Raw genomic sequence first — 57,671 nt, forward strand, 5'->3', positions numbered from 1 at the left:
CATAAAGCGTTAACTGTTATATAGGGATTTATATGTTTTATCTTTTTCCATTCGGTGATGTTCCAAAAAGCGAGGGTGTTATAATCTACGGTGCTGGTGATATCGGTCAGTTATTCATACAGCAATTAGAAGTAACGAGGTTCTTTGGCACTATTTACGTTACGGACAAAAAAATAACGTCTGCAAAGCAAGAGGGAGCAATTAAATTTGTTCGAGAAGACGCATTGCTTCGGCTACCAGCGTACCCAATTATTGTAGCGTCTTTAAAATTTGCCGATGAGATAGAGCTTCACTTAAAAAAACTGGGCGTCAACGCAAACAGAGTTGTTAAACTTAATGCTAACCATGTAATGGAAGAGGGGCAATATGAGCCCCATACTTTCGATTGGAACGAGTATTATAAAGATGCAGAAGGGCATAATGAGGTGCAGTTTCAGACCTATCTTGAGCCCTTGATGCAAAAATATAATTTCAATTTATCCCAAGTAATGGATTTTGCTTGCGGTAAAGGCCGAATTGCTGACTTGTTAAGCGGTAACTGTGAGTCACTTATTTGTGTAGACACAAGTCAAGAAGCAATCAGCCATTGTGCCTCAAGGTTTGACGAGAAAGAAAATGTGGAATGCCGCGTAAGTAAGCCTGAAAAAATCCCGGCAGATAGTGGCAGCGTGAGTTTTATTTACAGCTGGGATGCGATGGTGCATTTCGATTACAAGAGCGTTGATTATATATTAAGTGAGTTTTCCCGCATCCTATCTATCGGTGGTTACGCTGTGCTACACCATTCAAACGCTAGAGAACACGAAGATTTCAAAGCAGACAAAAATTGGAGAAAAAATCCTCATTGTCGTAGCGAGTTCAACGCAGAAGACATGCGTCATATTTGTAGAAAAAGTGGCTTTATTGTTGAAGAGCAGCAGATTATGGATTGGGGGATAAAAGCGTTAGATTGTATTTCGGTAATAAGGAAATGCTAGTATGTTTGCTGCCATCAATACGGCCCACACAGTCTGACATGAAACAAGACTGAACACCGGATTTTAAATTAGCGCTTTATCTCTTCAGCAAGTATGTTCACAACAAATTCAACCTGTTCAAATGTTAACTCCGGAAAAAGCGGTAATGTCACCGCTTGCTGATAGTAAGTCTCCGCATTTGGAAAGTCGCCAAGTTTAAAGCCTAAGTTCTTGTAATAGGGCTGCATATGAATAGGAATATAATGCACGTGCGCAAAAATACCTTGTTCACGTAAATTCGTCACAAGGTCGGCATGCTGTTTATCAGTAAGCGAATCTATGCGAACCACATAAAGATGATAGCTGGAATAGCCATCAGCGTTTTGCTTCAACGGTGTTATGGTTTCACATCCGCTAAATAATCTATCGTAGTGTGCTGCTAGTGCGTTTCTTTTTTCCAGAAATACTTCAAGTTTATCCAGCTGGCTTAGTCCTAGCGCGGCCTCTACATCCGTCATACGATAATTAAAGCCTAACGAAATTTGTTGGTAGTACCAAGGTCCATGACTTTCTTCTGTCATCATTTCTGGATTGTTTGTTATGCCATGGCTGCGCAGCATGCGCATTTTCTCTGCCCATTCACTATTATTTGTGAGGGCCATACCGCCTTCCATAGTGGTAATTAACTTCACTGGGTGAAAGCTAAAAACGCAAATGTCAGCATACTGCCCGCTGCCTATGAACGCGCCTTTATATTTAGCACCAATGGCGTGTGATGCATCTTCGATAACATAAAAGCCAAACTGCTTTGCCAATACGTGGAGGCTCTCCATATCGCATGGCTGTCCAGCAAAGTGAACCGGAATAACCACCTTAGGCAGTGTATTGATGTTTTGGGCATGCTCAAGCTTCTGCTTTAACGCTTTCATACACATATTGCCTGTTTGCAGGTCAATATCTACAAAGTCAACCGAAGCACCGCAATACAATGCGCAATTAGAAGATGCTACGAATGAATTAGGTGACGTCCAAACAAGGTCATCCTCGCCAACACCTAACGCTAAACAGGCAATATGAAGTGCCGAAGTTGCGCTATTCACGGCAACGCCAAATTCGGCGCCACAGTAATCAGCAAGAGCTGCTTCAAATTTAGGAACTGCAGGGCCTTGTGTTAACCAGTTTGATGTTAAGGTTTCGACAACGGCTTTTACATCTTCTTCATCAAGATGCTGTCGCCCATAAGGAATCACTATTGTGCTTCCTCATTGAACTTCTGTATCTCCTCAATACTCAGGAAATGTTCGTTTGTGTCTGAAACGTACTCGAAACCCGACTCTACAAGCTTTCCCTGTTCGCTAAGTGCATTGCTAGTAAAATTGTTGCTTCGGTGGAAAAACTTGATAGCTGGGGCAATAACAAAGTGGTCATCGAACTCAAAAGTATGCAGCGACATGTCGCCAGGGCACATCATTTCATGAAGTTTTTCACCTGGACGAATGCCTACATATTTTATTGGAATATCCGGTGCCATTGCAGTCGCGAGGTCAGTAATTCGAATAGATGGGATTTTAGGTACGAAAATCTCGCCACCCAACATGCGCTCAAAGTTTTTAAGTACAAAGTCGACGCCCTGCTGAAGAGTAATCCAAAAACGGGTCATGTCTTTGTGCGTAACAGGAATATGATCGCTGTTTTCCGCTATCAACTTATTGAAAAAAGGCACCACAGAGCCACGAGAACCCACTACATTGCCGTAACGCACTACGGAAAATCGAGATGCACCGGCTCCCACAATATTATTGGCTGCAACGAACAATTTATCTGAAGCTAATTTAGTAGCACCGTATAAGTTAACCGGGTTGGCGGCTTTATCTGTAGACAACGCAATAACTTTTTCAACGTTATTATCAATGGCAGCGTTAATTACATTTTCGGCACCATCGATATTCGTACGAATACATTCGGTAGGGTTGTACTCAGCGGCAGGGACTTGTTTCATAGCTGCTGCATGTATAACAAAGTCAACACCTTGCATGGCGCGATTAAGACGTTCTCTGTCACGAACATCGCCAATAAAATATCGCATGCAAGGCGCGTGAAATTTTTGCTGCATTTCGAACTGTTTGAGTTCGTCGCGTGAGTAAATTATTAAGCGCTTTGGTTTGTATCTCGCTAACAGAGTCTCAGTGTACTTATGGCCAAATGAACCCGTTCCACCTGTTATGAGAATCGATTTTCCATCGAACATAGCTTGCCCGCTGTTTTTATGGTTATGAACACAATATATCATGTGTCGGCATTTTTGCCATAAAGCTTTAGAATCTATGCGCTTAGGTGAGGATTATTAGTCCTAAAGGTGTAGTTTTCTTAGTGTTTAGGTAGAACGTGTTGTTTATTGCAGGTAGATTAAGCACTGATTCTTTTTTACTAAATATGTTGAGATGCCGCCTAATACGGCTCAAAGCCCGAGGGCTGGAAGTTCATCTAGGTTTTGTATGGTGAACTGTGCATCGAATCCAGGTTTGGCAGGTGCCTTTTTGTGAACACCAGTTAGCACCCGAACAGTTGGCATTTCAAGTTTATTTAAATTAACGAAGTCTTTCGCTGGATTGTCACCAATGTAAACCATTTCGTGCCACTGACACTGTTCTGCTTGTTTGATTTTTTCAAAACAATAAGTAGAAGGTTTAGCATGTTTCACTCCAAAGCGGTGAGTGACAAATACGCGCTTAAAGTAGTGCGCTATGTTGAGTGCTTCCACTTTCTTACTTTGTACCACTTTATTTCCGTCGGTTACGAGGTAAAGTGGCTTGGGCAAACTTTCTAGCAACGTTATGTGATTGTCGGGCAAAGTCAAAGTGGGTTGGTGTAAGCGATATGCTGAAACACAGGCACGTACATTTCTCTTATTGACTGCTATACCATGGTTAGCTAGATAATCATTGAAAATTCGACCACGACCATTTCGATCAAGTAGAGTAACTAATTCTTGAAAGCCACGTCGCTTATCAACATTCCAGTTTTTTTCCACAAATGAGGCAACGGCTGCAAGACCAGACTCTACATATTGGCGCTCATCATAAAGGGTATCATCTAGGTCGAAGATATAAATCATAGGTAATAGTCGGTAGCAGCTCTGATCTGCGTAATTTTATGGGATGCGAGGTCCACGGGCAACGAATCGATATCTTCACCTATACTCTCGCACAAGCTCCAATAAAGACTATCAACACCTGCTTTGATACCTAAAGTTGAAGCGCCTCCAAATCGCGAATTACACTCAATGATGTGAAGCGCTCCATCAATTATGATGCCCTGTAATACAACGGGGCCAGAAAGTGCTAGTTTAGAAAGTGTTTGTGTCACCTGTGCTGTAAAAGGGCAATTCGGTAAAGTATAAGTAATTTGGGATTCACCGTTAACAACCAAGTCTCGCACACGGCACACGGCCGCTTTAACCAAATGATCCTTCGTTAGCCAAGCGTCTACGCTAATTTCTTGACCTGCTTTGTATAATTGAAAAATAGGGGAGGATAGACCTTTGGCGTGCTGCACTGCGTCGTTTTCGTTTAGATTAAGACCAACCGCTTTACTACCCGCACCAAAACGTTCTTTGACCACGTAACGCGATGGCTGTGTGTCCTGAATAACCGTTTTCACCTCTTCGATGCTTTCAAATGAAGGGATGATAAAAGGAATACCGCATTGGCCGAATCTTAATTTATCTAAACAAAGCTCAATTGCACTTTCATCAGAAATAAGCACTTGAATGTTAGCGCTTTTTAAGTTGTTTTTTCGCCTTGCCCAAAAAAGCAGTTCGCCGTCTCTACTTGGGAGAATATGAGTAATTCTTCGATGCTTGAGCTGGGCAATAATCTCATCTGCGTTTTCTTGTGTTGTGGGTGGCATTTGCCAAAATGCATCGCAAAAGTGTCGTGTGAGTACTTGGCTACTTAAATCTCCCGCCGTGACTATGCCTTTATTATCGATACGCTTAACTGCGCATTGAAGCGCTTTTAATAGTGGAACTTTATTGCTAGCGCTTGAAAGTAATACGTTCACGTTAATTTGACACCTTAGCTATCACGCTCATTCACAAAGCGTACGTTTTTGCACGCTTATACCTGTTCTAGGTGCTGACATCGATGCTCTTCTATTTTCGTATTCCGTAATTTGTGTCGTCTTTTTGGGCGTTTGCCAATGTCCATACATAAATGTGAGAAAGCCTTCTGCATCGAATGGGGCAAGAAAGGTTTCACCTAAAAACTCGATTGGCTCGTAGCTGTCGAAATGTGTAGCGGGGGCAAAAAACAGCCCGCCCGAGGACAAGAGTTCAGATAAACCATTTATCGAGTCTCTGCGCTGTATACTTATATCAAAAGGAACTAATTGGGTGTGTGATAAATTACTAAACTCTAGGTTGATGCAACAGTCTATGTTGTTGACCGTGATAATGACGATATTCCATTTTACGTCATAGTTTGTGTTTAATAATTTATAAAGCTCAGGTAGCGATGCCTGTAACCTTTCGTAATTGTCTTTATCTACAGCTAAATCTATATCGTCATCCCAAGGTATGAGCCCTTTATTTCTCACAGCACCTAATAAAGTTCCAGAATCTAGACACGCTGAAATGTTGTGGGAAACGAAGTATCGATTTAGCGTACGCATTACGGACTGGGCAAAGGCTAACGTTTCATTGTCTTCGAAAGGCAAGGCAGCTTTTACCGACTGCTTACTCGGTACAATGATATTCGACTCATTAATACCCATTTCTTCGGTAAGCTGGGAATAGATTTGATCAACCCACTGACTGGTGATAATTATGCTGTCGACATCGTGAGTATTGATATCTGCGGGTGCAATGATGGGATAACCCATAAAACGAGTTCCGTGTTTCGCACTATCGTTATCCGTGAATGCCACGACTTCTATATCTGGGTGATTAGAAACGTAGTTTTCTCCGGCCTTACTTGCACCGAACAGAATGGCTCTCATCTCACAGTAGCTCCCAACTCATAGGGGTACCTTTTGGTGCGTCGCACTTGATTTGCTTTCCAAGCAAAAGGGGAAGGTATTTGGGAGGCAGTCCAAGTCCTGGACGAACAGAGCGTAAATTCTCCGCATTTAATGTATCGCCGGCTCTCATATCTTCGGCAATGTATAAAGAGCGTCGGTGTACCAACGAGGCCTTTTCTCGCTCGGTGGCGCCATAACTCACCTTTCCAATTGCTACCGCTGCCCGCGCCGTTTCCTCAACAAGCAGCTTAATTTCATGGGGTTCAAGAGAAAATTCTGCGTCAACCTCTCCGCCGTTTCTGTCTAAAACAAAATGCTTTTCAATGACTGTTGCGCCAAGTGCCACCGCAGCGACAGCTACCCCCACCCCCGGTGTATGGTCGGAAAGTCCAACGTGACAGTCGAAAAGTTCGCTCAAATGAGGAATTGTCTTTAAGTTGGCGTCTACCGGGTTTGCTGGGTAATTACTGGTGCACTTAAGTAATATGATGTCATCACACCCATTGGAACGAAGTACTTCAACAGACTCGGCTATTTCTGCCTGGCTAGCCATGCCTGTAGAGACAATAACGGGTTTCCCTGTCTTTGCTACAGCCGCTAGGATAGCGTGGTCAGTATTTTCAAAAGACGCTACTTTGTAACAAGGAGAATTCAATGTTTCTAGGAAGTCGACAGCGGTTAAATCGAAGGGCGTGCTAAATGCCAATAGGCCTTTCTCTTTGGCATAGTCGAATAGCTCCTTATGCCATTCCCAAGGCGTCATCGCCTCTTTGTAGAGGTTATACAAAGAGTTTCCTTTCCAAAGACTATTTGTGTCTTCAATAAAAAATTCGCCTTCATGACAATCCAAAGTGATCGTGTCTGGCGTATAGGTTTGCAATTTTATGGCATGTGCGCCAGCTTCTGCAGCTGCATCAATGAGTCGGTAGGCTTTTTCTAATGATTGTCCATGATTTCCAGACATTTCTGCGATGATAAAGGGAGCGAGACCCGGACCAATTTGAATATCACCGATTGTGATTGGTTTCATGACTACCTCGTAACAATGTTCAATATAGTATCCATTACAAAAGATGGATTTTTGTTTGCGCTCACCAAAGATACCGCGTTGTTTGCCAGTTTACGCATTTCTTGCGGGGAATTTATCGCAAATTCAACGGCCTTGCTAATATCTTCGTTTGTGACCTCGTCACATGCTCCTAGCCACAAACAGCAATGCCGTTCGTGCAAGCACCGCGTCGTTTCAACTTGATTATCAGCCAATGTGATAATTATGCCCGCTACCCCCGATGCCGCGCGCTCCCAGTGCATCGAACCTCCAGCGCCAATCATTGTATTGGCGGCTTTCATAAGCTCAGATATGTGACCGCAAGTGACATGAAGCTTCGCGTTAGGTAGGCGTTCAACTTTTGCTTTAAGTGTACTAACGCCGGAATAAGCCGCTCCGACAACAATATCGGCTGAAAAAGTTAAAGACTTTAATTCAATCAAAACATCAACGACGCGCTCTGTTAAATTCCCAGGGTCGCTGCCGCCAAAGCAGACTAGAATATGATTGTCATTTCTAGGCATTGGTGGTGCGCGGTAAAACTCATTTCTTAAAATAGCGAACTCGGGTCCTAAGAGTTTTTGGCAATGAGGAGGGACAAGCTGATCGTATCGGAATTCAAAGTCCTCAAAGAGATTTTGGTCCAAAATCACGTCACAGTCGTGTTGGCGGTTTGCTAAATCGTCAATGACAACAATATGTTTGCAGCGACTGCGCATCACTTTACTAAACGAAGCTGATAGCTGATAGTGGTCGACTATAAGCATGTCGATAGACTCATCGTTCATGTCATCAAGAAGCGCTATACAGTGAGTTGCATGAGAGGCTTGTTCTACTTCATTTAAGACCGCCGAAGCATTATCTTCCAGTTCGCCTTCATCAAGCGATGGCGTGGTTAATATTGCAATTCCAGCACGCTGAATCTGTTGTTGTAGAGTTAAAGGCAGCGCGCAACACAGGAATGTTATGCTGTGTAAGGGAAGTAATTGTGTGGCCAAGGTTAAGCAACGCATAACGTGGCCGAGTCCTATTTGGGCCGTACCATCGACCCTAAAAACAATCCTCACTCTACGTTTTCGCTCTGTAAAAGCTTGTAAAGCAGTTCAGCTCTAACCCAATCTTCAGGTGTATCAATGTCTTGCACTAAGTGGTCTGGCATTACTACCATTTTCGAGTTTGCGCCAAAAATACGTTTGGTAGTATCAAGCCAGGTTTTGTGATGGCCCCAATACAACTGTCCTGCATCATGAAAGGCTGGTGGTAAATCCTGTGAGCGCTGAGTAATCCCAAAATCGTCAAAAGGTTTTACGCCGCCATTTTCGGTTTGTAATATCGCACGTTGAATTGGAAATGAGAATCTTGCCGCTGTAAAGACGTAGTCTGTATTGTCAGCGTTCATTAGCATTTCATAGCAAGAATTAATTAATGATGTGGTCAGAAGAGGCGATGTTGCATAAACGCAGGCGCAATAATTTATATCCCAGCCTTTTTCTAACAGAGTGCTCAGAGCATGGCGAACTACGGGACTAGTGCCTGTGTAATCATCTGCCAATTCTGCAGGTCTCATGAATGGCACCTCAGCACCATAATCTATTGCTACGTTCGCAATAGATTCATCATCTGTTGAAACCACTACTTTGTCTACATAAGGGCTTGCCAACGCGTTTTCTATTGCATGGGCAACCATAGGTTTACCGCAAAACGGTTTTATATTTTTTTTAGGAATGCGTTTGCTTCCGCCCCTTGCGGGGATTATAGCTACGTTCATTTACTTGTTCCGTTCAAAAAAGGCTAGCTCAAATCTGATAACGAACTCAAAGCCGCTGCATTAACGCATTTAAATGCTCTGTTAGACTTTTCAGTTGGCGAATTTTTTCGTTTTGAATTTCACTGATAACGGTTTTAAGTTCAGTAGTAGAGACATCTTGTGTACGTGGCAGATACACAACTTTAACGATATCTTGCAGATCATCGAACTTTCCAATCCAGTCATCACCCATTGCAAAGATATCAGCGTTTTCTCTTTTTAAATCTTCCCGTTTCTGTTCCCAACAGTTCTCCTCAAATACGTCATCGACATAACGGCAAGAAAGCAATATTTCCTTTCTATCAGCATAAGGAATAACGACGTTTTTACCTTTGATGGTATTAAATTCGTCAGAGGATAACCCAACTACAAGCCTATCACCGAGGCTATGTAATCGCTTTAAAAGTCGTACATGCCCAATATGGAATAAGTCGAAGGTGCCGTAGGTCACCACAGTTGTCATAATATTATTCTCTGAAAATAAATGAATTGTACACGCTAAACTTATCGGCAAGTCAAACAGTTACATGAGCGTATAATTTATACGTCAGAGGTATTAATCATTATACAAATGGTTGACTATATTTTATTCAGTGTTCTGCTAAACTATAGGGGTTATAAAACTTAGGAAAGTATCATGCAAGTTAATAGCTCAACGTCTTCTATTCTCAGTCAAGTGCAAGAGCGACAAGAGTCTTTGATGGAGAAGCTTGCCAGCGGCAAGAAAGTTAATAACGCGCTAGATGATGCTTCAGCCCAGCAAATCATCGATCGTCTCACCTCTGAAGTAGAGGGCAGCCGTCAGGCAATAAACAATGTTTATGACGGCATCTCCCTTGCGCAAGTCGCAGAAGGCGGCCTCGGAAGCATAAATGACGACGTTAACCGTATTCGTGAGCTTACCTTACAGTCGGGCAGTGGAGTGTTAAGCAGTGGCGATCGTCGTGCAATTCAATCTGAAATAACGCAGCTGCAAGAAAATATTTCGCAAACCATTGAGCAGACCAACTTCGCTGGCAAACCGTTATTATCTGAAAACGGTACACTTGATTTTCAATCAGGGGCAAGTGCTGGGCAATCGATAAGCGTGAACACGCGAGATATATCTTCAGAGCTAAGTGATGTGCTCGCGATCGATGTAACGGCGGGAACAAGTATTGAGGATGCACTAGATGCAACTGATGCAGCAATCGAAACACTGGGCAGCGCCCGTGGCGATTTAGGCGCAACGCAAAATCGCTTTGAAAGTGCAGCGCGTTCTCTTACTCAGTCGAACATTAATACTGCAGAAGCGAGAAGCCGAATCCAAGACTTAGATTTTGCTCAAGCAGCATCAGAGCGCGCATCTAACGATGTTTTAGGGCAAGCTGCTCTTACCGTTCAAGCGCAGGCTAATCAGCAAGAAGGACAGGTTTTGTCTTTACTAAGTTAGGTGGTTTTTAACGAAATTCACCATTATTAATCGAAAGAAGCAGGGTAACCTGCTTTTTTTATTGATACATTTCCCAAATCAGCGGTTGCGCTCCGATCTTTTGTCGTTACAATTTAGAAATGCGCTAAACTGTAAATAATAACAAAGCGTCCTCGGGGAATTGATGAAGAACATTTTGCTGGTTAGTGACAACCAGGAACTTATTCAAAACTTAGAAACTATCGTTACGTTCATGGGAGAGTCGTGTCAATCACGAGGCTTTAGTGAATGTGAACGCTATTTGCTAGATAGCGGTGCTGACGCTGTTCTTATTGAACATGTCTCTTCAACCATCGTAAGCAACTTGGTTGAGAAGTTTCCACACATACCTTTTGTTGCACTGGTTGAAAATAACAGTCAAGCGACAGCGGCTCATAATTTAGTTAGCGTTATAGCAACCCCATTAACGTACCCCGTTTTAACTCAGGCTATTCATCGCTGCCAAGAATATTCTAGACGTAAACCCAGCTTGTCTCGCACCGCGGGTACAAAAACGCGATTGTTTAGAAGCCTTATCGGCAAAAGCGAGCAAATTCAAATTGTTCGCCGCTTAGTAGAGCAAGTTGCCCCTACTGATGCCACAGTATTGATCCTAGGTGAATCTGGTACGGGTAAGGAAGTCGTTGCCCGTAACGTACACTTTTTATCAGAGCGTAAAGACGGTCCTTTCATACCTGTTAACTGCGGTGCCATTCCTGGTGAATTGTTAGAAAGTGAATTGTTTGGTCATGAGAAAGGGGCCTTCACAGGCGCGATCAGCGCGCGAAAAGGGCGCTTCGAATTAGCGGAAGGTGGTACGCTATTTCTTGATGAAATTGGCGATATGCCGCTTCAAATGCAGGTGAAATTGCTGCGTGTTCTTCAAGAACGCACGTACGAACGGGTAGGGGGGAACAAGCCTCTGCAGTGCAACGTTCGCATAATCGCGGCGACCCACCGTAATTTGGAAACCATGATCAGTGAAGATAAGTTTCGCGAGGACTTGTACTACCGCCTTAATGTTTTCCCAATTGACAGCCCTGCCTTAAGACAAAGAAAAGACGATATTCCCCTGTTGCTACAAGAGTTGAACAGTCGTATTCAGGGCGATGGCGTTGAGTCCGTGCGTTTTACTGAGCAAGCCATTGCGTCTCTTATGGAGCATGACTGGGCAGGTAACGTTAGAGAGCTATCGAATTTAGTAGAGCGACTAACAATTCTCTATCCCGGACAAATTGTGGACATCGCTGATTTGCCTGAAAAATATCAGTATGGTGATGTGCAAGCTTACGAACCTGACTATCCCGAAGAGATTCTTGAGCGTGAGGCATTTAACGAGTTGTTTGCTGAAGCGGCTGCACAAGAGCCTGAAGAGGATATCAACCAGTCAAATAATCAAAGTTTTAATAGCCTGGTTTCTTCTGAATTACCTGAGGAAGGCGTTAATCTCAAAGAGTATCTTTCTGAGCTTGAAGTGAACCTTATACGGCAAGCCCTAGACAACCAAGAGTGGGTAGTAGCGCGAGCTGCCGACAAACTTGGAATGCGGCGAACAACCCTTGTTGAAAAAATGCGGAAGTACGATATTCAACGCACCGAAGATGCGTAATGTCAGGTAATTGACGTTACGCTTTCCTCTAAAAATCCTCGTATATATTTGAAATATATATCAATTCGCAGTTGGCACGCCTCCTGCTTTCTCTAAGCCATAGTGAACAACGTCTGCAATTTGACGAGGGTTATATGGCTTTTGACAGCACCACACATTCTACTGATTACACAACGTCAGCTTATACACTAGATAGTGTCGAGGCAGCGATGCCACGTGCCGAGGGTTGTAGCTCAAGTTATGATGATATTGATTCATTGCGTTTGCAGGCGAGCAGGTTAGAGCATTTACTTCAAGTAATGCCGGCTGGCGTAATTGTTCTCGATGGCAAAGGCGTGGTTCGACAGGCAAACGAACAGGCGAAGGCCCTTTTGGGTGAGCCGCTAGAAGAGGAAGTGTGGCGTCGTATTATTACACGTTCTTTCAAACCGAGAGCCGACGATGGCCATGAAGTTTCATTGGTCGATGGACGTCGTGTAAAGCTATCCATCACGCCGCTTGAAAATGAACCAGGGCAGCTTATCGTAATTACTGATTTGACGGAAACGCGACAGCTACAAGCGAGAGTCAGTCATATGCAGCGCTTATCTTCTCTTGGAAAAATGGTTGCGTCGCTTGCGCATCAAATACGCACTCCACTTTCTGCTGCCATGCTTTACGCTTCAAATCTAACTCGTAAAGGCTTAGGGGAAGAGGCGCAAACACAATTTGCAAATAAACTGAGCGATCGACTTAAAGAGTTAGAGAGTCAGGTTAACGACATGCTGCTTTTCGCAAAATCGGGGGAAGAGCAGGTGGTCACTAATATTAGTTTGAGCGACCTTTTAGCGTCAGTTGAAGGAAGCGCTCAATCAATGATAACGCAAGCACAGCAATCCCTCCTCTTTTCTGGATTTGATCAAGAAGCAACGTTAACGGGAAATCTCACTGCACTTCAAGGCGCGGTTTTAAATCTTATTCATAATGCCAGTCAGGTCACTGGCAAAGGCGAGCGAATCGTTGTCAATGCAACGATGAATAATGAACGCTTAAATATCGCTATTGTTGATAAGGGACCTGGCGTCCCTGACTCGCTAAAACACAAAATATTTGAGCCGTTTTTTACAACCAAAACACACGGTACGGGTTTGGGCTTGGCGGTCGTAAAATCGGTGGTGAATGCACATAACGGTACACTTAGTGTTTTAGACATGCCTCAGGGCGGTGCCTGCTTTAGTATTTCTTTACCTTTTAAAGTCCATACCCAATCGTCAAATTCGTTGACTCACGTTGCGTAAGTCATAGGAGAAAATCATGTCTAAAACTACTATTTTAATTGTTGAAGATGACGCAGGTTTACGCGAGGCACTCCTGGATACGCTGTTGCTTGGCAACTATAATGTGGTAGAGGCTGACTGTGCAGAGCAGGCGCTTTTAATGTTGTCATCACACGCTGTCGATTTGGTGGTGAGCGATATTCAAATGGGCGATATGAGCGGACTTACGCTTTTGAAAAACATCAAAGCGAAATATCCTAACATGCCTGTGTTGCTAATGACTGCATACGCCACTATCGACGATGCTGTTCAGGCTATGAGAGATGGTGCGACCGATTACCTCTCGAAGCCTTTTGCGCCAGAAGTTCTTCTTAATTTGGTAGGGCGATATGCACCTGCGCAAAAAATAATATCGCGCACGCCGATTGTAGCTGACCCTTCAAGTCTCAAGCTATTAGAGCTTTCCCGTAAGGTGGCAAAGTCAGACGCTACTGTGATGGTAATGGGGCCTAGTGGTTCCGGTAAAGAAGTGTTATCTCGTTATATTCATGATCAGTCGCCGCGAAATGATGCTCCTTTTGTTGCCATTAACTGTGCAGCAATTCCTGAAAACATGCTTGAGGCTACACTGTTTGGCTATGAAAAAGGCGCGTTTACCGGAGCTATTCAAGCGTGCCCTGGTAAGTTTGAGCAAGCCCAAGACGGTACGCTGTTGCTTGATGAAATCACCGAAATGGATTTGGCGCTGCAAGCTAAACTCCTTCGTGTATTACAAGAGCGTGAAGTTGAGCGACTAGGTGGCCGCAAAACCGTAAAACTCAATGTGCGTGTCATTGCCACGAGCAACAGAGACTTAAGAAAGGCGGTGGATGCGGGAGAGTTCAGAGAGGACTTATACTACCGCTTGAATGTATTTCCGATTGAATGGCGACCATTGTGTGAACGTCCAGGCGATATTGTTCCTCTTGCTGAGCATTTAGTCCAGCGTCACGCCAGTTCGCAAGGGTTAGGCACAATACGCTTGAGCGCTGCTGCGCGTAATAAGCTGTCTCAATATGCTTGGCCAGGTAACGTGCGGGAGCTCGAAAACGTTGTACAGCGTGCATTAATCTTGTGTGAAAATAAGGAAATAGACGCCACAGATCTTATGATTGATGAAGATATGTCCGCACCGTTAGAGGCGGTACAAGAACATGTTGAAGACAGCAAACTAGGCTCTGAGCTTCGTTATCAAGAGCATCAAATTATCCTTGATACACTTGTATCGTGTAACGGTAAACGAAAAGACGTGGCTGAAAAGCTAGGTATTAGCCCCCGAACCCTTCGCTATAAGCTTGCTCGAATGCGTGAAGACGGCATTGAAGTACCCGCGTAAGGGCTAGCGGCTCCATCCATCGTTCTTTTAACTATCTTTCCGTCGCCTCTGTTGTGTAGAAGGCGGCGGTTTTTTGTTCCCGCTCCTTGAAACAACGTCATTAATTTGGCTTTTCTCCTTTCTTGCTTTCTATCCTTATGATTTTAATGGGTTTTAAAAGTTGGCAAGGCCCTTGCAAAATCGCTTCTATATAATGCGTTTCGCCATCAATTAGGCGGTTATCAAAGAAACACTAGGAGTAGGTATGGACGTTAAAGCCAATAGTTTGTATCAAGAAATGCAAAACATGATTGGACAAACTCGTCTTCAAGTTAATGAGCCTCAACAGCAGCAGTCGCTTAATGAGATCAATAGCTCTGCAAGTGATTTCTCGACCATGCTTAAAAATGCGGTAGATGGCGTGAACAGTATGCAGCTAGAGTCCAAAGACGTACAACAACGCTTTGAAATGGGGGACCCTAGCCTTAGCTTAGCGCAGGTAATGCTAACGAAAGAAAAGTCAGGCATTGCCTTTGAAGCGACCGTTCAAGTACGAAATAAAGTACTTGAAGCCTATAAAACAATAATGAACATGCCGGTATAGGTGGAGTAGGTTATGGCTGAAGCAACAGGTACAAACCTAACGGTTCCTGATCAAAATCAAACGGTAGACAACGAGCCGGAAAATAAATCTGGATTTATGGATACGTTGGGCAGTGCTGACATGATGCGTCAAATGGCATTGGTCGTTGTACTCGTTATCTGTGTGGCCATTGCTATTTTTATTCTTATTTGGTCTCAAGAGCCAGATTATCGTCCTCTTGCAAAAATGGAAACCCAGGAGCTTATCGAAACTCTGGATTACATGGACGCAAACCAAATCGAATACAAGCTTGAAGGAAACATTGTTTACGTAAAAAGCGATGAATTTCAAAATATACGTTTGGGTATGACCCGCCAAGGGTTAACAAAAACATCTGATGCTGGTACCGATATCATCATGCAGGATATGGGATTTGGAGTCAGTCAGCGGGTTGAAATGGAGCGTCTGAAGCACGCACGAGAACAACAAATTGCCGCTACTATCGAAGATATCGCCAGTATTCAAAAAGCACGTGTTCTCTTGGCGATGCCAAAAGAAAATGTATTTGCGCGCAGAGAAAAGAAAGCGTCGGCCACGGTTGTTTTAACGGCGAAGCGCGGTGCAGTGATTGCTGGTGAGGAAGTGGACGCTGTTGTTGATATCGTAGCGTCTGCCGTGCAAAACATGGAGCCTTCAAAAGTGACGGTCACCGACAGCAACGGCCGTTTGCTTAACTCTGGTTCACAAGACTCACTGAGTTCTCGTGCAAGAAAAGAATATGAAATTGAGCGCCAGCGCGAGCAAGAGTACTTAGAAAAAATTGACGCCATCTTGATACCCGTTCTTGGTATCGGAAACTATACCGCTCAAGCCGATGTGGCAATGGACTTTACCGCCATTGAACAAACACAGCGTAGTTATAATCCAGACCTTCCCGCGGTTCGAAGTGAAATGATAATGGAAGAGAATAGCGTGGGTGGCGGCGTTGGTGGCATACCAGGCGCGCTATCAAACCAACCTCCACTTGACTCTACTATTCCCGAGAACGCAGGCGGTGGTACTCAGCAAACAATGCCAGGTCGTACCGCAAAAGAGTCAACACGTAATTACGAGCTTGATACCACAATTAGCCATACCAAAAAGCAAACCGGCGTTATTAGAAGACTAAGTGTGTCCGTTGCCGTCGACTATACTCAAGTCGCTGGTGAAGACGGCGCTATGACACCGACGCCGCGCAAACAGGAAGAACTTTTAAATATTCGCAGACTTTTACAAGGTGGTATCGGTTTCGATGTCACACGTGGTGACTCGCTAGAAGTCGTCAGTGTTCCGTTTACTCGCATGGACGCAGGGGAAATTGAGGATGTGCCGCTTTGGGAGCAACCAGGATTTCTGCCAATTCTTAAGCTAGTTGTTGGTGGCTTGGTTATAATAGTGCTTATCATCTTTGTAATTCGTCCAATGCTGCGTCGTCTAATCAACCCTGACGAGTCTAACGAGGCCGATGAGTTTGATGCTGATGAAGGTCTTGATTTAGGTGATGACACCATTAGCATGTTAACGTCAGACTTCGATGAGGGGCAGGTTGGCTTCGCGCCTGACGGCTCGCTGATGTTACCAGACCTCCACAAAGATGAAGATGTACTTAAAGCAGTGCGCGCCCTAGTGGCTAATGAACCTGAATTATCAGCCCAAGTAGTGAAGGGCTGGTTAATGCAAGACGAGTAGTGAGATAAGATTATGGCTGAAGAACTTGCCAATGTTTCAGAGCCGTCGTATGACGTCAGTAAATTAGAAGGTGTCGAAAAAGCGGCTATCTTACTGCTGAGCTTATCTGAAGAAGACGCGGCACAAATTTTAAAGCACCTAGAGCCAAAACAGGTTCAAAAACTAGGTGCTGAAATGGCCAAAGTGGACGACATGACGCAAACCAAAATTACGTCAGTTCACAAACACTTTATTGAAGAGATTCAGAATTACAGCACGATAGGCTTCCAGAGCCAAGACTTTGTGAAGCGAGCGCTTACTGCAGCTTTAGGTGAAGATAAAGCAGCGAATCTAATCGACCAAATCCTCATGGGTAGCGGCGCTAAAGGTCTAGATTCACTTAAATGGATGGACTCTAAGCAGGTGGCCAGCATAATTCGCAACGAGCACCCGCAGATTCAAACTATTGTATTATCTTACTTAGAGCCGGAGCAGAGCGCGGAAATTTTGGCGCAGTTCCCGGAAAAAGTTAGATTAGACCTCTTGATGCGTATTGCTAACCTCGAAGAAGTTCAGCCAGCGGCGCTACAAGAACTTAACGAGATCATGGAGAAACAGTTTGCAGGTCAAGCCGGAACGCAAGCAGCCAAAATGGGCGGCTTGAAGTCAGCTGCGAACATCATGAACTATCTCGATACGGCGATAGAAGGCCAGCTCATGGATGCTATCCGCGAGCAGGACGAAGAAATGAGTCAACAGATTCAGGACCTTATGTTCGTATTCGACAACTTGGTCGATGTGGACGACAAAGGTATTCAAGCGATTCTGCGAGAAGTTCAGCAAGACGCGCTGCTTAAGGCGATTAAAGGCGCCGATGAAGAACTTAAAGATAAAATTATGCGGAACATGTCTAAACGCGCCGCTGAAATGCTTGCTGATGATTTGGAAGCGCTTGGCCCAGTACGTATTAGTGAAGTTGAAACGGCACAAAAAGAAATTCTCTCTGTCGCCCGTCGACTTTCTGACTCAGGTGAAATTATGCTAGGTGGCGGTGGTGGTGAAGAGTTCCTGTAGTTAACTACTGGAATAGCTTTTAACACCCTGAACCATCTCGTCTAGGTAAACATATGACCGGTAACAAAAGTTTCAGCGAAAATGAGATTAACGAGGCCAAAAAATGGGATTTACCCTTTGTAGAAGATCCTACTTCAACAAGGGAAAACGAGCCCACTAACGCACTTAATAAGCGTTCAGATTGGAAATACGAGCCCCCAGAAATCGAGGAGGAAATAAAACCTCCTACTGCTGAAGAAATCGAAGCTATCAGACAAGCTGCTTATGATGAAGGGTATCAGGAAGGCAAAGAAAAAGGTTTTGAAGAAGGCAAAAGCGAAGGGCTCGAAGCTGGTTTATCAGAAGGAAAAGAGCAAGGATATGCAGAGGGACTGGAGCAGGGATTAGACGAAGGACGTCAGCAGATGGCTACGCAGGCAGAAGTGTGGCAAATGCTTGCTGAAAAATTGCATGAACCGCTTTCTCAGGCTAACGACACCACAAGGGACCAGCTCGTTAAACTAGCAGTTACCCTTGCTAAAGCTGTAATAAAGACAGAAGTCAGTACCAATCAACAAGTCATTCTTCAAGCGTTGAGTGAGGGAATCAAAGCATTGCCTATCAATCAAGCCAGCTATCAGATTCATATGAACCCTGAAGACATTGAGCTGTTAAAGTCCCATTTCGGCGATGAAGAAGTGGCTAATAAAGGCTGGAACCTTGTTGAAGCGCCGGCGATGGAACGCGGTGGGTGTGACATCACTACCACTCAAAATGCCGTTGATGTGTCAATTGAACGTCGCTGCCGCGATGTCATCGATAAATTTTTATTAAACCAAGGGCTGTCTGATGACTAGCCCGTGGCACAATCATTTTGAATCGTTAACCAAGCAGGTTACCTCGCCACCTGTAGTAGCTGCTGGTAAACTTGTAAGAGGTATTGGCCTCACGCTTGAGGCCGTTGGCTGTCAGTTGCCAGTGGGAAGTCAGTGTTTGGTTCAAACCATTGAGGGTGAAATAGAGGCTGAAGTCGTTGGCTTTGGTGACGACATTACCTATCTTATGCCGACTGAAGCTGTCCGGGGCATTGTGCCAGGAAGTCGCGTCATGCCGTTAAATCGCCAAAGCGGCTTACCAGTAGGAATGGGGTTGCTAGGGCGAGTCGTAGACGGTAATGGCCAGCCTCTTGACGGGCTCGGCGAAATCGATGCTGAGGCCAGAGCGCCAACCACACGTCCTCCAATGAACCCGCTCATTCGTCGCCCAATTAATACCCCTATGGACGTTGGTGTACGCGCCATTAATGCATTGAATACGGTTGGTGTTGGCCAGCGCATGGGGCTTTTTGCTGGCAGTGGCGTGGGTAAAAGTGTGCTGTTAGGCATGATGACCCGAGGCTGTGAAGCCGATGTAGTGGTCGTTGGTCTTGTTGGTGAGCGTGGTCGAGAAGTTAAAGAATTTATTCACGAAATACTTACCGAAGAAGAGCGTCAGCGCGCGGTGGTCGTAGCCGCGCCTGCCGACACGTCGCCGTTAATGCGATTAAAAGGCTGCGAGACCGCGGTGACAATTGCAGAGTATTTTCGTGACAAAGGCATGAAGGTATTGTTGCTGATTGATTCGTTAACCCGCTATGCCATGGCGCAGCGAGAGATTGCGCTTGCGGTAGGTGAGCCACCAGCGACCAAAGGATACCCGCCTTCAGTGTTTGCTCGCCTTCCTGCTTTAGTTGAACGGGCGGGCAATGGCAGCGAGCGACAGGGTTCGATAACGGCTTTCTACACTGTTTTGACCGAAGGTGATGATTTGCAAGATCCCATTGCCGATGCAGCAAGGGCAATCTTAGATGGCCATGTGGTCTTGTCACGCACCCTCGCCGATAGTGGTCATTACCCTGCTATCGATATTGAAGCGTCCATCAGTCGTGTTATGCCGATGGTGGTCAGTGAGGAGCATCAGTTAATGGCCCGTCGTATTCGACAAGTTTATTCAAATTACAAACAAAATCAGGACCTAATATCAATTGGGGCGTACGCTAAAGGCTCTGACCCGCGTATTGATTTAGCTATACGTGCGGAACCTGCGATCAATGCCTTATTGCAGCAAGGAATGAAACAAGTCATTCCTTATGATGAAAGCTTAGAAGGCATGGCCGCTCTGGCTAAAGGACTGGGACAAGGGTAATGGGCATTACAATAAGATACGCTTGGCGAGCAATGCGCATGTGCTCAGAATCCCTAACTTATGGGCTCTACAATGTCTAAACAATTAGAGCGTTTAGCCGAATTCGAGCGTGAAAAAGAACAGCGAGAAGCGCGCTTTTATCAGCAGGCTCAGCAAAACGTTAATCAGCAAAAGCAAAAGTTAACCAGTCTTGAGCAATACCGTATCGACTATGTCAAAGGTATACAACAAACCGGTCAGGCAGGTGTAACCGCCACGTATTATCAGCAACATTTATCTTTCGTTGGGAAATTGGATAAAGCGTGTGAGCAGCAAATGCAAGTGATTGCTCGTGCGCAAATGGCCGCAGACCAGCGCAAGCAAATGTGGTTAAAGCAACAGCAAAAGGTTAAAGCCGTTACTTTGCTGTTAGATAAGAAGAAGATAGCAGAGCAGAAAAAAGAAGCCAAAGCCGAACAGGCCATGATGGACGAGTTCGCTACCCAACGATTTTTCAGAGCTAAGCGCTCTCCTTTCTAATAATTGGTAGAGCCTTGGTCACTTTGGCTCAACCCTTGCACAACCAACATACAATATATCGATGCGCAGCAATTACAGTGCAGTGGTTATTAAGGTTTAGCAGCGTTTCTTTGAAATTGTACACACATAATAAAGTACGAATTTCATAGAGAGCGAGCATAGAATTTAACGCCAAGCGATAGCCATATAGGGTATCCGAATCGAACTAAGTGATTGTTATTTAATAAGCATTAGTGGGGTTGCGAGTAACTAGGTTTTAAATGGTTTGTATAAAGCCAAACACATTACTCGCATCATGTTACGTCTTCTTTGTAAAAGACGATTTAAATGTAGGACGGTAGGACAATATGCAACAAGTTGCCGCACAAAAAACAGACATTGCCGCATTACCCTTTTCTGCTTCTAGTACGGCTAAAGCCGTTGGAACAAGTATTGGCACCCAGCAAGAAGTAAGCAGTGTAAATAACCAAGCATTTAATCGACTTTATGAAGAAGCAAAATCGAGCAAATCAGATTTTGTTTTAAATGACAAAGAGACCTTGAGTTCTCAATCTCGCGCAGCAAATTGCTCAAACGACACCCATGCGTCGTCTCCAGCATCTAATAATACGATGAAAAGCGATAAAGATCGTGATGCAGGTCACACTGATCTTCCCGTTGAAAAGAATGAAACGGACATACCTTCCGATTCAGCGGCGGATACAAAAGAAAAAAGCGTTGAAATAGGCTCAAAAGAGATTGCAGAAGACAGAGAGTCGGCCAAAACACAGCAAACCACTGATGAAGAGGGAGATGTAAACCTAGCAGTCGATGACGCGCAAGGTAACACGGCGCAAAAAACGGTGACCGAGGCACAATTCGTTATTGGAGCTGGTGGTAAAAAGGACGCCGAAGCGGGTGTTATTACCACACCAGGTACGCCAGACGGTAAGCCTGGAAATGAAAATGAAGAGCCAGACTGGATTGCCTATGTAGAAACAGTAGCAAATCGTTTTGGCAAGAACGAGCAATCTTCAGATGCATCGAACCCTAAAGCCAACAATGATATTTCCGCAGTTGTAGATGAGGCAGTGAACGTCCTTTCTGTGAAAGAAAGCGGCAAATTGTGGAAACTTCCCGACGATGTTAATGCCAGCGACGCCCCTTCAATAATGGCACATCTACTATCTCAGCTTAATAACGGCAGCAGTGAAGGTGACATCACCTTAGAGTCTATTTCGAGCGAAGCACAACAAATGCTTAGTGCTTTAACATCGCTTTTACTTGGGGCTGATGCCAAAGGCGGACAAGGTGGTGGCAATGAAGACGCTAATAATGCGCTTATACATGCCTCCGCTAATGCTAAATCCGATATGAACTCTGATGACGACAAGGGGCTTACTGCGTTAATTGCACAGCTCATGCAGCAAAAAGAAAGCGCAGGCGATGGAGTGCAAGATAGTAGCGGGGAAGCGGAAGGCGCAAGTAAGCTTGATCGAGTGCTGACCGGCGGTAAAAACTCAGCCGATGAATCCCTCGTGTTAAGTCTGCTTTCTGATGAACTTAAAAGTATGCAGGAATTGTCATTGGACGAAGCTTCTTCAGAAGCAAAAGCAGAAGCATCACTTGCTGAATTGACAGCGGCAACGGTGTCAGTAAAAACTGAAGAAGTGAGTGCTAAAGTGACGAACGCTAATAATGCAACTTCATCTGACGTAGGTCTTAAAACGAACTCCAGTAGTGACCAAGGGCAATCAGCCAATGACGAACTGGTTGGGGCAGTGCCAAAAGACCTTCTAACCGCTATAAGTGAGTTATCGCCACAAAGCGCCCAGAAAGCAGCGGAAACATTTGCTGAACGCGTAGTGGCGGGCATGCCAAGTGGTTCACAACAACAGAGTGTGAAAGCAAATATTATTGCTGGCATCAACGAATTTCAGCAGCAAGTGCAGCAAGGCAGAGAGCCTGGTATTGATTTGTCAGCTATCATAGCGGATGCAGCGAAAGAGGCTGCAGTAAGTAACGACGTTATCGCTTCAATGACGGCTCGAGTTGATGGCCAAGCCACTCAATTTCTTAATCTAATGAACCAAACCCAAGCAAGTGCTCAACAGGCTTTTGCCAGCATGCTTGGGCAAACCGACACTGTTATGCATGAGAACAACCAGCTTAGAGCCGAAGCGTCAAAATCTCAGCAGCAGTTTGAGGGTTTTGATAAAGCCGTCAATATTCATAAGCCTGAAGGTCAGCAGCAGTTAAATGAAAAAATTCGCTGGATGGTTAATGCCAGAAATACCATGGCTGAAATTCGTTTAGACCCACCTGAACTTGGCAGTATGCAGGTTCGTGTAAATGTGTCGGGTGACGCGGCGAGCGTTAGTTTTATCGTCCAATCACAGCAGGCAAAAGAGGCATTATCTGAGGCGATGCCTAAACTACGGGATATGCTCTCTGAACAGGGCATAGAGTTGGGGGATGCCCAAGTGAGAAAAGATAATTCGTCTGGTAACGAAAATGGCCAGCAACTTGCAGGTAACGGGAATGAAGGCCGTGGCGACGGAAATCGTAACGGTAATGACGAGTTAGATGAGATGGAGAACGGGCGCGTGATTGAGCAGTCAGTCACTCGGGCAGCAAAAGGCGGTATCGATTTTTATGCCTAAGTAGCTAAAACTCGGCATTTTTAGCAATAGGTTGAATGGTGAGAATAGACCAGTGCTGCTATGTTTGACTGTACCGTCAGTGGATGGGTTTATTTGAACTTATCGAGATAAATGGATTTCGGTGCCAAGCATTCTTGTTTGAGAATAAAGGGCCGTTGACTTAACTTTGTGATCCAAAATTTTGCGCACAGAGCTCGATAGACTAGGCATTCACGCAGAATGGCATTGCCATTTTTGACGGAACCTTGATAATACGTTTTTTCCTAGAATTACTGATGAGTTGCACATGGCTGATGAAGAGTTACAAGTAGAAGAAGGCGGTAAAAAGAAAGGCAAAATGATGCTGATTATCATCATCGCCGTCGTTCTTGTTGGAGGTGGGGCGGCTGCCTATTTCTTATTGTTTGCAGGTGGTGATGAGCCCGCTGCAGAGCAGTTAGCTGAAGCTGATGCGGCCGCCGCGCAAGCAGCAACTGCGCCAGCTGCGGGAAATGCCGAGATGGGAACCGCATTGTACGTAGCCATGCCTCGACCTTTCGTTTTCAACGTTCCCGGTTCTGGCAGAGACAGACTGGTTCAAATAAAAGTACAGCTTTTAGTGCGTGGCTCTGACAATGAAGAGCTGGCAAAAACGCATATTCCCCTGATTGAGGGCACGTTGCTACAGGCTTTTAGCACTTCGAATGCGGATGACCTGGTCACAGAAGCAGGGAAAATTGAGCTTCGCGAGCAGGCAGTAAGTGAAGTGCAAAAAGCATTGAAAGACATTACGGGTAACGACGTTGTCGAACGCGTATTGTTTACTGGTTTTGTCATGCAGTAATGCATTGACTTTGTAAGGTAGAAGACCGTGAGTGATTTATTATCTCAAGATGAAATCGATGCCCTGTTGCATGGGGTAGATGATGTAGAAGAGGATGAGGTCAGTGATGGTGACTCTGATGCTTCTACGCTCGAGTACGACTTCTCCTCGCAAGACAGAATTGTGCGTGGGCGCATGCCTACGCTTGAAATTGTGAATGAGCGCTTTGCACGTCACATGCGGGTAAGCCTGTTTAATATGATGCGTCGTTCTGCCGAAGTATCGATTAACGGTATTCAAATGATTAAGTTTGGCGAATATATTCATACGTTATTCGTACCAACAAGCTTAAACATGGTGCGTTTCCGTCCCCTGAAGGGCACTGGCCTTATCACTATGGAAGCCCGGTTGGTATTCATTCTGGTAGACAACTTCTTTGGCGGTGATGGTCGATATCACGCGAAAATTGAAGGTCGGGAATTTACGCCGACAGAGCGCCGAATTATTCAGATGCTGCTGAAAATAATCTTCGAAGATTATAAAGAGGCATGGGCGCCGGTTATGGACGTGTCGTTTGAATACCTAGACTCAGAAGTTAACCCTGCAATGGCAAACATTGTGAGTCCAACTGAGGTGGTAGTAATCAGCTCATTTCACATTGAGTTAGACGGCGGTGGTGGAGACTTCCATGTATCGTTGCCATACTCAATGCTAGAGCCAATTCGCGAATTGCTTGATGCGGGTGTTCAAAGCGACAAAGAAGACACGGACTTGCGATGGAGTAAAGCCCTTCGCGACGAAATTATGGATGTTAAGGTGGCGCTCACTACCCATATGCTGGATGTCGATGTGCCTCTTCGCGACGTGATGGAGTTTAAACCTGGCGATATTATCCCTGTGGAAATGCCAGAAACCATCACCGTATTAATTGAAGATCTACCCACATTCAGGGCTAAGTTAGGTCGAAGCAGAGACAATTTAGCGCTGAAAATAGTAGAAAAGATTGCAAGACCGACTTCAGTGAAGTCTGAGCTACAGTTATTAACCCGCGGTGGGCGCATTATTGATAATGACGCAGAACTGCAAGTACTCGAAGAAGACCTGTAAGGTAAAGGGGAGTTCCCATGAGTGAAGACGGTATGGACGATTGGGCTGCGGCCATGGCTGAGCAAGCCGAATCTGAAGCGGAACAAGAAGCTGGCGATAATGAAGATGTGCAGGTAGCCGAACTTGACGAGCTAACTGACGATGCGCCAATTACGCAAGAAGAAAAGAAAAAGTTAGATACCATTCTCGATATTCCTGTGACTATTTCGATGGAAGTCGGTCGTAGTCAAATAAGTATCCGAAATCTGCTACAGTTGAACCAGGGTTCTGTGGTGGAGCTGGATCGTGTTGCCGGTGAGCCACTAGATGTATTAGTTAATGGCACGTTGATTGCTCATGGTGAAGTAGTAGTGGTCAACGACAAATTCGGTATTCGATTAACGGATGTTATTAGTCAAATTGAGAGAATCAAGAAGCTCAGATAAAACTTCTTATAAAGTAAGGGGTTGCGTAATGCTGCCCCTTTTGTTTAGTCAGCCAGCCCTCGCGCAGTCGACACAATCCATTACCAATCCCACATCAGTACTGTCAATTTTCCTTTCTTTGTTAGTTGTTGTTGGTGTTATTTTCGCGCTGGCTTATGTTATGCGTCGGTTTAATGTCACTGCCATGGGTAGCAATCAAATGAAAGTGGCAGCTAGTATGGTTGTAGGTACAAAAGAAAAAATAATGGTGATACAGGTGGGCGATGAGCAGCACCTTATCGGCATAACCAGCCATAACATTTCCCATTTGAGCAAGCTTGATAAAAACCTGGACATACCTGTTAAAGGCTTAGGCAGAACAAGTGGCGAGAAGCCAAACGGCGCAGATGCGTTCAAACAAAAGTTAGTTGAGGCGATGGCGGGAAAACTTAACCCTAATATTGAAAAGAATGATACGAAGGAAGGAACAAAAGATGCGTAAGCTAACTTGGCTGGTTCTTGCGCTATCACTCCTCTCGTTTGCAGAGCCAGTGTTTGCGCAACAAGGTATTTCAGCGGTTACCGTCACCACTAATCAAGACGGTACGCAAGATTATTCAATGACACTCCAAGCGTTGTTTATCATGACAGCGCTAAGCCTAATTCCTGCATTTATCATGATGATGACGTCATTCACTCGTATCATCGTGGTTTTATCGATATTGCGCCAAGCAATTGGATTACAACAGTCCCCTTCAAACCAAATATTAATTGGGGTTAGCCTGTTTCTTTCCATGTTTATTATGGCACCAGTATTTGACGAGGTTAATGAGCGCGCGTTACAGCCTTATCTCAACGAACAGCTCACTAGTTTAGACGCACTTGAACAAGCCAAAGGACCCATGCGTGCTTTCATGCTCTCGCAGACACGAGTGAAAGATCTGGAAACCTTTGTGCGCATTGCAGGTGATGAAGGGAAGTATGCTGATACCGACGAAGTACCGCTTACTATCCTTATTCCAGCTTTTGTGACCAGCGAACTTAAAACCGCGTTTCAGATTGGTTTCATGTTGTTTATTCCCTTTCTAATTATCGACTTGGTTGTTGCTTCTATCTTGATGGCCATGGGTATGATGATGCTATCGCCGATGATTGTGTCCCTGCCATTTAAACTTATGCTCTTCGTGCTTGTGGACGGCTGGAATCTTATTTTCGGTACGCTGGCAACCAGTTTCGGTATGGGCGTCTAGGAGGCCTTATGTCACCAGAAGTCTTTGTAGAAATACTGCGAGAAGCCATGTTTATGGTCATCGTTTTGGTATGCGCCGTTATTGTTCCAAGCTTGATTGTTGGCCTAGTGGTAGCAGTGTTTCAGGCTGCAACCAGTATCAATGAACAAACAATGAGCTTCTTACCTCGTTTGCTTGTTACACTTTTAGCCCTTAGCTGGGGAGGAAATTGGCTGGTGCAACAGCTCATGGACTTCACTTTTAGAATGGTCGATATGATCCCGCAAGTTGTGGGATAGAAGGTCAATAAAGTGGAAGTCGAACTCGCCACCATCAATCAATTTTTGGCTGACATGCTGCTGCCCTTTATGCGGATTAGCGGGTTATTCGTGGCAATGATTGGATTGAGTGCTAAGTCTATTCCGCCCCAAGTGAGGGCGCTTTTAGGCATCATGCTTACGCTTATTATCATGCCCGTCGTTCCTCCGTCACCGATTGAAAACTTGGTGGATGTGGGCACCTTCTTAATTGTTATCCAACAACTGCTGATAGGTGTAGCCATTGGTTTTATTTCAATGATGGTACTTAACACCTTCGTGCTGGCAGGGCAGATAATCGCGATGCAAACCGGTTTGGGCTTTGCGTCTATTGTCGACCCAGTCAACGGTATTAACGTACCTGCGGTGGGACAGTTTTATTTGATACTTGCTACGCTCTTGTTCTGGACGCTAGACGGCCACCTGTCTATGATTCAAATGATCGTAATGAGTTTTGAGGCATTCCCAATAGGCGAAGCGTGGTGGACGGGCGAACAATTCCGCGATATCGCGCACTGGGGAGGCTGGATGTTTATCTCGGCTATCACCCTGTCACTTGCGCCAATTGTGTCATTATTAATTGTAAATTTGGCTTTCGGTGTAATGACTAAAGCTGCGCCGCAATTAAACATTTTCAGTATTGGTTTTTCCATAGCACAAGTAATGGGTCTACTCATTATTTGGATAACCTTGGATAACTTTACTGCTCACTTTGAAACCCAATGGTTTAGGGCTGAGCAGTTTATGTGTGAATTATTGAATATTTGTCCGTAGGAAATAATGGCAGATTCAAGCGAAAAAACAGAAGACCCCACGGGGAAAAAACTCGAAGATGCCCGAAAAAAAGGGCAATTGGCTCGTTCCCGGGAGTTATCCACGACACTGGTGCTAATAGTCAGCGCCGTTATGTTTCTATTCGTCGGTGGCTGGATTGCAGAATCTGTTTTTAAACTTACTCAGCGAATGTTTATTCTTTCTCGCGACGAAACCTACGATATTACCCATATGTTTGGCGCATGGGGAGAGGCTTTTACGGCGGTAGGCCCTGCGGTATTGCTATATATGGTTGTCGCAATGATAGCTGGAATTTATGGTTCTATTGCCCTTGGCGGCTACAATTTCACATGGGAAGGAGCAAAACCCAAAGGGTCTAAAATGAGCCCGATTCAGGGGTTCAAGCGCATGTTCGGCACCAATGGATTGGTAGAACTATTAAAATCTATTGCCAAGGTTGTCGTTATTATCGGCATGGCAATTGGCGCGTTGTTGTACTTTGAAGATGAAGCGCTGCATCTTGATATGGAACTCTATCCAGGGAATATCTTTCATGCGCTCGACATGCTCAAGTGGGCTTTTCTTATTTTAGTGTGTGGAATGATCCCCATTGCACTTATTGATGTGCCTTACCAAATGTATAAGCACAACAAAGAAATGAAGATGACCAAACAAGAGGTCAAAGACGAAAGAAAGAACGCAGAAGGCGACCCTATGGTTAAGGGGCGTATTCGTCGCCTGCAATATCAAGCTGCAACCAAGCGAATGATGCAGGAAGTGCCTCAAGCAGACGTGGTTGTTACCAACCCAACTCACTTTTCTGTCGCTATTAAATACGATGAAAAGGGTTTAAGAGCGCCAGTGGTTGTCGCTAAAGGTGCAGATGAGTTAGCAATGCACATCAGAAAAATCGCTACCGCAAATAATGTACCTTTAATCCCCTCTCCGATGCTAGCTCGCGCTATTTTCTATTCAACAGAAGTCGACGATGAAATTCCCAACGCTTTATTTATGGCGGTAGCGCAGGTGCTAGCTCATGTGTATCAATTGAAGGCGCATAGGGCAGGGAAAGGCAAGCGGCCTAAACCGCTCAAGCGAGATTTGCCCATTCCGCCAGAATATCGTCGATAATCACAGTCATCGTCCGGAAAAAGCTTACCATAATCAAGATAGCGCTATTTTTAGCCGATTAGCAGTTTAGTAATAAAGCTGGCACGTTAGTTGAAAACTCCCTTTCAGATTCATATAAAGCGTCAATTTTCTGATAGAGAGACACCAAGCCATGCAGTTATCCGGTTATCTTCAGCGATTCGATAAAAATCAGCTGCAAAATTTTACGAGTGGTCTAGGCGCGCCCATCGTCCTTTTGGCAATCATGGGCATGGTTATTTTACCCATGCCGCCTTTCCTGCTGGACGTGCTTTTCAGTTTTAATATTGCGTTATCTCTCGTCATCATATTGGTTGCTGTTCTCACTCAAAAACCTGTTGATTTTGGTATTTTCCCTCTTGTTTTGTTAATTGCAACAGTACTTCGACTTGCGTTAAACGTGGCATCCACGCGGGTTGTATTGCTTTACGGTCATGAGGGCGGAGATGCCGCGGGAAAAGTAATTGAAGCCTTTGGCGCCGTTGTTATTGGTGGCAACTATGCCGTAGGTATCGTTGTTTTTGCTATTTTACTTATTATCAACTTTAAAGTAGTCACCGCTGGTGCTGGCCGTATCTCTGAGGTAAGTGCAAGATTTACTCTTGACGCTATGCCAGGCAAGCAAATGGCAATTGATGCGGATTTGAATGCGGGTTATATCGACCAAGATCAAGCGCGCCAGCGTCGTGAAGAGATTACTGCAGAAGCTGACTTTTATGGCTCGATGGACGGTGCATCAAAGTTTGTGAAAGGTGACGCAGTTGCCGGGCTTTTCATCATGCTAATCAACATTGTTGGCGGCCTATTTATTGGCATGATTCAGCATGGCCTTTCATTCGGAAACGCAATAGAAATCTACACAATCTTGACCATAGGTGATGGTCTGGTCGCTCAAATTCCTTCACTACTGCTTTCAGTTGCCACCGCAATTATCGTTACTCGTGAAAATGAATCTCAGGAAATGGGCAAAGAAATACGCGGCCAGCTGGGAAATAATCAGGCGCTATACATTGCTTCGGGCGTGCTATTTGTCATGGGGATCATTCCGGGAATGCCTCACATAGCGTTTCTTGGTTTTTCTTTCTTGATTGCAGGCTTTGCTTATTTTCAAACGGTACAAGCTCGGAAAAAGGCTGCTGCACCTGCAGTACCCGACAATGTGTCTAAGAGCGAAACCGTCGCGCCAGAAGTGAAAGAGTTGGGCTGGGACGATGTACAACAAGTTGATACTATTGGTTTAGAAGTAGGGTATCGCCTTATTCCACTCGTTGATAAGTCACAAGGTGGTGAGTTATTGACGCGTATTAAAGGGGTGCGTAAAAAGCTGTCTCAAGAGCTTGGGTTTCTTATTCCACCCGTTCATATTCGCGATAATTTAGACCTAGAGCCCAATACATACACCATTGCCATGCTAGGCGTTACTATTGGTGATTCAGTGATTAGTCATGACGAAGAGCTTGCCATTAATCCTGGACAGGTTTTCGGTAAACTAGAAGGACGAGCAACCAAGGACCCAGCATTTGGTCTGGATGCAGTATGGATTAAACCAAACAAACGAGAGCATGCACAGACATTGGGTTATACGGTTGTGGATGCGGCTACCGTGGTAGCAACCCACTTGAGTCAGCTGTTGACCAACAACGCCTATCAGTTACTTGGCCACGAGGAAGCCCAGCAGCTTCTTGATATGCTAGCCAAACAGCACCCTAAACTTGTTGAAGGTTTGGTACCTGATATTCTTCCGCTTAGTACAGTGGTGAAAGTACTGCAAACATTGCTATTTGAAGGTGTGCCTATTCGCGATATGCGAACCATCGTTCAAACCCTAAGTGAGTATGGTACTCGCAGTCAAGACCCTGATGTACTTGTATCTGCGGTACGTATCGCACTTAAACGACTTATTGTTCAAGAGATCACGCAAGGGGCGAAAGAAATACCTGTCATAACCTTGGCGCCAGAGTTGGAACAGATGTTGCACCAGTCACTTCAAGCAGGTGGCGAAGACGGTGCTGGTATTGAACCAGGCTTGGCAGATAAGTTGCAAAAATCACTGCAACAAGCCAGTCAGCAACAAGAGTTAGAAGGTGAGCCTGCTGTGCTTCTAACATCTGGCATGCTGAGACCGGTACTCTCTCGCTTCTTAAAATATTCGGTTGTTGGGCTTCATGTGCTGTCTTATCAAGAAGTTCCTGATGACAAACAAATAAAAATAGTCAGTTCGGTCGGTCAATAATCTGACGCTGGGTGATTGGAGAGGTTGCAATGAAAATTAGACGTTTCTTCGGCAAAGATATGCGTGAGGCGTTAAGCCAAGTTAAAGCAGAGTTAGGCAGTGATGCAGTTATCATGTCAAACCGCAAAGTGGCTGATGGTATAGAGCTTGTTGCAGCTTACGATAAAGAACCCGATGCAAAACTCACTGTTCCTAAAGCAGCATCAAAAGCCCCTGGTCAAAAGGCTACGCCAAGCTTGAGTGAAATAATTGGCGACGACGGTCCAGATAGCCTAAAAGCGTTATTAGAAAAACAGCATGGTGCTGCGGCTGCGACAGCCAATCCAGGAACATTATCTAACGTTGCTGAAATCCACACCCAGCAACGCCCTCAATCTATGTCAGCTAATGCAAAGCACGCCAACGAGATAGCGTCACATTTGGATTTTTCTGATGCATTTATTGATGATGTGGAAAGCCAGCAGAATGCTGGTCATCGTGCTCATGACTTACCCTTTCCTGACCACCAAGCCTCAAGCATTGGCGAAGCGCCAATGACACAATCGGCAGAACTTGCACAAATAAAAGAAGAGCTTGCGTCTCTACGGGACGTTCTGCAATACCAAGTTGCTGACCTTATGGAAGCAAAAAATAAGCGTCAAAAACCAGTTCACCAGTACTTGACCACGCGTTTAGTTGATATGGGGTTGAGCAATGCTCTCGCTAATCAGCTAATAAATTACACGCCAGCTCACTATAACGAACGTGACGCGTGGATTTATCTTCTTAACCTATTGGCTAATCGCATAAATGTGACGGGGAACGATATACTTAGTTCACAAGGTGCGGTTGCGTTGGTTGGTCCTACCGGAACAGGTAAAACAACAACAGTTGCCAAATTGGCAGCCCGTTATGCGCAAAAGTATGGTGCAGAGTCAGTCGCTATGATCACCATAGATACGTATAGAATAGCTGCCTATGAGCAGCTAGCGACATACGGAAAAATAATTGGCTGTACGGTAAGAAAAGCGCAGACTAGTGAAGAGTTAGCCGATTTATTATTCCAACTTCGTCATAAGCGACTAGTATTAATCGATACGGCAGGGTTTAGTCAGCGCGATAGTCGATTAATTAAACAGATTAAGCAATTTGACAACGGTCAAATGCCTAAAGTGAAAAAATATTTGGTGGCGCAAGCCAATACTCAATATCCTGCGCTTCAGAGAATCATCCAAGCGTATGATGATATTGAATTAAGTGGCTGTATTTTCACGAAGTTAGATGAATGCTACTCTTTGGGAGAGGTATTGAGCGCTGCCGTTGAGTACCAACTACCGGTTAGCTATGTCACCGATGGTCAGAAAGTGCCAGAAGACATTAAGATTGCAGAGGCGAAATCTTTAGTTTCCGCTGCTGCAAAGCTTTATAAAAAGTACGGTTTGAATCATACTAGTAGTAACAACGCAATTAAAACAGCATAAGTAGTATGATTGACGATCAAGCGAGTAGCTTAAGAAAAATGAAGCAATCACGGTTAATCAAGGTTATCGCCGTCACCGGAGGCAAAGGTGGCGTTGGTAAAACAAATATTACTCTCAATACCGCTATCGCTATGGCGAAGCAGGGTAAGCGAGTCATGGTACTTGACGCGGACCTCGGTCTGGCAAACGTTGATGTTATGCTAGGACTTCGCGTAGAGAAAAACTTATCTCATGTGCTTTCAGGTGAATGTACCCTTGACGATGTTCTCGTCACCGGTCCGCACGGGATCAAGATTGCGCCGGCCACCTCTGGCACGCAGTCGATGGCAGAGTTATCCCCAACTCAACACGCAGGTTTGATCCGCGCTTTTAGCGAGCTAAGAACGCCGATAGACGTGCTGATTGTCGACACTGCTGCTGGAATTTCAGACATGGTATTGAGTTTCTCGAAGGCTTCTCAAGATATCATGGTCGTGGTTTGCGACGAGCCTACGTCACTAACCGATGCCTACGCCCTAATAAAAATCTTAAATCGCGAACATGGCGTTTTTCGTTTCAAGGTAGTGGCTAATATGGTACGCGACGTGCGTGAAGGCCAAGAATTATTTAGTAAATTAAGTAAAGTGACAGGGCGTTTTTTGGATGTTGCACTAGAATTAGTGGCAACGGTTCCATTTGATGAAAATATTCGCAAAGCCGTAAGAAAACAAACGGCTATTGTAGATGCCTATCCAGGCTCTCCAGCCGCAGTGGCCATAACACAACTTGCTAGTAGAGCATTGTCATGGCCCATCCCGGCTCAGCCAGGCGGACATCTTGAATTTTTTATTGAACAACTTGTTGCAGAAAAAGCAGTAGGAAATCAGCGTTGAACAGCAAGGCAGCCGCTTATCAACAACAAACCGATAAGTCGCAGTTAGTCGAAAGACATGCGCCATTGGTTAAGCGTATAGCGCATCACTTGATGGCTAGGTTGCCTGCAAGTGTTCTTGTTGATGACCTTATCCAATCAGGCATGATTGGGCTTTTGGAAGCTGCACGAAATTTTGACGGCTCTAAGGGAGCTAGCTTTGAAACCTTTGCAGGCATCCGTATTCGCGGAGCAATGCTAGACGAAATACGCAAAGGAGACTGGACCCCTCGTTCAGTCCATCGTAACGGACGTGCTATTTCGGAAGCGATATCCCAAGTAGAAGGTGAGACCGGAAGGGATGCAAGAGATTCTGATATTGCTGAAAAGCTTAACGTAAGCTTGCAGGATTATCACCAAATGCTCAATGAAGTAAATGCCGGCAAACTTGTCGGAATAGAAGATTTGGGTGTGTCGGAGGACGTAATCACTACTGAGCAGAGTAGAGGCAGTGATGCGCCGCTGGAAGACTTGATGCAGGGCGCTTTTCAAAAAGCACTTGCCCAAGCGATTACAACGCTACCTGAACGGGAAGCGATTGTGCTTTCTTTGTACTATGATGAAGAATTGAATTTACGAGAAATTGGTGAGGTTCTTGATGTAAGTGAGTCAAGAGTCAGTCAAATTCACAGTCAGGCCATGTTAAAACTCAAATCACGAATGAAGTCGTGGCAGGCTGACGAAGAATAGAAATTAATAACAATTAACCCCTCATTGGAGGCTATTTTGGACAAAAGTATGAAAATTCTTGTGGTTGATGATTTTTCTACCATGAGACGTATCATCAAAAACCTTCTTAAAGACTTAGGTTTTGCCAACATCCAAGAAGCGGATGACGGAAGCACTGCACTGCCAATGTTGCAGCAAGGTGATTTTGACTTCGTTGTTACTGACTGGAACATGCCCGGCATGCAAGGTATCGATTTGCTTCGCGCAATTCGAGCAGATGACAAGCTTAAACATTTACCTGTTCTTATGGTTACTGCTGAAGCTAAAAAAGAACAAATCGTTGCTGCAGCGCAAGCCGGTGTGAACGGGTACGTAGTAAAACCCTTTACAGCAGCAACGCTAAAAGAAAAATTAGACAAAATTTTCGAACGTTTAGGTTGATCCAGACGCTCACCAGATAAATGAGGTTTACTGGATGGCAACGAATATAAACGTTCCAATTTCGTTGGAAGAAGCCAAGCAACTCGTTACTTATCTTGAAGAAGGTGATAACGCTTCAGCCAATGCCCTACTTGAAGCAGCATCAATGAAAGAAAACGTTGAGTTGTTTGCTGAAGTAGGAAAATTAACGCGTCAACTTCATGACGCGTTAAATAACTTTCAGATTGATGATCGCATTAAAAACTTAGCAACCGACGATATTCCGGATGCTCAGTCCCGCCTGACTTACGTTATTGAAGAAACTGAAAAAGCTGCTAATACTACTATGGATGCCGTTGAAGCGAGCATGCCAATAGCAGAAATGCTTTCAATGCGCATCGATAAGGTAATGCCAGAATGGAAAAAGTTAATGAATCGCCAAATTGAGCTTGGTGAATTCAAAGCGTTGTGTGCAGACTTAGACGAATTATTAGAAGAAGGTTCGCTTCAGTCAGCTAAACTAACACAACTGCTTACTGAAGTGCTGATGGCCCAAGGTTATCAGGACTTGACGGGGCAAGTTATTCGTCGCGTTATTGACCTTGTAAAAGAGGTGGAGGACAGCTTAGTCAACATGCTTACCATGTTTGGCGAGCGCGATGGAGAAGAACATACTAAACCATCTCGTGTTAAGGCCGATAAGATAGATGGTGTAGAGGCAGAAGGCCCAATTATTGACGCCGAAAAACGAGATGATGTCGTTTCAGGCCAAGATGACGTAGATGATCTTTTGTCTAGCTTAGGTTTTTAGGGGAGCGGGCGCATGTCGTTTGATGTTGACGAGGATATATTACAGGACTTTCTGGTTGAAGCTGGAGAGATTCTTGAACAATTACAAGAACAGCTCGTTGATCTTGAAAACAACCCGGAAGACGCGGATTTACTGAACGCAATATTCCGAGGGTACCATACAGTAAAAGGAGGCGCTGGTTTCCTTTCTCTCACAGAACTCGTCGAAATTTGCCACGGTGCAGAGAACGTATTCGATGTGATGCGAAACGGGCAAAGAACTTTAACCCCTGAACTCATGGATATTATTCTGCAGGCCACCGATGTGGTTGTAGAAATGTTTGAACGAGTGAAGGCTCAGGAGCCACTGCAACCTGCAGACGCGCAGTTAGTTGATACACTGCATAAATTGAGTCGTCCTGAAACGCCAGACGAAAACATATTCGACTCTTTAAGCGCCCCTGTACAAGAAACCGCTGCGGATGAGCCAGAGCTAGTAATAGAAGAACCTACAGCAGAGGCAGAGAGTAAAAGCGATAACGGTGGCGGTATTGACGAAATCACTGAAGATGAGTTCGAAGCGCTGCTCGATGAACTTCACGGTTCTTCGGCACCGGGTCGCTCATCATCAGGTTCGATTGAAGCGCCTTCTGCATCCGAGTCAAAGCCCACCGCTTCAACTGCCTCTGCGATAAGTGATAGCGACGATATTACCGACGAAGAATTTGAAGCGCTGTTAGACGATTTACATGGCAAAGGTCAATTCAGCGCCAACGAAGCGCCAGCTGTAGAGACTAAAGCGCCTGCAGCGCCAGCATCTTCAAGCACAGGCGGTGACGAAGAAATTACCGATGACGAATTTGAAGCCCTTCTTGACCAATTACATGGTTCAGGTCAAGGACCAACCAAGTTAGGTGAAGCGCCTAAGCAGGTAGAGCCACCTGTCGACAAGGCAGCGACTGAAGCTGTTCAAAAAGCCAAAGAGGCAGCGCCAAAACCAACTCCTGCACCAAGTGCTCCAGCGCCATCTACCCCCAGCGCGCCAGCAAAAGCAGCAAGTGCTCCACCTAAAAAGGATGATAAGAAAGCGGCTGCCTCTGCACCTCAAGCCGAAACAACCGTGCGGGTTGATACTAAACGCCTTGATCAGATAATGAACATGGTGGGTGAGCTTGTTCTGGTGCGAAATCGTTTGCTTAGCCTTGGTATTAATAGCAACGATGAAAGCATGTCTAAAGCGATTGCTAATCTTGATGTAGTTACTGGCGACCTACAGGGTGCGGTAATGAAAACGCGGATGCAGCCAATTAAAAAGGTATTTGGTCGCTTCCCTCGCGTTGTTCGAGATCTCGCAAGAAGCTTAAAGAAAGAAATTACGCTTGAGCTTGTTGGTGAAGAAACAGATTTAGACAAAAACCTGGTTGAAGCACTGGCCGATCCATTAGTGCATTTGGTTAGAAACTCGGTAGATCATGGCATTGAAATGCCTGATGATCGCGCGGCAGCGGGCAAGCCAAGAATGGGAACCGTCCAACTGTCAGCGTCTCAAGAAGGTGATCATATCCTTCTTACCATTGAAGACGACGGCAAGGGCATGGACCCTGAGAAGCTCAAGGAGATAGCCATTAGTCGTGGCGTGTTAGATGCTGATGCGGCAGCGCGTATGTCTGATGTTGAAGCGTTCAACTTGATTTTTGCTCCGGGCTTTTCTACCAAGACAGAAATTAGCGATATTTCTGGTCGAGGTGTGGGCATGGACGTGGTTAAAACTAAAATTAACCAGCTCAACGGTACGGTCAATATCGATTCACAGCTAGGTAAAGGTACCCGACTTGATATCAAAGTCCCTTTAACGTTAGCTATCCTTCCTACTCTAATGATTGTTGTAGGAAAACAGACCTTTGCGTTACCATTAGGCGCGGTGAACGAAATAATAAACATGGACATCAAGAAGACCAACACGGTCGATGGCCAGCTAACAATGATAGTTCGTTCAAAAGCAATTCCGTTGTTCTTCCTCGGCGAATGGCTGATTCGTGGCCCTAAAAATATTGAAAGAGATAAAGGTCACGTGGTTGTTGTACAAATAGGTACACAGCAAGTTGGATTCGTAGTAGACGCGCTAATAGGTCAAGAAGAGGTGGTTATAAAGCCGCTTGATGCCTTGCTACAGGGGACACCTGGCATGGCTGGAGCAACCATAACTTCAGACGGTGGAATTGCACTTATTTTAGATGTTCCGAGCCTTCTAAAACGGTATGCGCGTAAACCCATTAAGTAAGGCGATGAATTAATAGGAATAGTAATCCATGGTCTTTAAAGTCCTTGTGGTGGACGACTCGACATTTTATCGTCGTCGGGTAAGAGAAATACTCGACAGCGATAAAGAACTTGAAGTAGTCGGGGAAGCGCGAAATGGTCGTGATGCACTAGAAAAAGCAGAAGCGCTTAAACCAGATGTAATAACAATGGATGTGGAGATGCCGGTAATGGACGGTATTTCTGCGGTGAAGGCTATCATGGATAAAAAGCCTACGCCGATCCTTATGTTTTCATCCTTAACCTATCACGGCGCCCAAGCCACGCTTGATGCCCTTGAAGCAGGCGCGCTCGATTTCTTGCCAAAGAAATTTGAAGATATTGCGCAAGATAGAAAAGAAGCATCTCATTTATTGTGCACCAAAGTTAGGTTGATAGCGCGCAGGGGCGTTGGTCTTAGGCGTCCGTTATTTAGGGCAACGGAAACAAGACAGCTCCCAGATAATGCGCCCAAACAGGCTTTCTTTAAAACCTCTGGATTATTGTCCGGGCATAAGGATGCAACAAAGCAACCCACTGTATCGTCGGTCAGGGCAACGGGGAAACGCTATAAATGTTTAGCGATTGGTGCATCTACTGGCGGGCCTGTTGCTCTTCAAAAAGTGCTTGCGCCTTTACCTGCAGACTTTCCGTACCCTATTTTGCTTGTCCAGCATATGCCTGGTACGTTTACCACCGCGTTTGCGCAACGGTTAAATTCAAACTGCAACATAAGCGTGAAAGAGGCTGAGCATGGCGACGTATTAAAACCGGGCCACGCCTATCTGGCTCCGGGTGGCAGGCAAATGCTGATAGAAAATATTGGTCTGAGCAAAAGCATAGTAATAACCGATGCAAGCGCGTCGGAAAAGGTCAATTATAAACCTAGCGTAGACCTTACGTTTGGTTCATTGGCTAAAGCTTTTGGTGGTGATGTTTTAGGCATTATCTTGACGGGAATGGGTGCAGACGGTCGGGAAGGCTGTCGATTGTTGAAAGACAAAGGCGCAACCATTTGGGCCCAAGATCAAGATTCTTGTGTTGTATATGGCATGCCGCAAGCTGTAGCGGTTGCTAATATATCGAGCAAGAACATTAATATTGACGATATAGGTAGTTGCGTTCAAACCGAGATGCGCTAGCGCGTTGGACTCTAACGGAATAAACATCATGAAAGTGTGGACTGTAGCAAATCAAAAAGGCGGAGTGGGGAAAACAACCACTACGGTGAGCCTTGGTGGTTTGCTTGCAGAGCAGGGAAAGCGTGTACTTATGATAGATACCGACCCTCATGCATCTCTGAGTTATTATTTCGGTATTGACGCTGAAGCAACGAGTCATTCAGTCTACGATATTTTTATTCAGTCTAGTTCACTTTCTGCCGATAACGTTATGGATTGCTTAAGTCCAACGAAGTTAGACAATCTGTATGTGCTGCCTGCCACAATGGCGTTAGCCACCCTTGATAGGACGATGGGGAGTGAGCAAGGAATGGGGTTAGTCCTTAAAAAGGCCCTGGCTAAAATTGCTGATGAATTTGATGTGGCGATTATTGATTGCCCACCAGTTTTAGGGGTACTTATGGTCAATGCACTAGCAGCATGCGACAAAGTAATTGTACCCACGCAAACAGAATATTTGGCACTAAAGGGGTTAGACAGAATGATTCGGACCATGGAAATTATGGGGCGTTCGTTAAATAAAACCTTCGATACAGTGATAATTCCAACTATGTTTGATAAGCGAACGAACGCTGCGCTAGCATCACGTAAAAAGTTATTAAGCGATTATGGTGAGCGCGTGTGGGAAGGGGTAATCCCCGTAGATACTCACTTTAGAGATGCCAGTTTAGTGCAGTTGCCTATTTCATCTGCTTATCCTAAAACTCGTGGTGTGTCTGCTTATGCGAAGCTATTAGCCGTGTTGGAGAAGTAATAAAATAATGAGCAAGCAATCACCCTTTGCCCGTGAAGAAGTGATGGAGGCCTACTTAGATAGCCTTCTCAAAGAGCCTGAAACACCGGAAGATGTTACTGCGCGCACGGCTAAGTTGCTTGAGCAAGCGTCTCAACAAATAGCGGAAACAACCCTATTAGGCGTTGAAGAGCAAGATTCTACCCAGCACAAAGAAGAGGCGATCGCAGAAAAGGTAACGTCGATTATAGAGACGTCGACGCTTAACTCTGTTGAGGATAATAAGCGAAACCCAGTAGCTCAAACCGAGAGTCAGGAAAATAGGCTTTTAGACACTGAAATTAAATCGAAAGTACCACTAAAGGATACTCTCGGTTTTCGTTTTCAAGCGCTATTCTTTGAAGTGGCAGGTTTAACGCTAGCGGTACCGTTAACTACCCTAGGCGGAATTCATCAAATTGAGAAAATTGGGCCACTTTTCGGAAAACCTGATTGGTTTATGGGTGTAATGCTGCACAGAGAGTCTAAACTCAATGTTGTGGATTCAGCAAAGTGGGTAATGCCAGAAAAATATGATGAAAACCTCGCACAATCGCTCAACTACCGATATCTTATTATGTTAGGAGAAAGTTTGTGGGGGTTGGCAAGTGAAAAGCTTGTTAATACGGTCAATTTGACTACAGATGATGTTAAATGGCGCGAGTCCACAGGAAAACGTCCCTGGTTAGCGGGGATGGTTAAAGAAAAAATGTGCGCGTTAATTGACGTTGAAGAATTAATATCTATGCTTAACAAAGGCTTAAGCAGTAACGACCAGACGCCATAGTATTGGGAGCCAGGTTCATGACCGACGAAAGAACAAGTAGTAATGCCACCGACAGCAATGACGAAGTCCTTCAATGGGTTACGTATCGCCTAGGTGATGAAACATATGGTATTAACGTAATGCAAGTTCAAGAAGTGTTGCGTTATACCGAGATAGCTCCGGTTCCCGGTGCGCCCGATTATGTATTAGGTATTATCAATCTGCGTGGTAACGTGGTAACGGTGATTGATACTCGTGCACGATTTGGTTTGCCGCCAACAGAGATAACAGACAACACACGTATTGTAATTATTGAGTCTGACGAGCAAGTTGTTGGAATTTTGGTTGATAGCGTGGCCGAGGTGGTTTACTTGAAGTCTTCAGAGATTGACAGTGCACCTAACGTGGGCACAGAGGAAAGCGCCAAGTTTATTCAGGGCGTTAGTAACCGCGATGGCGAATTACTCATTCTTGTTGACCTTAATAAATTGCTAAGCGATGAAGAGTGGGATGAGCTTAGCAATATCTAAATAAATGACTGGGCAGTATTATTTAGTACTGCCTGCATTTCCCCAAGGGTTACGTCCATGGATTGGCAGCTTGCTGCACCTACCTTGTTAGAACTAGTTTTGATTGTGTTAGTGGTTGTACTTGCCGTGACGATTGGGCTGTTGTACTCGCACGTTCGTAAGCTGCGTACTTCTATAGAAACTAGCCAAGCTGAGCATATTGAAGCGCTCGCCCGAGTAGAAGCGTTGGCAAACAACGCGAATAATCAGCAGTCTGAAGCGCAGGCTAGAACTATAGTTATCACTCGACACCTCAAAGAGCTAGATGAAAAGCAGATAAGCATTGAAAATGAGCTTCGCGAGCTTAGGTTACAAGATCCTTCTTTACGCCTTTATCAGCGAGCAGCAGAGCTTGTGAAGCAAGGGGCAAGCATTGACGAGATTATTGAAGCCTGTGATATACCAAGAGCAGAGGCGGAAATGCTGGTTATGGTGCACAAACAAGGTAATTAACAAAACAGTTCTACAAATCTGAAAAGAAAAACGTTTAGACGTCTAGACGTAAAGATGTTGACATATTCCCAGTTATAGACACAATACAGATATCGTAATTTATCACTGGAGCCCTCTATGCCAATTCGTATTCCTGAGCAATTGCCTGCACAGAATGTACTACTAGGTGAAAATATTTTTACCATGGACATGGACAGGGCGGCTAATCAGGATATTCGTCCTCTTGAGGTTGGTATTCTTAATTTAATGCCGAATAAGATCGAAACGGAAGTACAGCTACTTCGTTTGCTCTCAAATACACCGCTTCAAATCAATGTGGACCTTATTCGTATTGACAATCAAGCGCCAAAAAACACGCCGCAGTCGCATATGGACGCTTTTTATCACGACTTCTCTGCCGTAGCGAACAAGAAGTACGATGGTCTCATTGTAACAGGAGCGCCTCTTGCTCTAATTGATTATGAAGAAGTGAAGTATTGGGACACTATGACCACAATTTTAGAGTGGGCACAGCGTCATGTTAACTCAACGCTATATCTTTGTTGGGCTGCTCACGCTGCTATGTATCACTTTTATGGCATTACCCGAGAAATAAGAGACGAAAAGTTTTCAGGCGTATTTAAACATCACGTCAATGATCCTAATAACGAGTTATTAAGAGGTTTTGATCCAACATTCTTTGCCCCTCATTCTCGGTATGGTCACATTCAAACATCGCAATACAACAGTGTAGATGGCCTAAACGTAGTGGCAGAGTCAGATGATGTAGGTGCGTATATTGTCGCTTCAGATGATAAACGGATGGTATTCGTAACCGGTCATCCAGAGTATGATCCTGATACACTCAAAGACGAATACTTTAGAGATCTATCAGCAGGGCAAACCCCTGCAATTCCAAAAAATTATTTTGAAGGAGATGATCCAGCCAAGTCTCCCATTGTACAGTGGCGCTCACACGGTAGCCTGTTGTTTACAAACTGGCTGAATTACTATGTCTATCAGACCACTCCTTACGATTTAAGTCAGCTTGCTGAAAAGTCACAGCCAAAGAGGTAGCACGTGAGCCAAAGAACAAATTCAAGCGCGCAGGCAACGCTTACAGAAGCCGCTAAACAACGTATTCTTATACTTGATGGTGCGATGGGCACAATGATCCAGCGCCACAAACTAGAAGAAGCCGATTATCGCGGAACCCAGTTCGCAGATTGGCACTGCGACGTAAAAGGTAATAACGATATGCTGGTGATTACCCAGCCTGATATTATTTACCAGATTCATTGCGATTACTTTGACGCTGGCGCAGACATTATCGAAACCAACACGTTTAACGCGACAACCATTGCTATGGCTGATTACGACATGCAGGCGCATTCTCGTGATATTAACCTTGCTGCAGCAAAGTTAGCGCGTAAAGCAGCCGATGAATTCACGGCAAAAACACCAAATAAACCAAGATTCGTAGCGGGTGTACTAGGGCCAACAAATCGCACGGCGTCAATATCACCAGATGTAAATGACCCTGGTAAACGAAACGTAACCTTTGACGAGTTAGTTGAAGCCTATAGCGAGTCGACCGAGGCACTTATCGAGGGTGGTGTAGACTTGATCATGCTAGAGACTATTTTCGACACGCTAAATGCGAAGGCGGCGGCGTTTGCCGTGGAGTCTGTATTCGAAAAATTAGGCAAGTTTTTACCCGTGATGGTATCGGGGACAATTACCGATGCCTCAGGGCGTACGCTATCGGGGCAAACCGCTGAGGCGTTTTATTACTCAATGCGCCACATCAGCCCTTTCTCTTTCGGGTTAAACTGCGCTTTAGGTCCAGACCTTCTGCGACAATATGTCGATGAAGTTGCCGCGGTTAGCGAGTGCCTTATTTCTGCTCATCCCAATGCTGGATTACCCAATGAATTTGGCGAGTACGATATGGAAGGCCCCGAAATGGCGGAACATATCAAAGAGTGGGCCCAGTCGGGACTTGTCAATATTGTGGGTGGCTGCTGCGGCAGTACGCCAGAGCATATCCGCGATATTGCAAATGCTGTTGAGGGTATCGCGCCACGAAAAGTGCCTCAATTTGAACCTAAAATGCGTTTGTCAGGCCTAGAGCCGTTTGTACACTAGGAGGGCATTATGAGCGCAGAATTTTCCACATTTATTAATATAGGTGAGCGAACCAATGTTACGGGTTCGGCTCGCTTCAAACGTCTTATCCTTGATGGTGATTATGAAGCCGCGCTTGATGTTGCAAGACAGCAAGTCGAAAACGGCGCGCAAATCATCGATATCAATATGGATGAGGCTATGCTTGATTCCAAGCAGGCCATGATCACCTTCATGAATCTTATTGCCTCTGAGCCGGATATCAGCCGCGTACCCATTATGATTGATTCGTCTAAATGGGAAGTGATTGAAGCTGGGCTTAAATGCGTCCAAGGCAAAGCCATTGTTAATTCAATTAGTTTAAAAGAAGGTGAAGCACTTTTCTTAAATCAAGCAAAGCTCATCAAACGCTACGGTGCTGCAACCGTGGTGATGGCCTTTGACGAGAAAGGGCAGGCCGACACGCAGCAGCGCAAAGTAGAAATATGTCAGCGCAGCTACAAGCTACTGACAGAGGAAATCGGTTTTCCACCTGAAGACATTATTTTTGACCCCAATATTTTTGCCGTAGCAACGGGGATCGAAGAGCATGATAATTATGCAGTAGATTTCATTGAAGCTACCCGCGAAATACGTCAGACCTGCCCGCACTCCCATATTTCTGGCGGGCTCTCTAATATCTCTTTCTCGTTCAGGGGAAACAATCCAGTGCGAGAGGCGATGCACTCGGTATTTTTGTATCACGCCATACGCGCTGGTATGGATATGGCTATCGTAAATGCTGGTCAGCTAGAGGTGTATGACGAAATTCCAGCTGAACTTCGTGAAGCCGTTGAAGACGTGATCCTGAATCGCAGAAGCGATGCTACTGAGCGTTTGTTAGACATTGCACCTAACTATCAAGGTGACGGCAAAGCTGCAGCAAAAGAAGACTTAAGCTGGCGTGAGCAAGACGTTAATAAGCGCTTAGAACATGCTCTAGTTAAAGGAATTACCGACTACATCATTGAAGACACTGAAGAAGCTCGCCAGCAGGCCGAGCGTCCGCTACACGTTATTGAAGGGCCGTTAATGGACGGCATGAACGTGGTGGGTGATTTGTTCGGCGAAGGAAAAATGTTTCTCCCTCAGGTGGTCAAGTCGGCCCGAGTGATGAAAAAGGCGGTGGCACACTTACAGCCGTACATCGAAGAAGAAAAGTCTGATGATGCTAAAAGTAACGGTAAAATTCTTTTAGCTACCGTAAAAGGTGACGTTCACGATATTGGTAAGAATATTGTGGGTGTGGTACTTCAGTGTAACAACTTCGAAGTGATCGATTTGGGCGTAATGGTGCCAGCGGCAACAATTTTGCAAACGGCCAAAGATGAAAACGTAGACATGATTGGTTTGTCTGGTCTCATCACACCTTCCCTTGATGAGATGGTTCACGTTGCTAAAGAAATGGAACGTCAAGGTTTCGAAATTCCATTACTTATCGGCGGTGCGACCACATCGAAAGCCCACACTGCGGTAAAAATTGAACAGAATTACCATTCACCTGTTGCGTATGTGCCTAATGCGAGTAGGGCTGTTGGCGTATGTCAGCGCTTACTCAACAAAGCGTCTCGTGATATCTACGCGCAAGAACTTGCTAAAGAGTACGATACCGTACGCGAACAACATGCACGTAAAAAGCCTCGTAGTAAGCCAGTGACGCTAGCACAGGCCAGAGAAAACGCCTTTAAGCCTGACTTTACTACCTTGCCAGTTAAGCCCGCGAACTTGGGTGTTACCCCTGTTACCGCTAATTTAGCAACGCTTCGCAAGTACATCGACTGGACTCCTTTCTTTCTAACCTGGTCTTTGGCCGGAAAATACCCACGGATCCTTGAAGATGAAGTTGTGGGTGATGAGGCTAAGTCGCTATACAGTGACGCTAACGCTATGTTAGATAAAATTATTGCTGATAACACCCTACAAGCGAAAGGCGTTATCGGTCTATTTCCTGCAAATCGCGTTAATGACGATGTAGAAATTTACAGCGATGAGTCGAGAAATGAGGTCCAAGGCGTTGCTCACCATCTGCGTCAGCAAACCTTAAAAGACAAATTTGCTAACTATTGTTTGGCAGATTTTGTCGCCGATAAATCTAGCGGTATCGAGGACTATATAGGCGCATTCGCGGTAACAGGCGGTATTGGCGAAGACGAACTGGCTGATAGCTTCATAAAAGCCGGCGACGATTACAATGGCATTATGGTTAAAGCTGTGGCCGACAGACTAGCTGAAGCTTTTGCTGAGTACCTACATGAGCAAGTGCGCAAGCACTACTGGGGCTATGCCGCAGACGAATCACTAAGTAATGAAGAATTAATTCGCGAAAAGTATCAAGGTATTCGTCCGGCGCCAGGCTATGCGGCTTGTCCTGAGCACACCGAAAAGCAGCTAATTTGGGATTTGTTATCTGCAGAGCAGCACACCGGGATGAAGCTGACCGAGAGCTACGCTATGTGGCCGGGCGCATCGGTATCGGGGTGGTATTTTGCACACCCTGAGGCTAAATATTTTGCCGTAGCTAAAATCCAGGCTGACCAAGTAGAAGATTACGCCACACGTAAAGGCTGGACCTTAGAAGAGGCTGAAAAGTGGTTGGGTCCAAACTTAAGTGATTAATGCTGATTAGGCAGGTAACGTGTATGCAAATCGAAAAGCCTTTTAGTCAGGCCTGTGAAAACAACAAGCGCGCCATTTTGAGCGTGCTTGAACGTAAATTTGCCAATTGCCGACAGGTATTAGAGATAGGGAGTGGAACAGGTCAGCACGCCGTATTTTTGGCTGAGCATTTGCCCCATCTTATTTGGCACACAAGCGACCAACCACATTATCACGAAGGCATTGCCGCGTGGCTGAGTGATTCAAATACGGGGAATGTGAAACCTCCCATTGCATTCACCGTTGGGCAAGATGACTTTCCCAACCTCGACATAGACGGCATTTTTACGGCAAACACCGCGCATATCATGCAAAAAGAAGAGGCGAAGCTACTCATTGAATCAGTAGCGTTGCACTTACCCAAAGGGGGCGTTTTCTGCCAGTATGGCCCTTTTACTCATGGTGGTGAATTCACATCTGAAAGTAATCAGGCATTCCATACCTCGCTTTTAGAAAGAGGCTATGGAGGTTACCGCGATATCAATGAGCTCACTGCTTGGGCAGGCGAGTTAAGCTTAAACGAAATTATCGACATGCCCGCCAATAACCATATGCTTATTTGGCAGAAACGCTGAATAAGCCCAAGGGGCTGAACGTTTTGCTAAAACTACCTTGGTGAATATCAACAGCCCCCTAATCAAAGGAGTAGCTATGAGCTTTAAAGTAAACCATTATTTCGACAACAAAGTAAGCTCGATTGGGTTTGAGTCTGCAAATGGACCATGTACGTCTGGGGTTATGTCGCCGGGTGAATATACCTTTTCTACATCACAAAAAGAGCTAATGAAAGTGGTCGAAGGCGAGTTAGTTGTTAAGTTACCAGGAAGCGAAGAGTGGCAGGCGTTTGTTACTGGCACTAGTTTTAATGTACCTGCTAACGAATCTTTCGATGTAAAAGTGTCAACGCCTACCGCATATCTTTGCTTTTACAGCTAATTCTTAAAAGCGTTCAATTCACTCTGTATGTAAACTTTCGTAGAATTGACTTTCAGAGGTTGTAAAATTTCTCTGTATATCTCAAAGTATTAGACGTGCTGGCGAGCTAGTCTCACTTGCACGCCTAATACTAATAAAACTAAACTTGTAATGTGTGCGAATTATAAGGGCCTGTTGACCTTTGATGTACGAATTTTGGTCTAAATGGAAGCCTTTTAATCGCGAAACAGTCCTGCAAGCCTAGTGGGCTAGGTTAAAGGGCTGTGACGAAGAGTAAAAGGCTTCCATAACGACCCCTTCGGGCAGCGTCTTTGTGCCATCTATACTGCGTTGAATGTTTTCGACTTAGAACCACTAAACCGTCAAACATCCGCCTTGTCTAGATGGCACAAAGACCGCTGCAAAAATGTACAACAAAGGTCAACAGGCCCTAGTGCTGGAATACACTTTTCACACGTTGTGGCGTTTAGTACACAATGAGAAGTACAAATGAAATCCATATCACTCCAAAAAAAGTTCATGCTTATCGTTGGTGGTAGCATAGCTTTAATGTTACTTATCACTGCGTTTTTCTTGGTCAATACCGTTGCAGACAACACCCGCAGTCGTGTAGAAAAAGAGGTCAAATCCCTTGTCGCCCGTGAAGCAAATGATGTCGAAGGCTTTTTCGCAACCTATGGCGGTGTTGCTAGCGCGTTTTTGAGTAGTCCTTTTCTACAGGATTTTTTCGCGGGTCATAGCACGCGAGGAGCACCCGAGAGCCAACTGGCTCAATCCAAGGATATCTATGCCACTTTTAAGGGCATTAGCAGCCAAGATCCCATTATTAAATCTGCTTTCTTTGGTTCAGCCAAAACAGGTGAGTATTTTTATGAGGAAGGGCGAGTCGGCGTCGAAACGTCAGGCCCTGATGCCGGCAATCCTAACGCCGGTTATTTTGCTACTAAGCGACCGTGGTTTACCACTGCCGTTGAAAAAGGAAAGTTATATGTTACGCCGCCTGCTGTCGACTCCCAAGATGGAAGCGTATCTGCGGTAGTACAAACACCGATTTATAAAAACGGAACGTTACTAGGCGTTGGCGGTGTCGATATTCTTATTAGCACGGTCGGTAAAGTCATAGATGCCATTCGCTATGAAGAACAAGGCACGGCGTTTTTACTCGATGAAAACCAAAACATTGTTTACTTTCCAAAACAGAGCAAAGCGCTACCATTAAGTTCTTCTATTCAAAACTTCGACAGTGTATTTGATGATACCGAAGGTTTTGGCAAGTTGGCGGGTATTATCGCAGCCAATGAATCTGGTATTGTGCCCCTAACTTGGAAGGGAAGAGACTATGTTGCGGTTTTTGAGCATGCTAAGTTGACCAACCCACAAATGAACTGGTCGCTGGGTATTCTTGTTCCTGCAAGCATCATAGATAGCCCAATAAATAGTGCCATTACTACGGCAATTATCGTCGCCATTGTTATCATTGGATTAATAGCACTTATTACCTATTTGGCGAGTGCGAAAGTAACTCAGCCTTTGGTGGAAATGCGCAATGCAATGGCAGAAATAGCACATGGCGACGGTGATTTAACCAAGCGTTTGGAAGTTAAAAGCAACGACGAGATCGGTGCACTAGCCATAGAGTTTAATACCTTTACCGATAAACTGAGGTCGCTACTTAAAGATACTGCCGCTAACACTAAGGCCGTTTCTGATGCGGCTGACCATCTTCGAGACGTAAGTCACGCCACCAGCAAAGAAATTAATCAAGAGCGCAGCCAAGTGGACAACGTGTCTGCGGCGGTCACGCAGATGGCCGCTACCGTTGTTGAGATTTCAAGAAATGCGGCACAGTCCAGTGACGCTGCGACTAAAGCAGATGAATTGGTACAAGCCGGCAGTGAGCAAGTGCAAGATGCCATGAGGGAAATTCGCGCGCTGGCTGACGCCATCAGTCAGGGTGTTGAAGTTGTGGGCGGATTGAGCAAAGAGTCAGATAGCATCGGTGCTGTAGTCGACGTCATTAACAGCATCGCTGAACAAACTAATCTACTTGCATTAAACGCAGCTATTGAAGCGGCGAGAGCCGGTGAACAGGGGCGCGGCTTTGCCGTTGTTGCAGATGAAGTTCGCTCATTAGCAAGTCGTACACAAGAATCGACGACTGATATACGAAAAATGGTAGAGCGATTGCAGGCGATGTCTGAGCAGACCAACAGTGTTATGCAGGAAGGACAAACCCGTTCTCAATCTGGTGTTGATAAGACAGAAAAAGTTGTCGAAACGCTTAAAGACATTACCCAGTCTATAGGTTTGGTTCACGGGCAAAGTACTCACATAGCACTTGCGACAGAGCAGCAAACGGAGGTGGCGCAAGATATTAATAAGTCGCTCGTGGCAATCACAAGCTTAAGTGACAAAACTAGTCAACACGCTGAAGAGTTAGCGGTGGAAGCGACGCAGCTCAGTACTGTCTCTGGTGACTTAAAAGAGCTGGTGGGGCAATTTAAGATTTAGTGCCTCTCGTGGCTGAATGTACTGCGCACTCAGTTGCATGTAAAAATAGTGGTTTCCCGCTTGCCATTTTATATGGCAAGCGATTCATCCACTCCTGAAAAGCAATGGCATCTCCACCATAAAGCTTAGAAGGGTTATGGTTTGTGGGTTTGAGAAAGAGAAATGAAATCATCTACAAACCCCAATACGTCCTGCGCTTTTCTATGGCCTAAATACAAGGTTTTTGATACGCCTTGCTCTCCAAGCGAGCGACAAGCCAGAAGTTCGCTTTCTTTTGATTCATCAATTAACCATTTAGGTAGTGCAGTAACACCGCGCCCGGCAGCTACCATTTGTAAGATGATCTCAGTGGTTTCAATCGTTTTATGCTGCCTCACCGTGCAATTGGCAGGCGTCAAAAAATGAGTGAAAACGTCCAGTCGGCTTAGCTCTACGGGGTAGGTAATGAGAGTTTCGTTGCTTAAATCTTTCGGTGTTATAAAGGGTTTCTCTACCAAAGGGTGATGCTTATCCATTACCAATACTTGTTCATATTCAAATACAGGGGTGTAGGTGATCGTATCGAGTGAGAGCGGATCTGGGGTAAGCAAAATATCTATATCGTAACCGTGTAGCGCTTGAAGACCACCGAAGGAGAATGCTCTGCGGACATCTACATCGACGTCAGGAAACGCTTTCAGAAAAGGTGCGACGACTTTTAGCAGCCATTCAAAGCAAGGATAGCACTCCATACCGATGCGCAATATTCCCTGCTTGCCATCAGCAAACCGTCGTAATTGTGCTTCAGTATGCTCAAACTGAGGTAAAACCCGATTGGCCAAGCCCAGTACGCTTTGACCTGCCTGCGTGAGTGTAAGTCTTCTACCATCTTTGTTCCACAATGGTACATTGAAATGGGCTTCTAACTTTTTCATTGCGTGGCTTAACGCCGATTGCGTGAGAAAAAGCGACTTCGCCGCTTCTGTCATCGAGCCTTCTGCATCAATCGCTCTTATAATTCGCAAATGTTGCCTATCAATCATAACGCTCACATATGGTTTAGAATTTTTTAAACAGAACCTGACGTCGTACTGACGATTGTTACCGCATCGGAGAGACGAGTTTCTATTATTTCTTTTATGATAATTGAAATATCTCTGAAAGTTTTTCTACCTGGCGCGGTGTTTCTCCACGCCAGAGAATGCTGACGTTCAATTGGCATATTCGCAATCTCACATACATGCAGTGCTTCAGGTTTGTGCAATTCAGAGTGGATATAGAGACCAGGTAGAAATGCCACGCCCATGCCCATTACCACCATTTGACGCAGTGTATCCAAACTTGTGCCTTCATAGTCACGTTGTAAGTCTGCGCCAATTTCATCACAAATGCGCTGCACTTGATGATGAAAATGATGTTTATCTTCAAGGGTAAGTATTTTTTCACCGGCGATCTCTTTGGGGTTAACGAACGCTTTTCCTGCTAATTTGTGATCAGAAGGCGTGACAAACTTTAAGGGTTCATTAAAAAGCGGATGCTTGATTAACTGTGAATTTTCTCCTGATAGCGGAGAGAGAATGAGGTCGTACTCCCCACGCAATAAACCATGTTGAAGCGCATTGGGTGCGCCTTCTCGAACATAAAATCGAAGTCCAGGTTTTCTCTTATGCAAATCAGGAAGCACGAAAGGCAGTAAGTATGGCCCGAGGGTGGGAGGAATACCTAAGCGATAAGTAACTACTTCACCTTCAGATAAGTCACGGGCAATCTCACTGAACCTCTGCGACGATTGTAAAACCTCTTCCGCTGCATCAAGCAGTGCTTTACCTTGAGGCGACAACAGTGTGCCGGTGCGGGAACGTTCAAACAATGTTAAGCCTAAGAGGTTTTCTAGCGCACTAATTTGACTGGTCAGAGTAGGCTGGCTAATTCCAAGTATCCCCGCGGCCTGCCTGAAGCTTAGGTATTTCGCTACTGCTACAAAGTAGCGTATTTGATTTATTGACGGCGTCTTTCCGTTGAATTGCATGGTGGGAAATATCTTCTTTTACTAAACTTAAGTTTACCACTGAAACTGTGGTGATAGTATTTAGCTATCGCGAGTTGGTATATTAAACTATTAATCTATCAAGTGAAACTGACGTAATTACATAATCATTACAATTATTAAAAAATTGGGAGTTCTATATGGATCACGTTATCTCAGGTGTTGCTAAATTCCAGAAGGAAGTTTATCCGGGCAAGAAAGCTACGTTTCAAAAGCTTGCAAACGGCCAAAATCCTGAAGTGCTTTTTATCACGTGCTCAGATTCTCGCATCGACCCGAATCTTGTTACTCAGACTGACCCAGGTGAGCTTTTCATTTGCCGCAATGCGGGCAATATTGTACCTCCTCACAGCAACCAAACTGGCGGAATGACTGCTTCTATCGAATTTGCTGTTGCGGCATTAGGCGTTTCACATATTGTTGTTTGCGGTCACACTGACTGTGGTGCAATGAAGGGAGCTATTAACCCTGCAGGCCTTGACTCTCTGCCCCATGTAAAAGAGTGGCTAGGTCACTGCCGTGTGGCAACCGAAGTGGTAAAAGAGCGCTGTGGCCATTCAGAGCTTTCAATTGACGACCTAGAAGCGGTGACTAAAGAGAATGTAGTGCAACAAATTCAGCACCTTCGCACACATCCAGCTGTTGCAGCAAAACTAGCGACTGGACAGGTTAAACTTCACGGTTGGGTGTATAACATTGGTTCAGGGGATGTACTCTATTACAACACTGAATCAGGTGAATTCGACGTAATGGATGAGTCTACAGCAGAAGCGCAGCTTGCGCGCGCCGAATAAGGCTCTTTAGTATGGTGAAAGTTAATTTTTCTAATTTACGTGGTGATTTTACCGGTGGTTTGACTGCCGGTATTGTTGCTTTACCACTGGCGCTTGCCCTAGGTGTAGCCTCAGGCTTAGGCCCAATGGCGGGTCTTTACGGCGCTATCGCTGTCGGTTTCTTTGCGGCGCTTTTCGGCGGAACACCTGCCCAGATTTCTGGCCCCACAGGGCCAATGGTCGTTGTCCTTGCAGGCTTGTTTGCAAGTCTTTCGGGCGACGCTAGCCTGATATTTACGGCGGTTATATTAGCGGGTATATTCCAGATTGTGTTCGGTGTGTTAGGTGTAGGCCAGTACATTCGGTTAGTGCCTTATCCAGTAATATCGGGCTTCATGTCGGGCATCGGCGCAATTATTATTATTTTGCAAATTGGCCGCTTGCTGGGACACGAGCCTCCGGGCGGTACAATTGGCGCTTTGTCTTATTTACCGACCGCACTTGCAGATATCGACTTTGCTACTTTAGCACTTGGCCTAGGTACACTCGTTATTGCCTATAAGTGGCCTCCACAGCTAGGGAAGTTTGTGCCTGGAGCACTTGCGGCGCTCATTATTGGTACGCTAGTAAGCTTAGCTTTTACAGTACCTGTCTTAGGCGATATCCCTACCGGTCTACCAAGTTTGCACCTACCTGTTTTTGAGCAGAGCAAAGCGTTGCTTATTCTTGAGGCTGCATTCATTCTTGCGGTACTAGGCGCGATAGACAGCCTGCTTACATCGCTGGTAGCTGACAATATGACGCGTACTCGTCATGACAGTAACAAAGAACTTATCGGCCAAGGCATTGGCAACACGTTTGCAGGTCTTATTGGTGGTATCGCAGGTGCTGGTGCGACTATGCGTACAGTTGTAAATATTCGCAGTGGCGGTAAATACAACGTTTCGGGTATGGTTCACGCGTTGGTGCTACTTGCAATAGTGCTCGGCCTTAGCCCGCTAGCGGCGCAAATTCCTCACGCGGTTCTTGCAGGTATTTTGGTTAAAGTTGGCCTTGATATTATTGACTGGAGCTACCTGAAGCGCGCTCACAAAGGCCCTCGTTGGGACTTTGGTCTGATGCTCATGGTACTGGCACTAACGGTATTTGTAGATCTGATCACTGCGGTAGGTGTAGGTGTAGTATTTGCTGCTCTTGCTTACGTTAAGCAAATTGCACAGCTACAAATTGAAGAGCTTAAGAAGATCCCTGATTCGCTTAATGATCCTAAAGAGAACGAGCTTTTAGAGTCGCTTAAAGATAAGGTTTCAATCTTTAGCTTTGGCGGTCCACTAAGCTTCGGCGCTGCTGCAGATTTAGGTCACCATGTGAGAGAGCGAGTTAAAGCTGGTTCTAAAGTAACCATTCTTGATTTCTCCCGTGTGCCGCTGATGGACGTATCTGCTGCGATGGCAGTGGACACAGTAACGTCAGATGCGCTTGCTGCGGGACGTCAGTTGGTCATTTGCGGTGCTAATGCAGAAGTGAACAAGGTACTTGAAGGTGTTAACGAAGCTCACCCGGGTATTCCTAACTTTGAGACACTACACGACGCATTGCTTTACGCAAAAAAGCAAGTAGGCGGCACTAAAGGCGAAGACACTAGCTATCAAGCCGCAGCGCAGTCTTAAAGTAAGACACAATCAATACACGCTTTTCCCTTTTTAGCCCTCTTTCGTGAGGGCTTTTTTATGCCTTAATAGACGCCACTCCAACTTTTAAATCTAATACTATTCCGCACAGATAATTGCCTACTCTCATATGCTAGTGCTAGAAAAGTAAAAACGGGCAAAGAAAGTTAACGGATATATTGGAAAGATAACAGACCCCATCGCTAACTTATTTGTATAGGTATGTTTAAGCATAATTCTATCTTCCGACGGGACTTATTTATTTTATTAATTGAATGTTCAATTAAACTTAACGCAACTGTAACAATCCACCCCTAAAGTAGTGCACAAATAATACAAACTACTGGGAAATACATGAAATCACACAATAAACTCTCTTTAGCGGTGCTTGCTGCACTTTCATCAATGGCTGCCCTAAGTGCACCGTCTTCTGCAATGGCAGAAGAAGCAGCAGGCGCAGAAGAAGAACGCATAGAAGAAATTACCGTTGTTGGACGAAGCGTTTCATACGCAAATAACGCCACAAGCGAAGATATGTTCAAGCAGCAAGCTAATCTTAGTAGCGTGCTAGCCGCAGTGGATAATCTACCTGGTGTATTGATTAACGAAGGCGATACCTTTGGTGCGGATGACTGGTCTACATCTATCGTTATTCGTGGCTTTCAGGTAAACCTCAATGAACAACAAATTGGTATGACGGTAGACGGAATTGCCAATGGTAATTCAAATTACGGCGGTGGTGCGAAAGCAAACCGCTATATCGATACTGAAAACGTTAAAGGCGTTGAAGTATCTCAGGGCACAGCAGATATAGCCTCACGCTCACATGAGGCCTTAGGCGGCACGCTTAATTTTACAACCATTGACCCGTCTATGGAGCAAGGTTTAGTAGCGAGTGTGACTGCGGGCGAGTTTGACGCAGCAAAATATTATGTGCGTTATGAAACGGGCGAAATTTTTAAAGATACCTATGCGTGGATAAGCCTTTCAAGCCAAGAAAGCTCTGACTTTATGCAGCAGGCGGCAGAGAATACACGTGACCATTTGGCAATGAAGTTTATATCTACTGTCAACGATGTGTCTCTTACTGGTTATCTTTCTTACGACGATACTCATGAAGACAACTACCAGCGTATTTATGGATTAGCACAATATGCGCAAAACCCTGATTGGGACCAGTTAACAGACGAGTGGACTGGTGTACCTTATCAGGATCAGGCTTATCGTCGAGGTTGGTCTACATTACGCGAAAATCTTTTCGCCTACCTGCAGGCTGAATTCACAATTGGCCAGGTCGATTTTATGACAAACGCTTATTATCACGACAACGAAGGTCGCGGCGAATGGGTACCACCATACATTGTCGATATTACCGATGATGGCGCGCAAGGACATTCAGAACTCGTTGTAGGCAATACAGTATTCGGTGGTCAAGAGCTAGGACAAATTTACTTTGTCGATAGACAAGGCAACCAGCTTAGCCCAATCGAAGGTTGTCAAAGCTCGTTAACTTTCCCTTACGGAGGGGCTGGGCCAGAGTATGACCCGGGTTGTCATGAACAAGGTGCAATTCCTGTCGGATCATACCGCCATACACATTATGCCAAACAGCGTATAGGCCTTAACGCTGATGCCGTTTGGTACACTAAGGTTGGCGATTTTGACAATACTTTACGCTTTGGTGTTTGGTGGGAAGACTACGACCGTGATGAGTCGCGTGACTGGCACAAAGTTACGAACTCTGCCATTAGTGTCGATTATGACAACGTGCCTTACTGGGTGCAGTACGACAGAACTTTCCCAGTTGATACCTTGATGTATTATGTGGAAGACGAGCTTGATTTAGGCTTTGCCCGAATTCGCGCGGGTGCTAAGAAGTTTAACGTCGATATCGAGAAAACTGACAACTTCGACTCAGCCAATGACTTAGCAGTGAATACTGATTCAGATACGCTGTTTTCAGCCGGTATCGTTGCACCTTTACCTATTGATGGCTTAGAGGTCTTTGCTGGCTATGGCGAAAACTTTGCGGCTATCAAAGATGCTCAACTTGAGCGAAATGATACTGATCTTCGTTTTATCAAACCAGAAACGGCCGATAACATCGATGTTGGTTTCCGCTACGCATCACCAGGCTTCAATGCCAGCGTGACTTACTACAACATTGAATTTAACGACCGTATTCAATTTACCAGTAACGAAACGCGAGAGGGAATAGACTTTCTTGAAGCGGCTGCTGGTGGATACAAAAACGTAGGTGGTATTGAATCAAGTGGTTTTGAGATTTCAGCAGATATAACGCTCACCGAAGAACTTTCTTTGTTCACATCGATTACGCTAAGCGAGTCTGAGTATGTGGCGACAGTGGGAAGTTCAGGAACGGTTTACGAGACTTTAGCTGATGCTCAAGCCGCCATTGCTGACCCCAATAACCCTGAAATGTCTTTGGTGGCCATCGAAGGTAATACGGTTATCGGAACGCCGGATACTATGGCAGTAGTGAGCTTCGACTGGGCTCGTGATAATTATTTTGCTGGCCTATCAACGAAGTACGTAGATGGCCGCTATCTTGATATCTATAATGCTGCAGAAGTTGACGACTACATAGTAAGTGACTTCTATGTAGGTGGGTTTATAGAAAATCTTGGTCCGAGTATAGAAGAGCTTGAAGTTCGCCTTACAGTAAACAACTTGTTTGACGAAGATTACGCGTCTACTATTGCCCCAGGTGCTTTTTGGATTGGTGCGCCTCGCGCTGTAGCAGTGAACGCACGCTTAACCTTTTAATCGTGATATCATATCTGCGGCAGTTAAGCACTGCCGCAGAGTGTTTATTTGATTTTAGGTTTGGAGTTGTAGCATGCCCAAGGTGGGAATGGAGCCAGTTCGCAAGAAGCAATTAATAGAAGCAACGCTAGAAGTGATGGCAGAAGTTGGCTATCACGGAACAACGATTAGCTTAATTAGTAAAAGAGCGGGGCTTTCATCAGGAATAATCAGTCACTATTTTGGTGACAAGCAAGGCTTAATTGAAGCTACGATGCGCCACCTTCTCGATGCGCTAAAAATCACGCAGCGTATTGACGATCCCCTAGAGCGAATTGATTTCATTATTGAAAATAACTTTTCACAAACGCAAGGGGCGAGTTCCGCTACCAATACCTGGTTCAACTTCTGGGCGCTGTCACTACATAATGAAGGACTGCATCGTTTGCAGTGCATAAATCATAAGCGTCTAGAGCGAAATCTTGCTTATAGCTATCGCGAACTGATCCGCTCAGACCAGGTTAAGAACATAGCCGCTTCTACCGCGGCACTCATAGACGGCTACTGGCTACGTTATTCTATGGGAAGCGTAGGTAATGGCGACTTTTCAGAGGCTGTAACGCGCTGTAAGCAATATGTCCGTGACGTAGTAGCGCAATATGGGAAGTAAGTGAGCATTTGCTGGGCCGAATCAACGCTG

Annotated in this window: 54 protein-coding genes (1 of these 54 only partly in view); 43 read left to right on the forward strand and 11 right to left on the reverse strand. The window is 45.1% G+C overall.

All coding sequences use genetic code 11. The annotated features are described in order from the left end of the window. Positions 1-24: the 3' portion of a glycosyltransferase family 8 protein gene (locus tag GVO62_RS11820; RefSeq protein ID WP_159119424.1), read on the forward strand. The gene continues 1,062 nt to the left of window position 1, outside the view; 24 of the gene's 1,086 nt are visible here — the last part of the coding sequence; its start codon lies beyond the left edge, outside the window; it ends in the stop codon at positions 22-24. Between the two features lie 8 nt (positions 25-32). Further along, positions 33-977 carry a class I SAM-dependent methyltransferase gene (locus GVO62_RS11825; RefSeq protein ID WP_159119425.1) on the forward strand — a complete coding sequence of 315 codons (945 nt, stop codon included), beginning with the start codon at positions 33-35 and terminating at the stop codon, positions 975-977. 68 nt (positions 978-1,045) lie between these two features. Here GVO62_RS11825 and pseC read toward each other — a convergent pair whose 3' ends face one another. The 9 genes from pseC to GVO62_RS11870 form a co-directional block, all read right to left on the reverse strand. After that, entirely contained in the window at positions 1,046-2,206 is a 1,161-nt protein-coding gene (pseC, locus tag GVO62_RS11830; protein WP_159119426.1) for a UDP-4-amino-4,6-dideoxy-N-acetyl-beta-L-altrosamine transaminase, read from the reverse strand. Further along, complete coding sequence (gene pseB, locus GVO62_RS11835; protein ID WP_159119427.1) at positions 2,206-3,204, reverse strand: UDP-N-acetylglucosamine 4,6-dehydratase (inverting); 999 nt, start codon at positions 3,202-3,204, stop codon at positions 2,206-2,208. Before pseB ends, pseC begins: the two co-directional genes overlap by 1 nt. Positions 3,205-3,414: 210 nt before the next feature. Next, a complete protein-coding gene (locus tag GVO62_RS11840) occupies positions 3,415-4,071 on the reverse strand; it encodes an HAD family hydrolase (RefSeq protein WP_159119428.1) in 657 nt (218 codons plus the stop codon). Then, positions 4,068-5,018, reverse strand: coding sequence for an ATP-grasp domain-containing protein (locus tag GVO62_RS11845; protein ID WP_159119429.1), 951 nt, complete (start codon positions 5,016-5,018; stop codon positions 4,068-4,070). Before GVO62_RS11845 ends, GVO62_RS11840 begins: the two co-directional genes overlap by 4 nt. A gap of 27 nt (positions 5,019-5,045) precedes the next feature. Continuing rightward, on the reverse strand, positions 5,046-5,954 hold the full coding sequence (locus GVO62_RS11850) for a LicD family protein (protein WP_159119430.1): 909 nt from the start codon (positions 5,952-5,954) through the stop codon (positions 5,046-5,048). Position 5,955: 1 nt separating this feature from the next. Beyond that, positions 5,956-7,005, reverse strand: a complete 1,050-nt coding sequence (gene pseI / locus GVO62_RS11855; protein ID WP_159119431.1) for a pseudaminic acid synthase — start codon at positions 7,003-7,005, stop codon at positions 5,956-5,958. Between the two features lie 2 nt (positions 7,006-7,007). After that, entirely contained in the window at positions 7,008-8,090 is a 1,083-nt protein-coding gene (pseG, locus tag GVO62_RS11860) for a UDP-2,4-diacetamido-2,4,6-trideoxy-beta-L-altropyranose hydrolase (RefSeq protein ID WP_268891138.1), read from the reverse strand. Beyond that, complete coding sequence (gene pseF / locus GVO62_RS11865) at positions 8,087-8,791, reverse strand: pseudaminic acid cytidylyltransferase (protein ID WP_105930210.1); 705 nt, start codon at positions 8,789-8,791, stop codon at positions 8,087-8,089. Before pseF ends, pseG begins: the two co-directional genes overlap by 4 nt. Positions 8,792-8,837: 46 nt before the next feature. After that, on the reverse strand, positions 8,838-9,293 hold the full coding sequence (locus GVO62_RS11870) for an adenylyltransferase/cytidyltransferase family protein (RefSeq protein ID WP_105930209.1): 456 nt from the start codon (positions 9,291-9,293) through the stop codon (positions 8,838-8,840). Between the two features lie 174 nt (positions 9,294-9,467). On the opposite strand from GVO62_RS11870, the gene GVO62_RS11875 reads away from it, so the two are divergent. The 37 genes from GVO62_RS11875 to GVO62_RS12055 all read left to right on the forward strand — a co-directional run bounded on the left by GVO62_RS11875 (position 9,468) and on the right by GVO62_RS12055 (position 49,736). Then, positions 9,468-10,262, forward strand: a complete 795-nt coding sequence (locus tag GVO62_RS11875; RefSeq protein WP_105930208.1) for a flagellin N-terminal helical domain-containing protein — start codon at positions 9,468-9,470, stop codon at positions 10,260-10,262. A 163-nt stretch (positions 10,263-10,425) separates the two neighbouring features. Then, on the forward strand, positions 10,426-11,889 hold the full coding sequence (locus GVO62_RS11880) for a sigma-54 dependent transcriptional regulator (protein WP_159119432.1): 1,464 nt from the start codon (positions 10,426-10,428) through the stop codon (positions 11,887-11,889). 134 nt (positions 11,890-12,023) lie between these two features. Next, entirely contained in the window at positions 12,024-13,166 is a 1,143-nt protein-coding gene (locus GVO62_RS11885; protein WP_159119433.1) for a sensor histidine kinase, read from the forward strand. Between the two features lie 16 nt (positions 13,167-13,182). Then, the gene (locus tag GVO62_RS11890) at positions 13,183-14,520 is read left to right on the forward strand and encodes a sigma-54-dependent transcriptional regulator (protein ID WP_159119434.1); all 1,338 of its coding nucleotides are present in this window, start codon (positions 13,183-13,185) and stop codon (positions 14,518-14,520) included. A gap of 244 nt (positions 14,521-14,764) precedes the next feature. Beyond that, positions 14,765-15,103, forward strand: coding sequence for a flagellar hook-basal body complex protein FliE (fliE, locus tag GVO62_RS11895; protein WP_159119435.1), 339 nt, complete (start codon positions 14,765-14,767; stop codon positions 15,101-15,103). A gap of 12 nt (positions 15,104-15,115) precedes the next feature. Then, on the forward strand, positions 15,116-16,810 hold the full coding sequence (gene fliF, locus GVO62_RS11900) for a flagellar basal-body MS-ring/collar protein FliF (protein WP_159119436.1): 1,695 nt from the start codon (positions 15,116-15,118) through the stop codon (positions 16,808-16,810). 12 nt (positions 16,811-16,822) lie between these two features. Then, the gene (gene fliG, locus GVO62_RS11905) at positions 16,823-17,863 is read left to right on the forward strand and encodes a flagellar motor switch protein FliG (protein WP_105930202.1); all 1,041 of its coding nucleotides are present in this window, start codon (positions 16,823-16,825) and stop codon (positions 17,861-17,863) included. A 53-nt stretch (positions 17,864-17,916) separates the two neighbouring features. Next, positions 17,917-18,699 (forward strand): flagellar assembly protein FliH, encoded by a 783-nt coding sequence (gene fliH, locus GVO62_RS11910; RefSeq protein ID WP_159119437.1) that lies wholly within the window; start codon positions 17,917-17,919, stop codon positions 18,697-18,699. Beyond that, on the forward strand, positions 18,692-20,026 hold the full coding sequence (gene fliI, locus GVO62_RS11915; RefSeq protein ID WP_105930200.1) for a flagellar protein export ATPase FliI: 1,335 nt from the start codon (positions 18,692-18,694) through the stop codon (positions 20,024-20,026). The genes fliH and fliI overlap by 8 nt, the downstream gene beginning before the upstream one ends. Positions 20,027-20,098: 72 nt before the next feature. Continuing rightward, positions 20,099-20,545, forward strand: a complete 447-nt coding sequence (fliJ, locus tag GVO62_RS11920) for a flagellar export protein FliJ (RefSeq protein ID WP_105930269.1) — start codon at positions 20,099-20,101, stop codon at positions 20,543-20,545. A 347-nt stretch (positions 20,546-20,892) separates the two neighbouring features. Next, positions 20,893-23,187 carry a flagellar hook-length control protein FliK gene (locus GVO62_RS11925; protein WP_159119438.1) on the forward strand — a complete coding sequence of 765 codons (2,295 nt, stop codon included), beginning with the start codon at positions 20,893-20,895 and terminating at the stop codon, positions 23,185-23,187. Between the two features lie 286 nt (positions 23,188-23,473). Beyond that, positions 23,474-24,010, forward strand: a complete 537-nt coding sequence (gene fliL, locus GVO62_RS11930) for a flagellar basal body-associated protein FliL (protein ID WP_105930198.1) — start codon at positions 23,474-23,476, stop codon at positions 24,008-24,010. 27 nt (positions 24,011-24,037) lie between these two features. After that, positions 24,038-25,096 carry a flagellar motor switch protein FliM gene (gene fliM, locus GVO62_RS11935; RefSeq protein ID WP_159119439.1) on the forward strand — a complete coding sequence of 353 codons (1,059 nt, stop codon included), beginning with the start codon at positions 24,038-24,040 and terminating at the stop codon, positions 25,094-25,096. 17 nt (positions 25,097-25,113) lie between these two features. Then, on the forward strand, positions 25,114-25,521 hold the full coding sequence (gene fliN, locus GVO62_RS11940) for a flagellar motor switch protein FliN (RefSeq protein WP_014948639.1): 408 nt from the start codon (positions 25,114-25,116) through the stop codon (positions 25,519-25,521). A gap of 28 nt (positions 25,522-25,549) precedes the next feature. Beyond that, positions 25,550-26,002 carry a flagellar biosynthetic protein FliO gene (gene fliO / locus GVO62_RS11945; RefSeq protein WP_105930196.1) on the forward strand — a complete coding sequence of 151 codons (453 nt, stop codon included), beginning with the start codon at positions 25,550-25,552 and terminating at the stop codon, positions 26,000-26,002. Then, positions 25,995-26,750, forward strand: a complete 756-nt coding sequence (fliP, locus tag GVO62_RS11950; RefSeq protein ID WP_105930195.1) for a flagellar type III secretion system pore protein FliP — start codon at positions 25,995-25,997, stop codon at positions 26,748-26,750. Before fliO ends, fliP begins: the two co-directional genes overlap by 8 nt. Positions 26,751-26,758: 8 nt before the next feature. After that, complete coding sequence (gene fliQ, locus GVO62_RS11955) at positions 26,759-27,028, forward strand: flagellar biosynthesis protein FliQ (protein ID WP_105930194.1); 270 nt, start codon at positions 26,759-26,761, stop codon at positions 27,026-27,028. A 12-nt stretch (positions 27,029-27,040) separates the two neighbouring features. Next, positions 27,041-27,820, forward strand: a complete 780-nt coding sequence (gene fliR / locus GVO62_RS11960; protein WP_105930193.1) for a flagellar biosynthetic protein FliR — start codon at positions 27,041-27,043, stop codon at positions 27,818-27,820. A gap of 6 nt (positions 27,821-27,826) precedes the next feature. Further along, the gene (gene flhB, locus GVO62_RS11965; RefSeq protein ID WP_159119440.1) at positions 27,827-28,951 is read left to right on the forward strand and encodes a flagellar biosynthesis protein FlhB; all 1,125 of its coding nucleotides are present in this window, start codon (positions 27,827-27,829) and stop codon (positions 28,949-28,951) included. A gap of 151 nt (positions 28,952-29,102) precedes the next feature. Then, positions 29,103-31,202, forward strand: coding sequence for a flagellar biosynthesis protein FlhA (flhA, locus tag GVO62_RS11970; protein ID WP_105930191.1), 2,100 nt, complete (start codon positions 29,103-29,105; stop codon positions 31,200-31,202). 29 nt (positions 31,203-31,231) lie between these two features. Beyond that, the gene (flhF, locus tag GVO62_RS11975; RefSeq protein ID WP_159119441.1) at positions 31,232-32,662 is read left to right on the forward strand and encodes a flagellar biosynthesis protein FlhF; all 1,431 of its coding nucleotides are present in this window, start codon (positions 31,232-31,234) and stop codon (positions 32,660-32,662) included. Positions 32,663-32,667: 5 nt separating this feature from the next. Next, positions 32,668-33,534 (forward strand): MinD/ParA family protein, encoded by an 867-nt coding sequence (locus GVO62_RS11980; protein WP_105930189.1) that lies wholly within the window; start codon positions 32,668-32,670, stop codon positions 33,532-33,534. Next, positions 33,531-34,262: an RNA polymerase sigma factor FliA gene (locus tag GVO62_RS11985; RefSeq protein ID WP_105930188.1), complete on the forward strand. Its 732-nt coding sequence runs from the start codon at positions 33,531-33,533 to the stop codon at positions 34,260-34,262. Before GVO62_RS11980 ends, GVO62_RS11985 begins: the two co-directional genes overlap by 4 nt. 36 nt (positions 34,263-34,298) lie before the next feature. Continuing rightward, positions 34,299-34,682, forward strand: coding sequence for a chemotaxis response regulator CheY (cheY, locus tag GVO62_RS11990; protein WP_025254383.1), 384 nt, complete (start codon positions 34,299-34,301; stop codon positions 34,680-34,682). Positions 34,683-34,716: 34 nt separating this feature from the next. Next, positions 34,717-35,472 carry a protein phosphatase CheZ gene (locus GVO62_RS11995; protein ID WP_159119442.1) on the forward strand — a complete coding sequence of 252 codons (756 nt, stop codon included), beginning with the start codon at positions 34,717-34,719 and terminating at the stop codon, positions 35,470-35,472. A gap of 12 nt (positions 35,473-35,484) precedes the next feature. After that, a complete protein-coding gene (locus GVO62_RS12000; RefSeq protein ID WP_159119443.1) occupies positions 35,485-37,731 on the forward strand; it encodes a chemotaxis protein CheA in 2,247 nt (748 codons plus the stop codon). Between the two features lie 28 nt (positions 37,732-37,759). Further along, positions 37,760-38,890, forward strand: a complete 1,131-nt coding sequence (locus tag GVO62_RS12005; RefSeq protein ID WP_159119444.1) for a protein-glutamate methylesterase/protein-glutamine glutaminase — start codon at positions 37,760-37,762, stop codon at positions 38,888-38,890. A 28-nt stretch (positions 38,891-38,918) separates the two neighbouring features. Then, on the forward strand, positions 38,919-39,683 hold the full coding sequence (locus GVO62_RS12010; protein ID WP_105930184.1) for a ParA family protein: 765 nt from the start codon (positions 38,919-38,921) through the stop codon (positions 39,681-39,683). A gap of 7 nt (positions 39,684-39,690) precedes the next feature. Further along, positions 39,691-40,488 carry a chemotaxis protein CheW gene (locus GVO62_RS12015; protein ID WP_159119445.1) on the forward strand — a complete coding sequence of 266 codons (798 nt, stop codon included), beginning with the start codon at positions 39,691-39,693 and terminating at the stop codon, positions 40,486-40,488. A gap of 17 nt (positions 40,489-40,505) precedes the next feature. Further along, a complete protein-coding gene (locus GVO62_RS12020; RefSeq protein WP_105930182.1) occupies positions 40,506-40,997 on the forward strand; it encodes a chemotaxis protein CheW in 492 nt (163 codons plus the stop codon). Between the two features lie 57 nt (positions 40,998-41,054). Continuing rightward, entirely contained in the window at positions 41,055-41,489 is a 435-nt protein-coding gene (locus tag GVO62_RS12025; RefSeq protein WP_159119446.1) for a DUF2802 domain-containing protein, read from the forward strand. Between the two features lie 117 nt (positions 41,490-41,606). Continuing rightward, positions 41,607-42,545, forward strand: a complete 939-nt coding sequence (gene metA, locus GVO62_RS12030) for a homoserine O-acetyltransferase MetA (protein WP_159119447.1) — start codon at positions 41,607-41,609, stop codon at positions 42,543-42,545. A gap of 3 nt (positions 42,546-42,548) precedes the next feature. Further along, a complete protein-coding gene (locus GVO62_RS12035) occupies positions 42,549-43,616 on the forward strand; it encodes a homocysteine S-methyltransferase family protein (protein WP_159119448.1) in 1,068 nt (355 codons plus the stop codon). Between the two features lie 9 nt (positions 43,617-43,625). Further along, entirely contained in the window at positions 43,626-46,250 is a 2,625-nt protein-coding gene (metH, locus tag GVO62_RS12040) for a methionine synthase (RefSeq protein ID WP_159119449.1), read from the forward strand. A gap of 23 nt (positions 46,251-46,273) precedes the next feature. Then, positions 46,274-46,864, forward strand: coding sequence for a DUF938 domain-containing protein (locus GVO62_RS12045; RefSeq protein ID WP_159119450.1), 591 nt, complete (start codon positions 46,274-46,276; stop codon positions 46,862-46,864). Positions 46,865-46,940: 76 nt separating this feature from the next. Continuing rightward, positions 46,941-47,225 carry a pyrimidine/purine nucleoside phosphorylase gene (ppnP, locus tag GVO62_RS12050; RefSeq protein ID WP_159119451.1) on the forward strand — a complete coding sequence of 95 codons (285 nt, stop codon included), beginning with the start codon at positions 46,941-46,943 and terminating at the stop codon, positions 47,223-47,225. 489 nt (positions 47,226-47,714) lie between these two features. Beyond that, positions 47,715-49,736, forward strand: a complete 2,022-nt coding sequence (locus GVO62_RS12055; RefSeq protein ID WP_159119452.1) for a methyl-accepting chemotaxis protein — start codon at positions 47,715-47,717, stop codon at positions 49,734-49,736. Between the two features lie 134 nt (positions 49,737-49,870). Here the strand turns inward: GVO62_RS12055 and GVO62_RS12060 are convergent, their stop codons facing one another. Together GVO62_RS12060 and GVO62_RS12065 are read right to left on the reverse strand one after the other, a co-directional pair. Continuing rightward, positions 49,871-50,758: a LysR family transcriptional regulator gene (locus GVO62_RS12060; RefSeq protein ID WP_159119453.1), complete on the reverse strand. Its 888-nt coding sequence runs from the start codon at positions 50,756-50,758 to the stop codon at positions 49,871-49,873. Between the two features lie 26 nt (positions 50,759-50,784). After that, positions 50,785-51,744, reverse strand: a complete 960-nt coding sequence (locus GVO62_RS12065; RefSeq protein WP_159119454.1) for a hydrogen peroxide-inducible genes activator — start codon at positions 51,742-51,744, stop codon at positions 50,785-50,787. Between the two features lie 158 nt (positions 51,745-51,902). Between GVO62_RS12065 and GVO62_RS12070 the strand changes: the two genes are divergently transcribed. The 4 genes from GVO62_RS12070 (at position 51,903) to betI (ending at position 57,641) form a co-directional block, all read left to right on the forward strand. After that, entirely contained in the window at positions 51,903-52,556 is a 654-nt protein-coding gene (locus tag GVO62_RS12070) for a carbonic anhydrase (protein ID WP_159119455.1), read from the forward strand. 11 nt (positions 52,557-52,567) lie between these two features. Beyond that, positions 52,568-54,205: a SulP family inorganic anion transporter gene (locus GVO62_RS12075; RefSeq protein WP_159119456.1), complete on the forward strand. Its 1,638-nt coding sequence runs from the start codon at positions 52,568-52,570 to the stop codon at positions 54,203-54,205. A 354-nt stretch (positions 54,206-54,559) separates the two neighbouring features. Then, positions 54,560-56,992 (forward strand): TonB-dependent receptor domain-containing protein, encoded by a 2,433-nt coding sequence (locus GVO62_RS12080; RefSeq protein WP_159119457.1) that lies wholly within the window; start codon positions 54,560-54,562, stop codon positions 56,990-56,992. Positions 56,993-57,065: 73 nt separating this feature from the next. After that, positions 57,066-57,641, forward strand: a complete 576-nt coding sequence (gene betI / locus GVO62_RS12085) for a transcriptional regulator BetI (protein WP_268891139.1) — start codon at positions 57,066-57,068, stop codon at positions 57,639-57,641. Positions 57,642-57,671: the final 30 nt, after the last annotated feature.

It is taken from the genome of Alteromonas sp. KUL150 (genome assembly GCF_009811475.1).
Lineage (GTDB): Bacteria > Pseudomonadota > Gammaproteobacteria > Enterobacterales > Alteromonadaceae > Alteromonas > Alteromonas gracilis.

Excerpts from the sequence above, each read along its gene's own strand:
- GVO62_RS11825 (WP_159119425.1), top strand. The coding sequence starts at position 33 with ATGTTTTATCTTTTTCCATTCGGTGATGTTCCAAAAAGCGAGGGTGTT.
- pseB (WP_159119427.1), bottom strand. The coding sequence starts at position 3,204 with ATGTTCGATGGAAAATCGATTCTCATAACAGGTGGAACGGGTTCATTT.
- GVO62_RS11840 (WP_159119428.1), bottom strand. The coding sequence starts at position 4,071 with ATGATTTATATCTTCGACCTAGATGATACCCTTTATGATGAGCGCCAA.
- GVO62_RS11850 (WP_159119430.1), bottom strand. The coding sequence starts at position 5,954 with ATGAGAGCCATTCTGTTCGGTGCAAGTAAGGCCGGAGAAAACTACGTT.
- pseI (WP_159119431.1), bottom strand. The coding sequence starts at position 7,005 with ATGAAACCAATCACAATCGGTGATATTCAAATTGGTCCGGGTCTCGCT.
- pseF (WP_105930210.1), bottom strand. The coding sequence starts at position 8,791 with ATGAACGTAGCTATAATCCCCGCAAGGGGCGGAAGCAAACGCATTCCT.
- GVO62_RS11870 (WP_105930209.1), bottom strand. The coding sequence starts at position 9,293 with ATGACAACTGTGGTGACCTACGGCACCTTCGACTTATTCCATATTGGG.
- GVO62_RS11875 (WP_105930208.1), top strand. The coding sequence starts at position 9,468 with ATGCAAGTTAATAGCTCAACGTCTTCTATTCTCAGTCAAGTGCAAGAG.
- GVO62_RS11880 (WP_159119432.1), top strand. The coding sequence starts at position 10,426 with ATGAAGAACATTTTGCTGGTTAGTGACAACCAGGAACTTATTCAAAAC.
- GVO62_RS11885 (WP_159119433.1), top strand. The coding sequence starts at position 12,024 with ATGGCTTTTGACAGCACCACACATTCTACTGATTACACAACGTCAGCT.
- GVO62_RS11890 (WP_159119434.1), top strand. The coding sequence starts at position 13,183 with ATGTCTAAAACTACTATTTTAATTGTTGAAGATGACGCAGGTTTACGC.
- fliE (WP_159119435.1), top strand. The coding sequence starts at position 14,765 with ATGGACGTTAAAGCCAATAGTTTGTATCAAGAAATGCAAAACATGATT.
- fliF (WP_159119436.1), top strand. The coding sequence starts at position 15,116 with ATGGCTGAAGCAACAGGTACAAACCTAACGGTTCCTGATCAAAATCAA.
- fliG (WP_105930202.1), top strand. The coding sequence starts at position 16,823 with ATGGCTGAAGAACTTGCCAATGTTTCAGAGCCGTCGTATGACGTCAGT.
- fliH (WP_159119437.1), top strand. The coding sequence starts at position 17,917 with ATGACCGGTAACAAAAGTTTCAGCGAAAATGAGATTAACGAGGCCAAA.
- fliI (WP_105930200.1), top strand. The coding sequence starts at position 18,692 with ATGACTAGCCCGTGGCACAATCATTTTGAATCGTTAACCAAGCAGGTT.
- fliJ (WP_105930269.1), top strand. The coding sequence starts at position 20,099 with ATGTCTAAACAATTAGAGCGTTTAGCCGAATTCGAGCGTGAAAAAGAA.
- GVO62_RS11925 (WP_159119438.1), top strand. The coding sequence starts at position 20,893 with ATGCAACAAGTTGCCGCACAAAAAACAGACATTGCCGCATTACCCTTT.
- fliL (WP_105930198.1), top strand. The coding sequence starts at position 23,474 with ATGGCTGATGAAGAGTTACAAGTAGAAGAAGGCGGTAAAAAGAAAGGC.
- fliN (WP_014948639.1), top strand. The coding sequence starts at position 25,114 with ATGAGTGAAGACGGTATGGACGATTGGGCTGCGGCCATGGCTGAGCAA.
- fliO (WP_105930196.1), top strand. The coding sequence starts at position 25,550 with ATGCTGCCCCTTTTGTTTAGTCAGCCAGCCCTCGCGCAGTCGACACAA.
- fliP (WP_105930195.1), top strand. The coding sequence starts at position 25,995 with ATGCGTAAGCTAACTTGGCTGGTTCTTGCGCTATCACTCCTCTCGTTT.
- fliQ (WP_105930194.1), top strand. The coding sequence starts at position 26,759 with ATGTCACCAGAAGTCTTTGTAGAAATACTGCGAGAAGCCATGTTTATG.
- flhB (WP_159119440.1), top strand. The coding sequence starts at position 27,827 with ATGGCAGATTCAAGCGAAAAAACAGAAGACCCCACGGGGAAAAAACTC.
- flhA (WP_105930191.1), top strand. The coding sequence starts at position 29,103 with ATGCAGTTATCCGGTTATCTTCAGCGATTCGATAAAAATCAGCTGCAA.
- flhF (WP_159119441.1), top strand. The coding sequence starts at position 31,232 with ATGAAAATTAGACGTTTCTTCGGCAAAGATATGCGTGAGGCGTTAAGC.
- GVO62_RS11980 (WP_105930189.1), top strand. The coding sequence starts at position 32,668 with ATGATTGACGATCAAGCGAGTAGCTTAAGAAAAATGAAGCAATCACGG.
- GVO62_RS11995 (WP_159119442.1), top strand. The coding sequence starts at position 34,717 with ATGGCAACGAATATAAACGTTCCAATTTCGTTGGAAGAAGCCAAGCAA.
- GVO62_RS12000 (WP_159119443.1), top strand. The coding sequence starts at position 35,485 with ATGTCGTTTGATGTTGACGAGGATATATTACAGGACTTTCTGGTTGAA.
- GVO62_RS12005 (WP_159119444.1), top strand. The coding sequence starts at position 37,760 with ATGGTCTTTAAAGTCCTTGTGGTGGACGACTCGACATTTTATCGTCGT.
- GVO62_RS12010 (WP_105930184.1), top strand. The coding sequence starts at position 38,919 with ATGAAAGTGTGGACTGTAGCAAATCAAAAAGGCGGAGTGGGGAAAACA.
- GVO62_RS12015 (WP_159119445.1), top strand. The coding sequence starts at position 39,691 with ATGAGCAAGCAATCACCCTTTGCCCGTGAAGAAGTGATGGAGGCCTAC.
- GVO62_RS12020 (WP_105930182.1), top strand. The coding sequence starts at position 40,506 with ATGACCGACGAAAGAACAAGTAGTAATGCCACCGACAGCAATGACGAA.
- GVO62_RS12025 (WP_159119446.1), top strand. The coding sequence starts at position 41,055 with ATGGATTGGCAGCTTGCTGCACCTACCTTGTTAGAACTAGTTTTGATT.
- metA (WP_159119447.1), top strand. The coding sequence starts at position 41,607 with ATGCCAATTCGTATTCCTGAGCAATTGCCTGCACAGAATGTACTACTA.
- metH (WP_159119449.1), top strand. The coding sequence starts at position 43,626 with ATGAGCGCAGAATTTTCCACATTTATTAATATAGGTGAGCGAACCAAT.
- GVO62_RS12045 (WP_159119450.1), top strand. The coding sequence starts at position 46,274 with ATGCAAATCGAAAAGCCTTTTAGTCAGGCCTGTGAAAACAACAAGCGC.
- ppnP (WP_159119451.1), top strand. The coding sequence starts at position 46,941 with ATGAGCTTTAAAGTAAACCATTATTTCGACAACAAAGTAAGCTCGATT.
- GVO62_RS12055 (WP_159119452.1), top strand. The coding sequence starts at position 47,715 with ATGAAATCCATATCACTCCAAAAAAAGTTCATGCTTATCGTTGGTGGT.
- GVO62_RS12060 (WP_159119453.1), bottom strand. The coding sequence starts at position 50,758 with ATGATTGATAGGCAACATTTGCGAATTATAAGAGCGATTGATGCAGAA.
- GVO62_RS12065 (WP_159119454.1), bottom strand. The coding sequence starts at position 51,744 with ATGCAATTCAACGGAAAGACGCCGTCAATAAATCAAATACGCTACTTT.
- GVO62_RS12070 (WP_159119455.1), top strand. The coding sequence starts at position 51,903 with ATGGATCACGTTATCTCAGGTGTTGCTAAATTCCAGAAGGAAGTTTAT.
- GVO62_RS12075 (WP_159119456.1), top strand. The coding sequence starts at position 52,568 with ATGGTGAAAGTTAATTTTTCTAATTTACGTGGTGATTTTACCGGTGGT.
- GVO62_RS12080 (WP_159119457.1), top strand. The coding sequence starts at position 54,560 with ATGAAATCACACAATAAACTCTCTTTAGCGGTGCTTGCTGCACTTTCA.
- betI (WP_268891139.1), top strand. The coding sequence starts at position 57,066 with ATGCCCAAGGTGGGAATGGAGCCAGTTCGCAAGAAGCAATTAATAGAA.